We start from the raw sequence: 57,172 nt of genomic DNA, 5'->3' as shown, positions 1-57,172 counted from the left end.
GAGCTGGAAGCCGATGAATTTTCCGGCTTCGTGCTACGCAAGCTGGGGGCCAGCCTGGCCCAGGCCCAGGCCGCCCTGGCTACCGTAGCCGACGATGAGGGCTCCTCCACGCACCCCGGCCGCACGCCGCGCCTCACGGCCATCAGCCAGGGCTGGCAGCGCGCCAATGGCCAGATTGTAGCCAGCGCCCGCACCGCCGCGCCCTCGGCCGCTCCGGCCGTGGTGGCCGCCGCGCCCATGGCCCAGCCGTCCCGCGAAACCCCTGCTCGCCAAGTGCGCCAATATCCCACCATGCCGGCCGATGATGCCGGCCAAATGGTAGCAGTGAGCCAGAACTCCGGCGACGCCGTGCGCCTCGTGGGCCAGCTCACTTTCCGCAACGACCCCAGCCAGCGCTACTACCTCACCAACGCCCTGAAAGTGGTGCGCGTGGACGACGACGACAACGCCGATGTGGTGGGCCGCATCACCCGCACCACCAGCCAAACATTCCCCTTCGTGCTCACCGATGGCCAGCAGCGCCGCCTGTTCATCACCGCCCGCGGCGATGTGTATGACAAAGCTGGCCAGCGCGTAGCCAAGCTACACGATACGATGTAAATCATCTTTGTAGAAAATGGAAAGCCGGTCTGCACACAAGCGGACCGGCTTTTTTGTGGGTTGGCGGGTTAGGTTTTGATGTGCTGTTGTTCCTTCGTGGCCGGTTTACCCATCTCACCGGCCCCCTGCTTATGTCCCAACTCCCTTTCCTGCTCGTCGATGCTTTCACCACCGAGCCCCTGCGCGGCAACCCCTGCGCCGTAGTGCTCGATGCCGACGACCTCAGCCCCGCCCTGCGCCAGCGCCTGGCCCGCGAGTTCAACCAGTCGGAAACGGCTTTCGTGAACCGCGCCGCGCCCGGCAGCACCGAATTCACGGTGCGGTTTTTCACGCCGGCCGAAGAAATCCCGCTGGCCGGGCATCCCACCATTGCCACCGTCACGGCGCTGCTACACGCCGGCTGCGTGGCGCTGCCTGCCTCTGGCGAATCCCTCACACTCACCTTGCACCTGCTGCATGGCCCCATTCGGGTCGATGTGCTGCCGGGTGCGGCCGGTGCGCCGGCTTTGGTTTGGATGACGCAACGCCAGCCCGTTTTCGGGGCCACCCACGCGCCGGAATCAGTGCTGTCCCTCTTCGGCCTCACGCCCGACGACCTGCTGCCCGGCGCGCCTATCCAGACGGTGAGCACCGGCACGCCGCAGCTCATGATTCTGCTGCGCGACCACGCGGCCCTGCGCCGCGCCCACGTCGCCGATGCCGCCGCCTTCGGCCGCTATCGTGCCGAAAGCGACTTTTTCAGCCCGCACCTGTTTTGCCTGGGCGGCGCGACTGCGGCAGGCCACACCTTCGCCCGCCACTTCGGCACCCCGCCCGATGTGTCGGAAGACCCCGTCACGGGCTCGGCTACGGGCGGTATGGCGGCTTACCTCTGGCACCACGGCTATATCAGTTCGCCCGAGTTCATTGCCGAGCAGGGCCACGATATGGGCCGCGCCGGTGCGGTGCAGGTGCGAATCCAGGGTTCGCGCGAGGCTATTGAATCGGTGCAGATTGGCGGCACCGGCGTGGTGGTGCTGGAAGGGGGGCTGCGTGGGGATTTGTAAGAGCAGGGTGCAACCGGGACTGGCTTATTTCTGTTAACAGGCCAGAGAAAGAACGTCATGCTGAGCGTAGTCGAAGCATCTCTACCGCAGCAGTAATCCTTTTGATTGGATTGCGTTGCGCAGTAGAGATGCTTCGACTACGCTCAGCATGACGTTCTATGTCGCATCAGTACTCAGCCCCTAACCCTCAATACTTTCCACAGTGCCCGAACTCCCCGAAGTCGAAACCTACCGCCGCTTTATTGACGAACTGGCCGTGGGCCAAACCATCGCCGCCGTGCAGGTGAACGATGCCCACGTCCTGGCCACGCCCGAAGACCAACTCCGCGCCGGCCTCGTGGGGCGCACCATCAGCGGCACCTCGCGCCTAGGCAAAAACTGCTTTCTGGAACTCGACAACAGCAAAGTCCTCGTCCTGCACTTCGGCATGACCGGCGACATCGGGGCCTACCGCGACGAGCCCGATGCCCCACGTTTCACCCGCGTAGCGCTGCATCTGGACGATTCCGGCCTGCGCCTCGCCTTCATCGACCCGCGCAAATTCGGCCGCATTCGCCTCGCCGAGAGCGCCGCCGCCCACCAGGCCGCCAAGAAAATCGGCCCCGATGCCCTCGCCATCACCGCCGCCGAATTGCAGCAGAAACTCAGCCGCCGCAAAACCCTGCTGAAACCATTGCTGCTTGACCAAAGCATCACCGCCGGCCTCGGCAACTGGATTGTGGATGAGGTGCTGTTCCAGTCCAAAATCAACCCGGAGCGGCTGGGTTCTTCTTTGGTGGAAAAGGAGTTCAAAGCCCTACACGCCGCCATTCAACTGGTATTGAACACGGCCATCGACCACGAGGCCAACTACAAATATTTCCCCAAGTCCTTCCTCATCCACGCCCGCGAGTGGGACGATTCGGCCACGCCTGGCTCAGATGCCCACACCTTTTGCCCGCGCCACCCGAAGGTGAAAATCGAGAAAGAATACGTGGGTGGCCGGGCTACTTACACCTGCCCCAAGTGCCAGCCCGCGCCCGACTCAGTGCATGTTGCCGAGCCCGCCGCCGAGCGCAAAAATGCCTGAGCACGCCCCAAAACCAATAATTAGTACCAGCAGCATACTCAGGAAATAAGGTGCGGCCCCAGGCTCACCGGGCTTGCTGCCCAGGTGCGTGAAACCCAGAATCAGGTTGAACGATGCCTGCCCTAAATAGACCAGCGCGAAAATGAAAGCCGCCGCTTGGTCGACGAGCTTCGCGGCCAGCCCGAATACTATGGCCGCTGCCAGCACGGCCAGCAAGTTATTGCGCACAATGCTGCCAAAGGTAGGAGGCATGATAAGCGGCTAGTTGATTGGCAATTGGTAGTACAAGATATGCCGTAAATCCGATGCTTTGGCCCGCCGATTGGCAGGGTATGGCTACATGCCGCTGTCGCTCACTGCATACTTCCCATGTGCATGTGGGACAGCGAGTAGGCACAGCTGCCCAGCCCAATCAGAAAAATGCCGATGCCGGAATAAATACAACCCATCACCGTCTGACTGCGGCCCATAAACGCCAGCCCGATGGCCGCCAACACATTGAGGCAAAACAAACCCGCCAACGCAAAGAAATAAGCGTAAGCCGTTTCGCCGGGCCGGCCAGTGGTCGCGGCAAAAGCTGCCAGATAGAGCACCAGCATCAGGCCCGCATTGAGCAACAGCGGGCCTCTTACGCTGCCTCGTGTGCGTTCGGGCGGTGGTCCGGGTTCCTGGTTTGGGGCCATTAGATAATCCCGATTCGTTCGGCCCGCAATTCCTCCAGCCGCGCCAGCTTCTCTTGGTCGCGGTAGAAGATATTCATCGTTTCAAACGGAATAATTTTCAAATCCTTGCTTACGATATGAACGCAGGATTTTTTCACGGCCCGCACGTCGAAATTATACGCATCCATGAATTGCAGTATGATAATTCGGAACAGGTTTTCGTAGCCCAGATTGGGGGCCGAAACCTGCGGCAGGCAGCACAGCAATTGGTTGATTTCGGGCACCACCGTATCCACGGTATTGGCCGTGCTGAAGAGCTTGAGCATGTGCTGGCGCAGGCGCGGGTCGCGCTCATACACAATGGTATTGCCGCCGCTCTGGAGCAGCTCGGCGGGGTCCACATAGCGGGTGAGGGGGAATACTTCGCCGTCGATTTTCAGGGCGTAGGCCATGGCCAGCGCGTCGGGGTTGCAGGGTACGGGCAGCAGGTCTTCGGCCGAGAAAACCGGGCTTTGGTCGATGATGCCCTGACGCACTTCGGTGAGCGAAAACGAGTCGGTTTCGGGGTTGAAATTATCGAGCCGCCCGGCCGCCTGCGTGGGCTGAAACGTGACGCCGCGAATGCACTTCTGCTTCAGCGCGTAGTCGATGATTTCGCCCATCTCGTCATCGTTCAGGCCCTTTTGCAAGGTCACGACCAGTGTGGTGCTGAGATTATATTTATTCAGATGCTCAATGGCCTGCTTGCGCACCTCGCGCAGGTCGCGGCCGCGCATGGCCAGCAGCACGTTTTCGCGGAAAGAATCAAACTGCAGATACACTTCAAATGCGCCCGCATACGTGGCCAGCCGCGCCACAAAAGCCTCGTCCTTGGCCAGGCGCACGCCGTTGGTGTTCACCATCAGGTGCTTGATGGGCTTGCGCTTGCACATGTCCAGAATTTCCCAGAACTGCGGGTGCAGCGTGGGCTCGCCACCCGAGATTTGGACCACGTCGGGCTCGCCTTCGTTGGCCACCACCAGGTCCACCATGGCTTCCACTTCTTCCAGGGTGCGGTGCCGGCCGTGGGTGGGACTGCTTTCGGCGTAGCAGGTGGGGCAGGTGAGGTTGCAGCGGTCGGTTATCTCGATGACGGTGAGGCAGCTGTGCTGCTCGTGGTCGGTGCAGAGACCGCAGTCATACGGGCAGCCGAAATGCGTGGCCATGTTGAAGCGGCGCGGCGTTTCGCTGGGCTTCACGTAGTTGCGGATGCTTTTGTAATACTCAATATCGGTGGCAATACGGACTCTTTGACGTCCGTGCTCGGGGCAGCGCTTGAACATGAACACGTTCCCGTCCTCGAAGACGATTTTGGCCTCGATGCGTCGCAGGCACTGCGGGCACAGGCTGAGGGTGAAATCGTAGTAGGTGTAAGGACGTTCGGGCATGGAGCGGAAGTTGGAAACAATTAAGGGAAAAGACCTTTTGGAAGTTGACTGGAAATAGGCGGCAGTGCTAATTAATTCCTGATGGTTTTCGCTCGCTTTTTAAATGAAAGTTGTGGGATGTGCTCTAATATGTTTGTGTCAGGATGTACATAAAATTCTATGAACTCAGGGTTCAAATAAATCTGTGAGTAGTGACTGAAATAGCTGTATGCTTCACCCCGCCAGATAAAACGCTGGTTTTTTTTATTCCAAAGCTTTTCGTCCTCGAACACAACCTTGTCGGCCACGAACCAGAAAATCATTTCTTTATATTCAAGTAATGCTACAGGAATGCGGTTGATTATTTCTGAATATACTTCGTCCCAATCGTTGCCAACTTTGCCGCGTAAAAATCTTACTAATAATCCGTAATTGATTTTGCCATTGTAAAATTTACGACTTGATTTTACGCTTTCAAACTGAGGTAATTCTTCGAGGTCTGATTTGGCCTTTGAATTTCTAGTATCAGCAAAATCTCCACTCTGCACATATTTCCTTTTGCTGCCCGATGTCTTCATCATACTCATCAACCAGCGTTTGTGATATAATTGCATTTGCGTATTTAAAAGGGCGTTTAATGAAATTAAGATTTTTGTAATCTGGATGAGGATGGTGTTGAAAACCAACCCCAAACATAATACCCCAGCCCCGCCACGCACGCCCATTGTATCGCCGTGAGCCCCAGCCCCGGCAGCGCCGCCGTGGGCTTGATGAACTCCACCAGCAGCCGGAATATCAGATAGCCACTCAGAAACAGCTGAAACCGCCGGCCATCGGCCAAAGAAGTGCGCCGTTCCAGCAGCCACAGCAGCAGCGCCAGCGCCCCCAGAAACAGGATTTCGTACAGGTTGGTGGGGTGACGGGCGATGCCATCGCCGAAATTGATGCCCCAGGGCAGGGAGGTGGCGGTGCCGTAGGTGCCATCTTCCAGCCCGCTGAAAAAGCAGCCGAGCCGGCCGATGGCAAGGCCCAGCAGGATGGGAAACACCATCAAGTCGCCGCTGCTGGCCGTTACGCCCAGGCGCTTTTTGGTGAGCTCCACGCCGATGAGGCCGCCCAGGAAGCCGCCCACGATGGTTTTGTTGGTGAAGTAGTAGAGCCAGCCGCCGGGCGGGTGCGCCAGCAACTCGGGGTGCTCCAGCAAGCCCAGCAGGCGCGAGCCGAACAAGGCCCCGGCGGCGGCCCCCACAAAAATCCATTGCCGGTGCGCGTCGCTGATGCGGTCGCGAGTGCCAGTGCGCAGGCGCTGGTAGAGGCGGAAACCGAGGGTGTAGGCCAGTACCTCGCACAGCAGGTGCACGGGTAGGCGGGCAGGACCGAGGGCTAGCTCGACGGGGAAATGCATGGCGCAAGATGCGCCGTAAAACCGATTACCCCGAATTGAAAATTCGGCCCGCCAGAACGACTCTTTGGAGAATCGTTTTAGCGGGCCGAATTTTCAATTCGGGGTAATTGTGGCATTATAGCTCGTTATTCTTAGCGGCGGCTTTGCGGGTGAGGGCCGTGAGGGGCGAGCGGGTAGCGTCCGACTCGCTCTCGAAGCCGGTGCGACGCACGTTGGCCGCCGGGCTTTCGCCGGTGGCGGGCAGGGCGCGGTTCATCCAGCTCAGGATGTCGGTGGTGGTGCCGGGCAGCAGGCCGTGGAAAGCGGCCAGGAATTTGGCCGGGAGGGAGAGAATTACCTCGCCATCGCCACGGCGGCAGGCGTTCCAGATTTGGCGGCCGGCCTGCTCGGCGCTCAGCGTGAAGCCGGGCAGCGAATCGGCAATGCTGAACCAGGCAAATTCCTTTTGCTGCTGGCCCTTGAACTCGGCGTGGTCGGGGCTGCCGGTGCGCAGCAGGCCGGGGCACACGGTAGTCACCGAAATGCCGTGCTGGCGCAGTTCCGCCCGGAAGCCTTCGGAAAGGCCCACCAGTGCAAACTTGCTGGCGCTGTACGGAGCCATGTGGGGCAGCGCCACCTTGCCGCCCAGCGACGAGATATTGACGATGCGGCCCGCGCCGCGCTTCCGCATACTGGGTAGCACGGCCTGCATGGCATGCAGCGGAGCCCAGAAATGCACGGCCATCGAGTCCTCGAAATCGCGCGAGTCCATGTTGTCCAGCGGGCCGGCGGTGATGATGCCGGCGTTGTTAATGAGCACATCAACCGGCCCGAGGCGGTTTTCGACTTCGGCCACCATGGTGCGCACTTCCACTTCGTTGGTGATGTCGCGGGCCAGGGTGAGCACGTCGGCCTCGGCCGCGCCGGCCATGAGCAGGTCCTGGCGGGCGCGAGCCAGCTCGGCCTCATCGCGGGCGCAGATGGCCACGCGGGCACCCTCGACCACGGCCTGGCGGGCCAGCACGAGGCCCAGCCCGCGCGAGCCGCCGGTGATGAGTACCACGCGGCGGCTCAGGTCGTAGGAGCCGCGACGGTTGCCCCACAGGGTAAGGGCCAGGGTAGCCGCGCCGAGGCCGGCGGCCAGCAGCCAATTGGATTTGGAGCGTTTGGCGTGTTTCATGCTCAGTAGTATGGCAAATGGCCGCGAAAGGTTGCACTGCTGGCCCGGGAGGCCCGAATTTTCGGGCGGCGCTGGCACGAAAGATGCGTGGCAGGGCGTTCGGCACGAAATGAGCCGGGCTTTTGGCCGATATTTACTCCGTCATAGCGCTATGTTGCCGGGCGCTGTTTTTTGCTTTTTCGCTTTTCTATGAAATTCTTGTTGCTCTCGCCGCTGCTGGCCCTGGCTTTGTTGTCGGCGGCTCCGGCCGCCCACGCGCAGGCCACCGTCAAAACCAAGGTGAAGCCCGCCGGCCAGCCCAGCGTGAAAACCAAAACCACTGTGCCCGATGAGCCGCCCGTGGTTTCACCACCCGATGCCGTCATCGATGGCAAAGCCAATGCCCTCACCACCAACATGCAGCAAAACCTGGGCCTCACCCCCCAGCAAACCGAAAAGGTGCGCGTCATCAACCGCCGGGCCGTGGAGCAGGTCGAAATCGGCCGGCTACGCTATAAATCCGACCCGCGCAAGCTGGCCGGCGTGGTAGAAAGCGCCGGCCGCTCGCGCCTCGAAGCCCTCAAGGACGTGCTCAACCCCGCCCAATTCGGCAAATACCAGCGCAAGCGCGAAGAGAAAATGGGCGTGCCCAACGTGCAGGGCGTGCAGGGCAACGCCGCCCCCGGCCTGGGCAGCGGCGTGCCTGGCGGCGAGTAGCAAAGTAGCGCGAACTTTTAGTTCGCGTCCCCGGCGGAAATCCGAATGATGTCCAAACGGCGCGGGGACGCGAACTAAAAGTTTGCGCTACTATCGTATTACTGCTTCTAAAAGCGTCAGATTCTCAAGAGTCTGGCGCTTTTTTGTTGCCTCACTCGCATCACAACTGCCGCCCCCGGCGTATTCCTGCCCATGACTCCATCCCCGCCGCCTGCCCCAAACCGCCTCGTCGCCCTCCTCGCCCGCGCCGGGCTCGACTGGTTTCTGCTGGCGCTGCTGGGGGTGGTGGCACTGGCGTACTTCGCGCCGGGCCTGGGCAGTAAGGCTAGTCCTGTGCCCTGGCACGACATTACCACGGTGGGTGTGGCGCTGGTTTTCTTCTTTTATGGCCTGAAGCTGAGCTTTGAAAAGCTGCGCGATGGCATGCGCAACTGGAAGCTGCACACGCTGGTGCAGCTCAGCACCTTCGTGCTGTTCCCAGCGCTGGCGCTGCTGGTGCGGCCATTTTTTGGAGCCGAGGGCGGCGAAATGCTCTGGCAGAGTATCTTCTTTCTGTGCGCGCTGCCCAGTACGGTTTCCACATCGGTGGTGATGGTGAGCATTGCGGGCGGCAACCTGCCGGCGGCTATTTTCAACGCCAGTATTTCCAGCCTGCTGGGCATCGTGCTCACGCCGCTGCTGTGCAGCCTCTTTCTACATACCGGCACGGGCGGCGGGCAGCTCTGGAGCCTCGGGGTGCAGCTGCTGTGGCAGGTAGTACTGCCGGTAGGGGCGGGGGTGCTGCTCAATTCGCGCTTCCACGCCTTCGCCGACCGCCATAAAGCCGCTCTGCGCGTCTTCGACCAGGTCACCATCCTGCTCATCGTTTTCACCGCCTTCTGCGATTCCTTTGCCGATGGCATTTTCAGCCGCTACCGCCCGGCCGATGTGTTCAAGCTGGGCGCGGGCATGGTGGCGCTTTATTTGGTGGCGTTTGCCGTTATCTGGGGCCTGAGCCGTGCCCTGAAATTCCCCCGTGCCGACCAAGCTGTGGCCGTATTCTGCGGCTCGAAAAAGTCGCTGGTTCACGGCAGCGTGATGGCCAGCTTGCTATTTCCGGCCAGCGCCGCCACCGGGCTCATTCTATTGCCGCTCATGCTGTACCACGCCTTACAGATTATTATGGCCAGCAGTATGGCGCAGTATTTGGGCCGGCAGGTGGTGGCGGTTGAGCCTGAACCTGTGACAGTAGCCAGAGCTCGATAGCACCAAAAAAACGTCATGCTGAGCGCAGTCGAAGCATCTCTATCGCGCAACGCAATCCATTCGATTGAATCACTACTGCGGTAGAGATGCTTCGACTGCGCTCAGCATGACGGGCTCTCTTTGTTGCCTACAGAAGCTACGCTCCCAGCTTCTCCCCAAAAAACGCCAGCGTCAGTGCCCAGGCTTCCTTGGCTGCTTCGGGGTGGTAGCTCGGCCGCTCATCGCAGTTGAAGCCGTGGTCGGCGTAGGAAATAACGGTGTTGATGTAGGGCTTCTTCGCCACTTCCACCGCCTCGATTACCTGGTTAATCTGCTCTTTGCCGATGTGGGCATCGAGCCCGCCCCAGAAGAAAAGGTGCGTGGCGTGCAGGTCCTGGGCGCGGTCGGCAATGGTGTGGGTGCCGCCGCCGTAGTACGAAACGCCCGCCGCCAGCGGCAGCACGGCGTTGGCCAGAAACGACACCCGGCCGCCCAGACAGAAGCCGATGCTGCCAATTTTGTCGGCCTTCACCAGCGGCTGTGTCGTCAGCCAGTCGTAGGCCGCCTGCAGGTCCGAGGTCAGGTCGTTGTTATTGATGGCGCTGTAGTGCGGCATGGCCACGCTATTAAAGTCGGAATAGGCAATTTCCAGGCCCGGCGCGGCCGTGCGATGGAACAGCTCGGGCGCTACCACGGCGTAGCCGGCCGCCGCCAGCCGGTCGGCCACGCTGCGGATGTGGTGGTTCACGCCGAAGGCTTCCTGTAGCAGAATGATGCCCGGCACGGGGCCGGTGCTGCTGGGGAAAGCCACGTAGGCGCGCATTTCGGTGCCATCGGCCACGGCGAGGGTGACGAAGTTCTGGTCGCTCATAGTAAAGGAATGGGAGATAGTTCGGCCCTTAACAGCTGAGCGGGCAATTGTTCATCGCGCCGGCCCGGCCAGCGGGCTATTCCGAACCGGATGCCCCCACCAGCGGTTAAGCACCTTGTTCCAATCCCCCAGCTATGAACGCCACCCCCAAACTTCGTCTTAACGTCCTCGACCAGTCGCCCATCCGGCCCGGCAGCACCGCCCGCGAGGCCCTGCTCGAAACCGTGCAGCTGGCCCAGCTCGCCGACCGCCTCGGCTACACCCGCTTCTGGGTGAGCGAGCACCACAACACCAACACGCTGGCCGGCTCCACGCCCGAAGTCCTCATTGCCCACCTCGGCAGCCAGACGCAGCACCTCCGGCTGGGCTCGGGCGGGGTGATGCTGCCCCACTACTCGGCTCTGAAAGTGGCCGAAAACTTCCGCTTGCTCGAAAACCTGTTTCCCGGCCGCATCGACCTGGGCATGGGCCGCGCGCCCGGCGGCGACCGCCTCACCGCCCACGCCCTCAACCCCAGTAATACCTTCAGCGAGCAGGATTTCGTGGAGCAGCTCATGGACCTGCAAGCCTACCTGCGCGATGAAAAAGTGCCCGACACCATCCACGAGCGGGTGATGGCCATTCCCACCACCCCCACCGTGCCGGAGCTGTGGCTGCTGAGTTCCAGCGGCCAGAGTGGCCTGTTTGCCGCGCACTTAGGCATGGCGTTTTCCTTCGCCCAGTTTATTAATGGAGCCGGTGGTCCGGCGGCCGTGCGCCAGTACCGCGAGCGGTTCCGGCCCAGCCGCGAGCTGGCCGCGCCGCTGGCCAATGTGGCCGTCTTCACCTTCTGCGCCGATACCGAGGAGAAAGCCGACGAGCTGCGCAAAGCCATGGACATGCAGCTGATTCGCTTCAACCGGGGCGAGTTCCGCACCTTCCCGTCAACCGAGGAAGTGCGCAACCACCGATTCTCCACTGAAGACCAGGCCCACCTCGCCTTCAACCGCAACCGCGTAGTGAGCGGCACCCCCGAGCAGGTCCACGTCCAATTCACCCAAATGGCGGCCGACTACGGCGTGGAAGAAATCACAGCCGTCACCATCACCGCCGATTTCCAGGACCGCCTGCGCTCCTACGAGCTACTGGCCGAAGCCTTCGAATTGTCTGCCCCGGTGGCCTCGGAGCGGGAAGCCACCCTGGTGTAGCCAGCTCTGACATCGATTTACTGTTGTGAAACACCCGGCTCATCAGCCGGGTGTTTTTTTGTTGATAGATATCTGATATTTAAAATATTAGAAGATGATGTTGATAGAATCAACCGGATTGTCGCGAAAATTCCAGTGTTATTATTTAGAATGACTCTAAATAGTGTTTGGAATGATTCTAAATAGGCTGCACCTTTGTGCTCTATTTTGAATCTGTCTAAATAACCTCATGAGGTACTTCGTCACGCTCCTGTCTCTTTCTATTGCTCTGCTGCCCGCCACTGGGTTTGCCCAGGATATGCCGATGCGGCATCACAAGCAGCATGGCAATGAGAACAATGGCACGGTGACGGGCCGTGTGCTGCTGGCCGATGGCCAGCCGGCCGAGCAGGTTTCGGTGCGCCTCAAGGGTAGCGAGCGCGGCACCGTGACCGCCGCCGATGGCACCTTCACCCTGAAGGTGCCGGCCGGCTGGCAGGCGTTTGTGGTGAGCTGCCTGGGCTGCCAGGCCCAGGAAGTGGCCGTAGAAGTGCAGCCCGGTCAGACGGCCACGCTGCCGCCCTTCACGCTGGCCCGCGGCGAGCAGGAGCTACAGGAAGTGACCGTGACCGGCGCAAAGAGCCTGAACCAGCGCACGCCCAGCATCGGCAAGATGCCCATCGCGCCCCTCGATAACCCCCAGGCCACGCTCACCATCGAGCGGCCGGTGCTGGAGCAGCAGCAGGCGCTGCGCCTGAGCGACGTGCTGGCCAACGTAGCCGGCGTGTACGTGATGGGCACCACCGGCGGCACCCAGGAGGAAATTGCCAGCCGCGGCTTCGCCTACACCAGCGCCAATACCTTTAAAAACGGCGTCCGTTTCAACAACGGCATCATTCCCGAAGTAAGCTCGCTGGAGCGCATGGAGGTGCTGAAGGGCAGCGCGGCCATCCTCTACGGCAACGTGGCGGCCGGCGGCGTGCTGAACCTGGTGACCAAGAAGCCGCAGTTTCAGCGCGGCGGCTCGGTGGGGCTGCGGGTGGGCAGCTTCGGCTTCGTGAAGCCTCAGTTTGACATATATGGTGCCGTGGGCCAGAGCCAGAAAGTGGCCTTCCGCCTGAATGGCACCTACGAGCGCGCCGACAGCTACCGCGACGGCGTGAGCAGCAACCGCGTGTATGTGAACCCCTCGCTGCTGTTCCGCCTCACGCCCAAAACCGACCTGATTATCGAAGGCGACTACCTGCGCGACAACCGCACGCCGGACTACGGCATCGGAGCCATCAACTACGAGATTCAGGACTCGCGCAGCCGTTTCCTGAACGTGCCCGGGGCCAGCAATGCCACCAACCAGACCAGTGCCACCGCCACGCTCACCTCGCGCCTCAACGACACCTGGCAGGTGCGGGCCGTTGGCTCGTTCCAGCGCTACGATAACGCCCTGAAAAGCGCCGCCCGTCCCACCGGCATCATTGCCACGCCTGGGCCTACCTACGGCAACTGGACGCGCGGCCTGCAACGCACCGAAACCGCCGAAAACTACTTCCTGGCCCAACTGGACCTGACCGGGAATTTCCGCACCGGCCGCATCGGCCACACGCTGCTAGTGGGGGCCGATGCCGACCAGTACGACAGCAACACGCTGGCCTACACCAACCCGGCCTCACCGTCAAAACCCACTACCGCCGTTGCGGCCTACGATGTTATCAACATTCTGGACCCCAGCAAGGTAATCGCGCAGCCCACTGAGCGCCTCACCGATTTTAACAGCCTGGTGCGCAACTCGCTGACGCTGGGCAACACCCGCCGCGCCGGTTTCTACGCCCAGGATTTGCTCAGCCTTTCCGATAAGGTGAAGCTGCTGGCCGGCCTGCGCTGGAGCTACCAGGAAACGCCCAGCGACGTGTACACCTACAACACAATCGCCAGCGTGGCGGCCAAAACGGCCAACACCTACCTGGAAAACCGCCGCTACGACAACGCGTTTTCGCCGCGCCTGGGCCTGGTGTACCAGCCCATCAAAACGACCTCCCTGTTTGCCTCCTACGCCAATTCTTTTGCCCCCAACACGGGTATCGACCTGCAGGGCAAGTCGCTGGCCCCTTCGCTCATTGACCAGTTTGAAGCGGGTATCAAAAACGAGTTGTTCAAAGGGGCCCTGTCAGCCAACGTGACGGCCTACCGCATTGTGAACAGCAACCAGGCCCAGGCCGTACTTCCCACCGACCCGCGCTATACCACCGCCGCCACCGCCAGCCCCATGGAACTGGCCGGCCAGGTCACCAGCAAAGGCGTGGAGGTAGACGTGCAGAGCCGCCCCATCAACGGCATCTCGCTCATTGCCGGTTACAGCTACAACCAGACGGCTTATACCAAGAGCAACGTCTACGAAGACGGCAGCCGCCTGCGCTACAACCCCGCCCACACGGCCAACGCCAGCCTGTATTACAGCTTTGGCAACGTATTCGCCAACAGCGCCCTGCGCGGCCTGAGCGCCGGCGTGACGGCCTACTACGTGGGCGACCGCCTGGCCGGCCGCAACAACCGCACCCTGAACCCCGCCACCGGCAAGCCCTGGGTCGATGCCAACAACAACCCCGTGGCTGATGCCTTCAAGCTGATTGCTCTGCCTAACTACATGCTTTTCGATGCCTCGCTGGGCTACTCTTACGAGCGGTTCTCGGTGCGCGTGAAGCTGGCCAACCTGCTCAACGAGCTGAGCTACAACGTGCACGACGACAACAGCATCAGCCCCATCGCGCCCCGCAACTTCGCCGCCACGCTCACCTACAAGCTGTAATCAATACCGTTTTCGGAACGGCTCAACTGCCCGGATGAATAGCCGCCCGCTATTCATCCGGGCAGTTGAGCCGTTCCGACGCCTGCGCTTTCAAAATCCTTCATCTGCATCAACTTATGACCCCGGTTAAATCAGCTTTTCGCACCGTTCACCTCTGGCTGGGCTTGGCCACCGGGCTCATCATCGTCTTCGTGTGCCTCACGGGCAGCGTGTTGGCCTTCGAGCAGGAAATTGAGCAGGCCTGGCACCGGGAGCGCTACTTCGTGGCCCCCACCACCACGCCGCGCCTGCCGCTGGCGCAGCTGGCCGAGGCCGTGAAAGCCCACAAGCCCAAAGCCAAAATTGGCGGCTTCAAGCTCTACGCCGACCCCGCCCGCACTGTGGAAGTAAGCCTGGTTGGCGGCCCGGGCGGCCCCGGTGCCAAAGATGGCGAGCGTGGCGGTACTTCGGAAAGAGGAGCTGGGCGGATGTCCGGTGAGCAGCGCGGCGAAGGAGCCGGCAAAGGCGGCAAAGGCGAAGGTGGTAAGGGCAACAAAGGCGACGGCGGCGGCCCCCGCATCTTCGTGAATCCCTACACGGCCGCCATCACAGGCGAGCTGAACCCGCGCGACAATTTCTTCAAAACCGTGGAGCAGCTGCACCGCGGCCTGGCGGCCGGCAAAATCGGCAAGCTGGTGATGGGCGTGAGTGCCACGGTGTTCCTGTTCATCCTCGGCACCGGGCTGGTGCTATGGTGGCCCACCGCCCGCAAAGCCCTCACGCCGCGCCTGAAGGTGAAATGGGGCAGTGGCTGGAAGCGCCTGAATCACGATTTCCACATCTCGCTGGGCTTCTATGCCTCCGTGTTCCTGTTCATCATGGCCCTCACGGGCGTGGGTATGTCGTTCGATTGGGTGGGCGCGGGCATCAACAAGCTCACCCACTCGCCCCTGAAACGGCCCGAGCCGCCCACTTCAACCGCGCCAGCCGTGGCGGGCACCGCCCCCTTCACAGCCGATGCCGTGCTGGCCCTGGCCCGTCAGCAGGCCCCTGATGCCGAATCATACACCGTGCAAATGCCCAAGGAGCCCACCGGCAGCATTCGCGTAGCGGTTTTGCGCCCCGGTGCCATCACCGAAAACGCTACCGATGAAGTGTACCTCGACCAGTATTCCGGCCAAGTAATCAGCAGCCAGACCTATGCCCAGCGGCCCGTGGGCCAGCGCATTCGCGGCCTCTTCAAGCCGGTGCATACGGGTGCCATTTTTGGCTTGTCCACCAAAATTCTGGCCTTCGTTATCGGCCTGCTGGGGGCCACGTTCCCCATCACCGGCACCATCATGTGGCTGAACCGGCGGCGCAAAAGCCGGCGCAAAACGCAGCAGCAAGCCGTGGCACTAAATGCTGTGGGGTGAGGGGTGAATGTTTCGGTTTAACTGGGTATTACTCAATTTATGTTATGCCTAAGGCAGTGATTTCGATGCTGCTATTTGTTGATGTATAAATTGTTGTAACTATTGGCAGTAGGGTTACGTATGATGAATAATCCTATTAAAATAATTCCCATCTTGAAACAGATTTCCAATTTTTGTACTGGGGATTTAATAATTTAATAATAATATATAATTGATATATAGGGGGTTGGTGGCCGAAGAATGAATTGGCAAATAGATTGTATTGCGGGTAGAAGATTCACTAAATCATCTGCTTATGTACAATCTATACGCCTCCATCAGAATCACGCTATTTTTACTTCTGTTGAGTTGTTTGGCCTGGCAAACTCAGGCTGCGCAATTTCAATACGTTAACGCCGTAGCTTCCTCGCTGAATACGGCGAATACATCGCACGCCATTGATAATTCGGTCATGACGGCCGCCACCCTTACGGCTCCATCACTGCTCGGCAGTGCCCGTTTGCGCCTGGGCTTTGGCTCGATAGTGCCGCAGGGCGGCGTGGCCGGCCTCGTTATTCAGGCCGGCTCTAACCTGGATTTATCGCTGCTGAGCAACATGACCATTCGCACCTACATGGGTTCGAGTGCGTCGTACGAGGAAAGCATGCCGCTCAATAGCTTAATCAGCCTGAGCCTGCTGAGCGCGGGCGCGGGCAAGGCCACTGTGGAGTTTCCAGTGGGCAAGGCCTTCAATCAGGTCGAACTGCGCATTTCGGGCCTGCTTAGCGCGAGTTTCGATGTGGACGTGTTTTCGGCTTACGGTACGCTTACCCCGCCGCTGCCGGTGGAACTGGTTATTTTTCAGGGCAAAAGAACGGTGGCTGGCACGGCCTTGTCGTGGAGCACGGCTTCGGAGCGCAACAGCGACTATTTCGTCGTGGAGCGGGCCGATAATTCGTCGGAGAATTTCCAGTCCATTGGCCAGTTGCAGGGGGCCGGCACCACGTCGCAACGCACCCAGTACGATTTCGTGGATGCCCGCCCGGGCGCGCTCAGCTACTACCGGCTACGGCAGGTAGACCGCGACGGTGCCACGAGCTTCAGCCCCGTGGTGGTGGTGAAAAATGCCGCACTCAGCCAGCCGCTGACCGTGTACCCCAGCCCGGCTACTCAAAATGTGGTGATTACGGGGGCGGTCGGCACTCGCTACGCCGTGCTCGACCAGTTGGGCCGGCAGCTGCAAACGGGCGATGTGCTGCCCGGGGCGCGCCCGGTGTTCGACGTGCGAGCCCTGCCCGGCGGTGTGTACTTTGTGCGCGACCTGGGCACGGGCAGCAGCACCCGCTTCATAAGAGCCGCCGCCGAGTAAAACTTAATCCTTCTTTATAACTGAAATAGCGAGTGCCCCGAACGTAGAAATTCGGGGCACTCGCTATTTCAGGCCAACGTCTCCCAACCCAGCTTCAGAATAAACACGCTGACCACCACCAGAAACAGCACCCGCACAAAGCCCGTGCCCTGCCGCATAGCCACCCGCGCCCCCAGCATGGAGCCCAGCACGTTGCACACCGCCATAGGCAGCGCCACCTGGTACAGCACCTGTCCGGTCGAGATGAAGTAGGCCAGCCCGGCAATATTGGTAGCCACGTTCACCACTTTGGCCGAAGCCGAGGCCGCCAGAAAATCATAGCCGAACAAGCCTACGAAAGCAAACAGCAGCAAACTGCCCGTGCCCGGCCCGAAAAAACCATCATAAAAACCGATGCTGGCTCCCAGGGCCACGCCTGTCCACAGCTCGCGGCGGCCGTGCAGGCGCGGCGCGTGCAGACTGCCAAAATCCTTGCGCCAGAAGGTGTAGGCGGCCATGAGCACCAGCAGCGCCAGCACCAGCGGCTTCACCAAGTCCTTGTTGAGGCCGCTCACGGCGCGGGCTCCCAGTAGCGCGAAACAGCCCGCCACCACGGCTGCTACTGCCACCGTGCGCCAGCGTATGGGCACGCCCGTAAGGCCCTTTAAATACCGAAAGGCCGAGGCCGACGTGCCCGCCAGACTGGCCACCTTGCCGGTGCCCAGCACCGTAGGAATGGGTACATTGGGCAGCAACAGCAGCAGCGCCGGCAACTGAATCAGCCCGCCGCCGCCCACCATGGCATCAATAAAACCGGCCAGAAAGGCAAAAAAACATAGTAGTGGGAGCGCAACCGTCATGGCGCGAAGGTAGCGCCTGTCATTGCGAGTGGAGCGCAGCGGAACGCGGCAATCCGTCCTCTCATGGGCGACAAACCTAGTAGTGTGACAAAGCCCTATGTTAAACGAAAAGCCCCGCCTCTACCAAGAGTCGGGGCTTTTCACATCTCAGGGCTTATCACATTGCACAGGACGGATTGCCGCGTTCCGCTCCGCTCCACTCGCAATGACAGGCGATTTCTGCCGGATAAGTCCTTAAAACGGCGGCTCCTCGCCGAAGCTGTTGCTCTTCGGGAACGGTACCGGCGACTCGTTAATCTTCGAACCCAGCCGAATGGTGGTCGGGGCGAAGGGGCTGGGCTCGTTGTCGAAGTTGCTGGCGGGCAGGCCCATGGGCTGGTAGCCGCTGGGGTCGAAACCACCGCCCACACCGTCAAGGTCGGCGAACTTGGTGAACTTGCCGATGAACTTGAGCTGCACGGTTTCGAGCGAGCCGTTTCGGTGCTTGGCGATGATGACTTCGCCCACGCCTTGGGTCGAGTTGCCTTCGGCGTCCTGGTCGAGGCCGTAGTACTCGGGGCGGTAGAGGAAGATTACCATGTCAGCATCCTGCTCGATGGAGCCCGATTCACGAAGGTCACTCAGCTGCGGCTTCTTGTCGCCGCCCCGCGTTTCTACCGAGCGCGACAGCTGCGACAGGGCCAGCACGGGCACATTCAGCTCTTTGGCAATGCCCTTGAGGGCCCGCGAGATGCTGGCGATTTCCTGCTCGCGGTTGCCGCCGCGGCCGTCGGTGTTGCCGCTCATCAGCTGCAGGTAGTCGACGATAATCATCTGCACGTCCTTTTGCGAGCGCAGGCGGCGGCACTTGGTTCGCAGTTCGCGGATGCTCAGGCCGGGCGTGTCATCAATGTAAATTGGGGCGGCCGAGAGGGCCGTGATTTTGTGGTTGAGCTGCTGCCACTCGTGGTCGGCGAGGCTGCCTTTTTTGATTTTCTCCGAATCGAGCTCAGCTTCGGCTGAAATCAGACGGTTAACCAACTGCAGCGAGGACATTTCCAGCGAGAAAATGGCCACGGCTTTCTTGAAGTCGACCGCCGCGTTGCGCATGGCCGATACTACGAAAGCCGTTTTGCCCATGCCCGGACGAGCTGCAATAATCACAAGGTCAGATGGTTGCCATCCGCTGGTGACTCGGTCCAGAGCCGTGAAGCCGGTGGGCACGCCCGTCAAGCCATCAGCCTGATTCTTCTTTTCTTCAAGTTCCTTGATGGCCTTGCCCATCAAACTCCGCATATCGTCGAAGTTCTTGCGAATGTTCGATTCCGACACCTCAAATAGGGCCGATTCAGTATCATCCAGCAGCTTGAATACGTCGGTCGTATCCTCAAAAGCATCGCGCTGGATTTCGCTCGAAATCCGAATTAGCTCACGCTTGATGGCGGTTTCGGTGATGATACGGGCGTGGTATTCGACGTTGGCGGCCGAGTTAACTTTCAGCGTCAGGTTGGCTACGTAGAAGGGGCCGCCGGCGGCTTCAAGCTCGCCCATTTCGCGCAGCTCGTGCACTACGGTGAGCTGGTCGATGGGCTCCGACTTATCAAAAAGCCGGATAACGGCTTTGTAGATGCGTTGGTGTGCGTCCTTATAAAAGCTCTCGGGCTTGAGCAAATCGATGACCGAGGTGAGGGCGTCTTTTTCCAGCATCAGGGCGCCGAGCACGGCCATTTCGAGCTCGGGGGCCTGGGGTGGCAGCTTGCCGGCCGCACTGGCATTTTGGGGGACCACCATGCCGCCCCGATTGGTCCAGGCCGCCTTGGCGCGGGCAGCGGATTGCTTCAGGCGGTCGTCCATCTGGTCGGGCATAGGGGGATTGGGTAACTAAAGTAACGAGATAGCAGGGGACAACGCGGCCGGCCCGGGAAATAAAACCGAGCCGGCCACGATGTACACAAAGTTAACCCCGACGGCACGGAAAAGATTGGACCCGGTCGCCGATTCTTTCGGGCGGGCGATGGCGGCGGCGGCCGGACCTTTGTACTTTCGCGCCCCGATAATTCTGGTTTTCAGTTGCTAGGTATTGCTTGTCGGGAGGGTGGTTGTGGAGGAATATTTTCTCGCGACTGACTCTGAAAACAGCTTCTTCCCAACTGACAATGACCACCTAACGCCTTCTCCATTTGGAATCCTCCACCAGTCCCGCCCAGCCCGAATCCATTCACCTCATCGCGGTGGGCGGCAGCATCATGCACAACCTGGCGCTGGCCCTGCACCGCCGCGGTGCCCGCGTGACGGGCTCCGACGACGAAATTTTTGAGCCTGCCAAAGGCCGCCTTGCCGCCGCCGGCCTGCTGCCCGCCCAGGAGGGCTGGGACCCGGCCCGCATCACGCCCGACCTCACGGCCGTCATCGTGGGCATGCACGCCCGGCCCGACAACCCCGAGCTGCTCCGTGCTCAGGAATTGGGCCTGAAAATCTATTCCTTCCCCGAGTACATCTACGAGGCCAGCCGTGACAAGCAGCGCATCGTCATCGGCGGCTCGCACGGCAAAACCAGCATCACGGCCTGTATTCTGCACGTGCTGCGGTTTCATGGTCGCAAATTCGACTATGCCGTGGGCGCGCAGCTGGCCGGCTTCGATTTGATGGTGCAACTGACGGATGACGCGCCGATTATCATCATCGAGGGCGATGAATACCTGTCGTCGCCGGTGGACCGGCGGCCCAAGTTTCACCTCTACCAGCACCACATTGGCGTGATTTCGGGCATCAGCTGGGACCACATCAACGTGTTTCCGACCGAGGAAATCTACCGCGAGCAGTTCCGCATCTTCGCCGATATGACGCCCAAGGCCGGCGTGCTCATCTACGACCGCGACGATGAGCAAACCCAACTTATCGCCGTGCCCACCAACCCCGACGTGACCTACATCGGCTACGGCCCGCATGAGCACGTCATCCGCGACGGCCGCACGTTCCTCATCACCAAAAAGGACGAGGAAGTGCCCGTGCAGGTGTTCGGCGAGCATAACCTGCGCAATATTTCGGCCGCCAAAGAGGTGTGCAAGCAGCTTGGAATCAAGGGCAAGGATTTCTTCCGGGCCGTGGCCACCTTCCCCGGCGCGGCGCGGCGGCTGGAGCTGGTGCGCGAAGGCGCTACCTCGGTGGTCTACAAGGATTTTGCCCACGCGCCCAGCAAGCTCAAAGCCACGGCCACGGCCCTGAAAAAACAGTTTCCGCAGCGCCGCCTGGTGGCTTGCCTGGAACTGCACACGTTCAGCAGCCTCAATCCGGCGTTCCTGCCGCAGTACGCGCATTGCTTCGATGCGCCCGATGTGGCCGTAGTCTACTTCAATCCTCATGTATTGGAGCACAAGCGCCTGCCGCCGCTGGCCGCAGCTACCGTAGCCGAAGCCTTTCAGCGCCCTGACATCAAAGTCATTACCGACAGCGCCGAGCTGGCCGCGTTTTTAAGAAGTCAGACCTGGGATAATGCCAACCTGCTGCTCATGTCCTCGGGCACGTTTGATGGGCTGGATTTGAATGGTCTGGCGGCAGAAATCACGGAATAGGCAGGCTGAGTATTGTCATTCCAACGAAGGAGGAATCTGAGGAAAGTTGTTCTTCAAGTTTTACCCAGATTCCTCCTTCGTCGGAATGACAACCTTTCACCCAAAGAAAAAAGCCCGCTATTCAGCGGGCTTTTTTGGTGTTGGGGGCACGGCGGGCCGTTTCTTATCAGTAGTGATGAGCAGCGCCAGCGCGGTGAGCGCGGCCCGGAGCAGCCATTTATTGCGGGTGTTCATTTCGTAGCGGGCGCTGATGAAAAGAGCGAATTGTTAACGTCCACTTTCAAGTCACAGGTGCTGCCGCCTACTTTCTCGCCACAGGTGGTGCCCACGATGCGGCCGTTCTCGAAGTTGAAGAAGCACATGGGGCAGCCCTGGCCGCTGATGGTGTAGCGCTCGGCGGTGGGGCGCAGGTAGTAGGTGTTATCGCCGCCGGTGGTGAGGGGCAGGGCCATGGCCCGGAACATGCCGTTGCGCAGGCCCATGCCGATGAGGTAGTAGCTAACTGGCTCGTCGGGGCCGGCGGGGGCTTTGCGCACCTGGATTTTGTCGATGACGGTGCCATCGCCGAACTGCCGGATGAAGGCTTTGGCCAACTCGCTGCGGGGTGTGGTATACTCCGTCGAACTGTCGGTGAAATGCACGATTTGCCGGCTTTCCGGCTTGGCAATTACTTCGCCCTTGATGCGGTTGGGGCTGCCGAACTCATTGGTGGCCTGCTTGGTGCTTTCGCACGACATAGCCAGCAGCATTACCAAAATGCTCAACAGGCCCAGCCCAAGCAAACGCGGAATAAGTTTCATGGCAGAAGAGCAAAAAGGTGGACGTGAGTCGCTGCGGACTAGCGAGGTTTGTAGTACTTACGGGCTTCGGGCAATTCGCGCTGAATATCCGCGATGCGGGTGCCGTTGGAGGGGTGAGTGGAGAGGAATTCGGGCGGCGAAGCCTGGTTCTCGCGGGCATCCATGCGCTGCCAGAACGTAATTGCGCCGTCGGGATTGTACCCGGCCATCGCCATGAAAATCAGGCCCAGGTGGTCCGCTTCCGATTCCTGGTTGCGGCCGTATTTCAGCAGCCCCACCTGCGAGCCTACGCCAAACGCCTGCAAGGCAATTTGCTGCGTAGCCGCGCTGTTGGTGGAAAGTGCGGCCGACAGCGCCTGCCCGCCCAGCTGCTGCACGAGGCCCTGGCTCATCCGCTCGGAGCCGTGCTTGGCTACGGCGTGCGCAATTTCGTGCGACATCACCACGGCCAGGCCGTTCTCGTCCTGCGTGATGGGCAGGATACCGGTGTACACGGCCACTTTGCCGCCGGGCATGCACCAGGCGTTCTGCTGCTTGTCGTCCTGAATCACATTGAATTCCCACTGGTAGCCGGCCAGCTGGTCGGAGGCGTTTTGCTGGCGGAAATACGTTTCTACCGCCGCCTGAATGCGCTGGCCCACGGTGCGGACCATGTTCACCTGCTGCGAATTGGTGGAGAGCGGGCCTTTGGCGATAACGTCGCGGTACTGGGTGGCGGCCAGGGTGTTGATTTCGCTGTCGCTCACGAGGCTCAGCTGGCGGCGGCCTGTGATGGGCACCGTGGAGCAGGCGGCCAAAAAGGCCAGACTGGCCACGAGGGTGAGTTTTCTAAGCATGGGAGTGAGAAAGAAAGATGGGTGAAAGCGTCAGCCTCGGGCCAGGTATTTTGGGCCGAAGCGCGGGCTGCCGTTGCGGCCTATACGGCAGCAGGGCGGGGTAAAGTTTTGGCTTTATACGGCTACCGGGCCGGAAAAAGCGGCTACCCGATTGCCGTAAGCCAACGGGGAGCCGTAGTTTTGACATATCTACGACCCGCCTTTCCCGTCGCCATGAAAATCATCTGCATCGGCCGCAACTACGCCGACCACATTGCCGAGCTGCACAACGAGGTGCCCTCCGCACCCGTCATCTTTATGAAGCCCGAAACGGCGCTGCTGCAACGCGGCCAGCCGTTTTTCATCCCCGAATTCTCTCAGGATATTCACCACGAAATAGAGCTGGTGCTGCGCGTGAGCAAGAATGGCCGCCATATCGATGAGTCGTTTGCCAACAATTATTTCGATGCCATCGGCCTGGGCATCGACTTCACGGCCCGCGACTTGCAGGCCGAGCTCAAGAAGAAAGGCCTGCCGTGGGAGCTGGCCAAAGCCTTCGACGGCTCGGCCCCGATTTCGCCCACATTCAAGCCCGTGGCCGAGTTTGCCGACCTGGCCAACATCAACTTCCACCTCGAAGTGAACGGCGAAACCCGCCAGACCGGCAACTCCAGCCTGATGCTGCATCCCTTCGCCAAAATCATCAGTTTCGTGTCCAAGTATATCTCCCTGAAAATGGGCGATATGATTTTCACCGGCACACCCGCCGGCGTAGGCCCGGTGAAAATGGGCGACCAACTGGAAGGATTTCTGGAAGGGGAGAAGCTATTGGAGCTGGGTATTCGTTAGGGTGTAGAGACGCGTAATTGCGTCTCGGCGTTGAACTGCGGTGTTGAACGCATCCTATATGGCGCGAACGACGAGACGCAATTATGCGTCTCTACACCCGTTCAACGACATCAAAAACAAGCTGAATTAAAAGAAGCGTTATTGTGCAAAAGGGAAAGCTAACTGTGCGGTTGATAGTAAGTGTGTTTCTGGTGCTGCTGGCGTGGCGGGTAGGGGGGCAGGAGGCCGACTCTTCCGACCACGACCACAGCCTGACCGAGCTGCTAAATGCCGGGCGGCCCATCGTGGCCCCGGGGTATTTCATGTTTCCGATTGCGCCGGGCAAGCCGGGTTTCCTGGCCGGAAGCATGGGCGAGTTGCGCCCCAACCACTTCCACGGCGGCATCGACATCAAGACCGGCGGCGGGGTGAACCAGCCCGTGTACGCCGCCGCCGATGGCTACGTGTCGCGCCTCAAGCAGTCGTCGTTTGGCTACGGCAACGTGCTCTACATCACCCACCCGAATGGCCTGACTACGGTGTATGGGCATTTGAATGAGTTCAAAGGGACTTTCGCGGCAGAGCTGTTGCGCCGGCAGTATGAGAAGCAGAGCTACGAACTGGAATGCTTCTTCGAGAAGGACCGGTTTCCGGTGAAGAAGGGCGAACTGGTGGCGCTGAGCGGCAACACGGGAGGCTCGGCCGGCCCGCACATGCACTGGGAAGTGCGCGACGCCCAAGACCGGCAATACAACCCCCTGCAATGGGGCGGCTTCCCCGAGATTCAGGACCATGTAGCGCCCACCATGCAGGCGTTTGCGCTGGAGCCGCTGGGCATTGAGGCGCGGGTGAAAAACGTGTTTGCCAAGGCGGTGTTTGTGCCGAAGGTGCAGCCGGGGCCGGGCGTATCCACCACCTGGGCCGACACCATCAGCTGCTTCGGCACGGTAGGAGTCTTGATTCAGGGTTTCGATAGATTTGATAATGCCTGGAACAAGAACGGCATCCAGCGCGTGACGGTGAAGGTGAACGGGCAGCCGTTTTACCAGCACAACATCGACGCGATACCCTTCCCGACGGGTACCCGGCAGGTGGGCAACTTCGTCGATTTCCTGTACCAGAACACCCAGGGCCGCACCCTGCAAAAGCTGTGGGTGGACGACGGCAACGACCTGCTGATGTACTCCACCACCAGCCCCGGCAAGGGCCGCCTCAACGTGGAGGCCGGCAAAACCTACAACGTCGACGTCATCCTGGCCGACTCCTACAACAACCAGACGCCCCTGCACCTGGTGCTGCGCGGCGAGCAGCCTGAATACTTCAAAACCCGCTCCGGCGTGGTGAAGAAGCCCGCCCTGCGCTTCGAGGTGACCCGCAACCTGCTGAAAGCCGTATCGGCCGACCCCAGCACGGACTCGGTAGGGGCCAACCTGGTGCTGCTGCGCGGCAACCGCCGCCTCGAAATCCGCCCGAGCTACACCCAGAACAGCGAAAACGTGTACCTCTACGACCTGCGCGCCGGCCTGCCCGATTCCATTCGTTTCGGCAGCATCACCAAGAAATTCGACCGGCAGGTGATGATTCCGGCGGGCCGGGAAACCAACTACGCCACGGCCAAGCTCAACGTCATGTTCGGCAAGGAAACACTGTTCGGCAACATCTACCTCGCCACCGCCTACAAGCCCGAGCCCACCGGCAGCGGCTTCTGGACGGTGGGCTCGCCGCTGCTGCCGCTCTACCACACGGCCGTGCTCACCCTCAAGCCCGCCACCCCGCCCGCCGACCCAACTCGCACCGCCATCTACGCGGCCACGGCGGCCGGTGGCAAGGCCTACCTCGGTGGCAAGTGGGACGAGCAGGGGCAGATTACGGCCAACATCCGGCAATTCGGCTCATACCGCATCCTCACCGATACCGTGGCCCCCAAGGGCAGCCTCATCGGGCGGCCCGGCGGGCAGGTGCTCTTCCGCGTCGGCGACGACCTTTCCGGCCTGGCCACCTACCGCCTGCTGGTGGGCGGCAAGTTCCGCCTGCTGCGCTTCGAGCACAAGAATTCCACCCTCTTCACCGTGCCAACGGACACCGTAGGAGCCCGCCTGCGCGGCCCCGCCGAGCTACGGTTGACGGACCAAGCGGGGAATGAGCGGGTGATTCCACTGAGCTTGTAGGAGCGGGGGAGGAGTTAGCGGAAAACTCCCCTCCTTACCAAGGAGGGGACGTTGAGCCGCAGGCTCAACTGGGGTGGTTGTGGCGTTGAACAGTCCCCGAACAAGTCCATTTCCGCCGTTCAACGCCCACAAGCACCCCCGTTTCAGCTTTGCTGAAACATCCCCTCCTTGGTAAGGAGGGGAGTTTTACGTTCTTCGTATTCTTAATCAAAACACCTCCCACCATGTCCCTCGAACCCGGCCAACCCGCCCCCGATTTCACCGCCCAGGACCAGGACGGCAACACCGTCAGCCTGCACGACCTGCGCGGCCAGAAAGTCGCCCTCTACTTTTACCCCAAGGACGATACCCCCGGCTGCACCGCCCAGGCCTGCAACCTGCGCGACCACCAGGAGGAGCTCAGAGCGAGCAACATCAAGGTCATCGGCGTGAGCATCGACGGCGAGGCGGCCCACAAGAAATTCGCCCTCAAGTACGACCTGCCCTTCCCGCTGCTCGTCGATACCGACAAGACCATCGTGCAGGCCTACGGGGTGTGGCAGGAAAAGAAAAACTACGGCAAGACCTACATGGGCACCGTCCGCACCACCTTCCTGATTGACGAAAACGGCCTGATTGAAAAAATCATCAAGAAGGTCGATACCAAAGAGCACGCCGCCCAGTTGCTGAAGTAGCTCCGGACCTCTGGAGAACCCATTTTCATCCAGAAACGGACGCTCCGGACCTCCGGAACGAGCATTTCCGGACGGCGGAGCCCGTTCCGGACCTCCGGAGTACCCATTTTCACGCGGCGAAGCTCACTCCGGACCTCCGGAACGGGCATTTCCGGACGGCGGAGCCCGCTCCGGACCTCCGGAGTGCCTGTTTCCGGCCGGCGGAGCCCATTCCGGACATCCGGAGTGCCGCTTATGGCTGATATTGCCATCGTGTGCCTACCTGGAGGCTCCATCCCGCCGTTTACTACCTTTACCCACCGAACCCAACTATTCCCGACCCATGACCGACACCACCGCCAAGACCGTCGAAAAACCCGAAAAGACGAACGAAGAGCTCAAGGAAATTGCCACCCAAGTGCGCCGCGACATCGTGCGCATGGTGCACGCCGTGAATTCGGGCCACCCCGGCGGCTCGCTCGGCATCACTGATTTGCTGGTGGCGCTCTACTTCAAGGTGATGAAGCACCACCCCGAGCCCTTCGATATGGACGGCAAGGACCAGGACCTGTTTTTCCTGTCCAACGGCCACACCTCGGCCACCATGTACTCGTGTTTGGCCCGCTCGGGCTACTTCCCCATTAGCGAACTGGGCACATTCCGCAAGCTCAACTCGCGGCTGCAAGGCCACCCCACTACGCACGAAGGCTTGCCCGGCGTGCGCGTGGCCTCCGGCTCCTTGGGCCAGGGCCTGAGCGTGGCCTGTGGCGCGGCCCAGGCCAAAAAGATGAACGGCGACAAGCAGCGCGTGTTCGTGCTCATGGGCGACGGCGAGCTCGAAGAAGGCCAGAACTGGGAGGCTGCCCTCTACGCCAGCCACCACAAAATCGACAACCTCGTGGCCATCGTGGACCGCAACGGCCAGCAGATTGACGGCTCGACCGACGAAATCGGCGGCCTCGGCGATGTGGCCGCGAAGTTCAAAGCCTTCGGCTGGCACGTCATCGAAGGCGACGGCAACCACTTCGATGCCCTCATTCCCCTCCTCGAAAACTGCGTAGCCGCCACCGGCAAGGCCAAGCCCGTCATGTTCATCATGGACACGAAAATGGGCTTCGGCGTCGATTTCATGATGGACGGCCACAAGTGGCACGGCGTCGCTCCGAACGATGCCCAGCTGGCCACCGCGCTGGATGAGCTGAAAGTAGGCACCGAAGGCGACTACTAGGTCGCGGCTGTTGCTCATGCTGCCGCGCTTGCTCCGGGCCTTATGTTTCCTGTTGCTGGTGGCCCCGCTGGGGCTGCCAGCTCAGGAAGCGCATGCCCAAAACGCCCCGCCCGAAAAGCCCAAGGTCACCCGCATTCTCTTCCTGCTCGATGCCTCGGGCTCGATGATGGCGCCCTGGGAGGGCCAGCCCCGCTGGGAGGTGGCCAAGCGCATGCTCAGCAAAATGGTCGACTCGCTCAACGCCTACCCCAACCTGGAGCTGGGCCTGCGCGTGTACGGCCACCAGTACCCAAACTCCGAGAAAAACTGCCAGGACTCGAAGCTGGAAGTGCCCTTCGCGCCCCGCAATGCCAAGGCCATCAAGGCCCGACTCGGCACGCTCAAGGCCCAGGGCAACACGCCCATCACGTATTCGCTGGAGCAGTCGGCCAACGATTTCCCCACCGATAAGTCCTCCCGCAACGTCCTGCTGCTGATAACCGACGGCCTCGAATCCTGCAACCGCGACCCCTGCGCGGCCTCCCTGGCCCTGCAGCGCAAGCACGTTTTCCTGAAACCGTTCGTCATCGGCATCGGGGCTGAGCGCGATTTCGGCCGGCAGCTCGAATGCCTCGGTCAGTACTACAACGCCGCCGAGGTGAAGACCTTCCGCACGGTGATGAACGACGTAATCGCCAAAACCCTGAGTAAAACCACCGTCTCGGTAAACCTCACCGATGCCAACGGCAAGCCCGTGGAGACGAACGTCAACATGACGTTCGTCAACAACGTGACCGAGCAGCCCGAGTACAACTACGTCCACTACCGTGACGCCCAGGGCAAGGCCGATGTGCTCGACATCGATGCCCTCCAGAGCTACGACCTCGTGATAAACACCGTGCCGCCCGTGCGCCAGGCCAACATCCCCATCATCCCCGGCAAGGCCAACGTTCTCACCTACAAAACCCCGCAGGGCACCCTCTGGCTGCAAAACCCGCCGCTCTCGCCCAATCCCTACGGCACCATCCGGGCCGTAGTGCGCACCCCGGCCGGCGCTACCGTCACCGCCGGCACCTTCGGCACCCGCCAGAAGCTGCTGGCCGGTAACTACGAAGTGGAAGCCCTGACCTTGCCGCGCACCGTGCGCCGCCTCTCCATCAAGCAGGGCCAGGAATACACCTTCACCTACGACGCCCCCGGCACCCTCAACATCACCTCCGACCTGAAAGGCTACGGCAGCATCTATCAATTGAATGATGATGAGTCGCAGACCTGGATTTACGACCTGCCGCAGGGCGGGAGCAGCAAAATCAACCTACCCATGCAGCCGGGTGCTTACCGCTTAGTTTTCCGTACTGCCACCAGCAACGGCAGCAAATACACGGACGTGCGCAATTTTAGTATTCGGAGCGGGCAGACGACTTCGGTAGCCATTTTTGGAAAGTAAAGCAGAACGAAAACTCCCCTCCTTTTTTAAGGAGGGGACATTTTCACGAAGTGAAAATTGGGGTGGTTAAGTCGTTGAACGACTCGCATCAGAAACGCAAGATTCTTCATCAAGTAGCAATGGACACTTACCACAACCTGCCGCAAAAGAAAGAAGACCGCAGCACCCTTCGCAATGCGCTCACTCCTGCCGAAGCAACCCTATGGAAATCCCTGAAAGGCGGCCAGCTTGCCGGCCGGAAGTTCCGCCGCCAGCATAGCGTCGGCGCTTACATTCTGGATTTCTATTGCCCTGAAGAAAGAATTGCCGTGGAACTGGACGGTGCCGGCCACTACACTGCGACGGGTAATCTGCACGATGCTGCTCGCACGGATTACCTCAATACGTTGGGTATTCAGGTAATCCGATTTGAAAATAAATTGATTTGGTCGGACCTGACCAGTGTATTGCACACTATTGAAAGTAAGTTTCATCTTGTTTAATCTTTCTGGTGCGAGTCGTTCAACGACTTAACCACCCCAATTTCAGCCTTGCTGAAATGTCCCCTCCTTAAAAAAGGAGGGGAGTTTGTTCTAACGAAACCTCCCTAACATCCCAATGAAAGACTTCCCCTACACCGAATCCAAAGACACCCGCAGCGGCTTCGGCGCTGGCCTGGCCGAGCTGGGCACCACCCACCCCAACGTAGTCGCCCTCTGCGCCGACCTCACTGGCTCGCTCAAAATGGACGCCTTCAAAAAGGCCTTCCCCGAGCGGTTTTTCCAGGTCGGCATTGCCGAGGCCAACATGATGGGCGTGGCCGCCGGCATGACCATTGGCGGTAAAATCCCCTTCACGGGCACCTTTGCCAACTTCAGCACCGGCCGCGTCTACGACCAGATTCGCCAGAGCATTGCTTACTCGGGCAAGAACGTGAAAATCTGCGCCTCCCACGCCGGCCTCACGCTGGGCGAAGACGGCGCTACCCACCAGATTCTGGAAGACCTCGGCATGATGAAAATGCTGCCCGGCATGACCGTCATCAACCCCTGCGACTACAACCAGACCAAAGCCGCCACCATCGCCATCGCCGACTACGAAGGCCCCGTGTACCTGCGCTTCGGCCGCCCCGTGGTGCCCAACTTCACGGCCGCCGACCAGAAATTCGAAATCGGCAAAGCCTGGCTGATGAACGAAGGCACCGACGTGAGCATCTTCGCCACCGGCCACCTCGTGTGGAAAGCCGTGCTCGCCGGCAAGCTCCTGGCCGAGAAAGGCATCAATGCCGAAATCATCAACATCCACACCATCAAGCCGCTCGATGCGCAGGCCATCCTCGCCTCGGCCCGCAAAACTGGCTGCGTGGTAACCGCCGAAGAGCACCAGATGAACGGTGGCCTCGGCGACAGCATCGCCCAGCTGCTGGCCCGCGAGGAGCCCCTGCCCCTGGAAATGGTGGCCGTGCACGACAGCTTCGGCGAAAGCGGCACCCCCGACCAATTGATGGAGAAATACGGCCTCACCGATAAGGCCATTGTAGAAGCCGTGGAAGCGGTGATGAAGCGGAAGAAATAATTAGCTTTCAGTGACGCAAAAGCCCCCGCAGCTCCGAAAGTTGCGGGGGCTTTTGCGTTTTAAACGTGCCGAGGCATTCAATTCTTTCCGCCTAGAGGGAGTGCCAATGTTCTAAGTAGCTTCAAATATTTGTAGTGCTCATCAGCTTTTGGGGCGGCCGATGAGCTTGCAGAAACTGCTGGGCAGCCGCTATTTCGGGCCTGTCTGATTTGGCCAGGTTGGCAACCCGCAGCAATTGCTGATAATAACGGGTGGCCTTGGCGGCATCGCCGGCCCGGCTGGCGGCCAGCCCCGCGCCGCACAGGCCATTGAAGCGGTTGGGGTGTTTGCGAAGATTGGCCTCGTACGCCATTAGCGCCTCCTGAGGCTTATTAAATTGCAGGAGCATATCGCCCAATAGCTCGCGTGCCGGGAGTACTTCGGAAGGCGTAACCGGGTGCTTTTCGGTGCCATCTTCCAGGTCGGCAGCGGCATGCATAAGCTCTAATGCAGCATCGCCTTGGCCTTCTCGCCAGAGAATCCAGGCCTCGGCGGCTTTGACTTGGATTTCAACCTGCCGGGCTTTGTACTCGTCTTTCTGAGCTAGGAGCTTGCCCTGAAGCTCCTTTAACGCCTGCAGCTCTGCTTTGGCAGCAACCACTTTGTTGGAATGAACCAGGCCCAGCGCCCGTGTGAAATGCACAATGGCCCGCTGCCAGGGGAAATCCTGCCAGGGAAAATCGGGCCTGTTAATTTCCAGTGCGGCCGCTTCTTGCCAGCGCCGGTTTTCGAGTAAATAGCGGGCCGGGATGGCCGCAAAAGCATACGCCACTTTAAAGTTTTGGGGCGTGACAATTTTGATATTTTGCAGGTGGTCCCATTGCTGTTGGGCAAGGGCATTTTCGCCCCGTTGCAGGTACGCGTACATGAGGTAATCCATGCCGTGCAATTCCTCGTCCCAGTGCCCTGGCAGGCCGGCTTCTTGCGCGTAGCATTGCGCCGAGGCCACGGAAGCCAAATTGGAATTGATACACTCTTCCCACAGTCCCAACCGGGTAAAAATGTGCGAAGGCATGTGCAGCGCGTGCGCCGACGATGGCGCCACGGCCGCATATTTCCGAGCCGCGGGCAAGGCTAATTCGGCCAGTTCCGGGTAATCGTATGTGTGAATGATATAATGAATTATGCCCGGATGATTCGGCTCATTAGGATAGAGCGCGGCTAATAATTGTCCCGCTTTTTTCTGATTAACAAACTGCTTGTCCGCCGGATTAGCAGACGCGTTCAGCGCCAACGCGTAGAAAATAGTGGCTTCCTTATCCGCCGGATATTTCGTGTGAAGAGCTTCCATGGCCTTCTCAAAACGGCCGCAGCGGGTGCGGTGGTCGGCGTGGTCGGCATCCTGATAGAAGGCCGCAATGGCATCGATATAATCGGCTTCGCGGGCAGTTTTTTGGGTAATTGATTGTGCCAGAGTGATAGCCTTAAGGCCTTTCTGTAATTCCGGCTCGGCGGGCGGCGTCCACAACGGATGGAAATTGGCCATGGCTACGCCCCAATACGCCATGGCACAAGCCGGATTTTTATCAATAATCTTTGCGAAGACCTTTTCTGCTTCATCGTATTCAAACGAATGCAACAGCTTCAGGCCAAGGTCAAAATCTGCCTGTGCGGCCGCCCCGCACGAAACCTTGAACTGAACCGCGCCCAGCTGCTGGTTGCTGGCCCCGCAAGTAATCACCTGCCCGCGTTTGAGGCTCAGTTGGGTGATGGCGGCCTGTGATGGGGTGGTGGTTTTCTCTCTGCACGACGATGCCAGCGCCAGCAAGGTGATAATTGTCCAATTCAGGGATGTCCGTTGCATATCGACTACTTGCTAAAAGCGTTGCCAGCTATCGGAATTAAGCTCGCCGCTCCTCGGTGTGCCAACCCTGACGGATTATTCTGGTAGAATTTATATTAAACATAGTGAATTTTAAACAAAGCCTTTGCTCGGCGGCTCGCGGCGCATTTTGCTGCGTAATACCACTTATCTCAGCGGGGGTAAACAGAGATTATTTGGATTTTTTAATTTGTGTAAATTATTGTTGATTAGTGCCCCGAAGTTTTCAAAGCACAAGTAGTTAAAATGAAAAAGGGATTTCTGATTACAGCTGTCAGCTGCGCATTGCTCGCGCTTACTTCAGTCGAGCTTCTGGCCCAGGCGGCACCAAAAGCCAAGCTTAAATATGGCAAATACAGCTGCACAGCCAGCAAATACCGTGGGGTAGTGACCGAATATATCCCGCGCGGTTCGTTCACGATAAGTACCGATGGCACCTATTTCTACTCCGGTTTTGAGAAACCCAGCAAGGGAAAATTCATCGTTGATAAAGACGGAAACCTGCTATTTACTGGTGGCTATTTTGATAAAGGCAAAGCAGAGAAAATAGACCGGCCCGATAAATACTTTCTGGTATTTCCGACCAATCCTGATAACCGCTGGACTTGCACTTACGCGGAAAAGTAGCCGCAACTCTGGTGCAGGCTAACTGCCTGTACCTGCCAGTGTAGTGGGCCGGGGCAAATACTTTTTCACCAGTCGCATTAAACGCGACCTTTGTCAGCGCGTCCAACCCCCGCCTTCGCCGCCCAGGCAAGAATCTATCGCGTTTGGAAGACCACGAAATTCTCCTCAAGTTCCAGGACCCCGCTAGCCGCAATCTGGCGTTCAACCAGCTCGTGCGCAAGTACCAGAGCAAGGTGTACTGGCACGTGCGCAAGATGGTGGTGGACCACGACGACGCCGACGACCTCACCCAGGACGTGTTTGTGAAGGTGTGGAAGCACCTCGAAAACTTCCGCCAGGATTCCCAGCTCTTTACCTGGATTTACCGCATCGCCACCAACGAGTGCCTGAATTTCCTGAGCAGCAAGCGGCGCAAGTTCCTGCTGCCGCTGAATGACGTGGGGGCCGAGCTGGCTGCCAAAATTGAAGCCGACCCCGCTATTGCCGGCGATGCCATTGAGCTGAAGCTCCAACAAGCCATTCTGCGCCTGCCCGACAAGCAGCGCCTCGTGTTCAACCTGCGCTACTACGACGAAATGCCCTATGAGCAAATGGCCGAAGTAACCGGCACCAGCGTGGGCGCGCTGAAAGCCAGCTACCATCACGCCGTGAAAAAAGTAGAAGAATACGTGACCCGCAACACCGACGACTAACCCCGCCCCGCACAATTTTTTACTGGCGGAATTAAACGCTGCCCCTGCCTTTTCATCCAACCATCATGAAAACTGCTTTCAAGCTAGACGCGCATCCCCGGCGGCCCCGCCCGCTGCTGAGCGAGCCGCCCGCTGGCTACTTCGATAAACTGCCGATGCATATAATGGCCCGGCTGCCCCAGGCCGATGCCCGCGAAACTGCATTAGGTCGCGGCTGGCTCAGCTTCCTGTCGCCGGCGCTGCGCACCGGGCTGGCCTCGGTGGCCGTGCTGGGCGGGTTTGCAGCCTCGTTCTACATGAGCGGCACTGCGCCGCTGGTGCCCGCCACGGCCACCACCGCCTCGCTCGATGCTGTGCCGCGCACCGAGCTGGTGGGCTACCTGCTCACGAGCGGTGCCCGCGTCGAAAACTCCGACCTGGCCGTGCTCACCGCCGCGCATCCAGCCATCACCAAAGGCTTCCTACAAGCATCGGAAGATGAGCTGAACGACGCGCTGGACGCGCAACCTTCCGACGATTCTACGTACCTCTAATTTCTGTATTCCTACCTCGCTATCATGTCCGTTTTATCATCCATGTTTCGTTTGCTGAGCCTCGCGGCTTTGCTGCTGCTGCTGGCCCCGGCCGCGCACGCCCAGGGTGGGCTGGGCGGCGGCCGGCGCCAGCGCCTCGGCCAGCTCGAAAACGCCAAAATTGCCTTCATCACCAACCGCGTATCCCTTACCCAGGACCAGGCCCAGAAGTTCTGGCCGCTCTACAACGAGTTTTCGACCCGCCGCCGCGAGCTCAACCGCAGCGGCCGCCTGCTGCGTCGCGACGTGACCGAAGGCATGACCGACCAGCAAATCCGCGACAACTTCACCCAATCCTTCAACATGCGCCAGCAGGAGCTGAACCTCGAAAAGGAATACTTCGATAAGTTTCAGAAAGTCATTTCCCTGCGCCAAGTGGCTCAGCTGTTTCAGGCCGAACGCGACTTCACGAAGGAAGTCATCAAGCGCGTGGCCGGGGCGGGTGCCCAGCCAGCCATTGACACCAATTAAGACCGTTTCTTTCTGAGCTATGCCAAGAGGCCGCTGCCCCCGCAGTGGCCTCTTTACTTTTGTGGGATAATCTAAACAGCCACTTCGCAGGTTGTTATCAAGGGCGGGTGGGTGAAGCTGCCAATGCATCCTCGTCCCCAAAATCCGACTAATCCGTCAAATCCGATAAAGCCGTGGTCCTCACACCCCGCCAATTATTCCTGCGCCACCAGGCCCAAACCTCTGATTTTCCGCTGCTGCTGGAAATTGAGCGGGCCGAAGGCGTGTACATGTACGGCCCCAACGGCCGCCGCTACCTCGACCTGATTTCGGGCATCGGCGTGAGCAACGTGGGCCACCGCCACCCGCGCGTGCTGGCCGGCATTCAGGCCCAGCTCGATAAATACCTGCACCTGATGGTGTACGGCGAATTGGTGCAGGCCGTCCCCGCGCAGCTGGCCGAGGCCATCCACAAAACCCTGCCCGCGCAGCTGGATTCGGTGTTTTTTACCAACTCCGGCACCGAGGCCATCGAGGGCGCGCTGAAGCTGGCCAAGCGCCACACCGGCCGCACCGAGCTCATTTCCTGCCTCAACGCCTACCACGGCTCCACGCACGGTGCCCTGTCCATCACCGGCTCCGAGAGCTTCAAAAACAGCTTCCGCCCGCTGCTGCCCGACGTGCGCCACATCCGCCACAACGAGCTGGCCGACCTCGCCTTTATCACCGAGCGCACGGCCGCCGTGGTCATCGAAACCGTGCAGGGCGAAGCCGGCGTGCGCGTGCCCAGCCCCGGCTACCTGCCCGCCCTGCGCGCCCGCTGCTCCGAAGTGGGCGCGTTGCTCATTCTCGACGAAATCCAGTGCGGCTACGGGCGCACTGGCACCATGTGGGCGTTCGAGCAGTTCGGCATCGAGCCCGATATTCTGGTGTGCGCCAAGGGCATGGGGGGCGGCATGCCCATTGGGGCCTTCATTTCGAGCACGGAAATCATGTCCGGCTTCAAAACCAATCCGATTCTCGGCCACTGCACCACCTTCGGCGGGCATCCGGTGAGCTGCGCGGCGGCCCTGGCCACGCTGCAGGTGATGCAGGATGAAAAACTGGCCGAAGGCGTGGACGCCAAAGCGGTGCGGTTCCGGGAGCAGTTGCGGCACCCGGCCATTCGGGCGGTACGCGGCCGAGGCCTGCTAATGGCTGTGGAATTCGATTCCTTCGCCGTGCTCAAGCCCATCATCGACTATGCCTTAGAGCACGAAGGCATCCTCACCGACTGGTTCTTGTTCTGCGACAACTCCCTAAGGCTGGCCCCGCCGCTCACCATCAGCGAGGCCGAGATTGACGACGCCTGCGCCGCGCTGCTGCGCGCCATCGAGCACATTGCCGGTGGGGGCGGGGTTGCACCCGGTAGGGCTAGCTAGGGCGATTAACGAACCAAGCTCGGTGCAGCAAAAAACCGGCCCTTTGGCAGCCCGAAACGGGGTTGCCAAAGGGCCGGTTCTGTTGCGGGCTGCCCGTTGGGAAATCTACTACACCGCCACGTTGGGGCGGGGCAACTCGTTGTAGTTCAGAAATGATGTGCTTTCTTCCTTGATGCGTTCCTTGGGCAGGCCATCTTTCACGCCCTGCGAAATCTTGCGCACCAACACGCCCACAATGGCTTTGCGGAAGCCCAGCTTCTCGGCCATCATGATGCAGAAGTCCATCTCAGTTTCGTCCACGATGCCGTCGGCCAACATCATATCTACAAGGTCGAAAATCTGGTCAAAACGCTCCGAGTCGGTGGTGGGCAGGTCGTTGCTGCTGCCTTTCGAGCCCGATACCAGCGCCTGCACTTCAGAGGAGCTGATGCCATTCTTTTTACCCACGGCGAGGATAAAATTCATCTCCCGAGCGTCGATATGGCCGTCGGCTTTAGCCAGCGCCGCGAGATTCAACAGGTGGCTTTTGATTTTTTTAGCCTGCTCATTTTCGAAAAAACCGAACATAAACGTGGGAATTAAGATGTGGGGAATGATTTTGGGAGCGAAACCGCGATTTCAGGGGTAAGATACACGAAAAATCAGCTTTTTGTTGTCAAATTACTGTTCTGCTAAGAGAAATTACAATCGTTTCCATAACGGCAATTTCTTTGCCTGGGTTGAGGGTTTGCATTCATTTCACCAACTTTGCGCGGTTTGGGTGCCATTTGCGCGCCCGGTTGTATATATATCAGGTCAGATGAAGAGAATAGCGGTTTTTACGAGTGGAGGCGATTCGCCGGGCATGAATGCCGCCATCCGGGCGGTGGTACGCACGGCCACATACCACGGTATTGAGGTTTACGGCATTATGCGGGGCTACAGTGGCATGATTAAGGGCGAATTTGTGCGTCTTGATTCGGCTTCGGTGTCCAACACGGTGCAGAAGGGCGGCACCATTCTTAAATCGGCTCGCAGTCAGAAGTTTATGACCAAGGAAGGCCGCCAACAGGCCTTCGACCAATTGGTAAACAACGGTATTGAAGGCCTCGTGGCCATTGGCGGCAACGGCACCTTCACCGGGGCTATGATTTTTGAGGAAGAATTCGGCATCCCCACGGTGGGTGCGCCGGGCACCATCGACAACGACCTGTACGGCACGGACTACACCATCGGCTACGACACGGCCGTGAACACGGCGCTGGAGTGCATCGACAAAATCCGGGACACGGCCGACTCGCACGACCGTTGCTTCTTTGTGGAGGTGATGGGCCGCGACTCGGGCTATATCGCCATCCCGTGTGCCATCGGCGGCGGGGCCGAAATCGTGATGATTCCCGAAACGCAAATGAGTGTGGATGTGGTAATTGACACGCTGCAAACGGGCTGGCAGCGTTCCAAAACCTCGTTCATCGTCATCGTGGCCGAGGGCGAGGAAGAAGGCAACGCCACCAACACGGCCGCCCGCGTGAAGGAAGCCATTCCGCAGCTCGACACTCGCGTCACGGTTATCGGGCACATTCAGCGCGGTGGCTCCCCCACGGCCGCCGACCGCCTGCTGGGCTCCCAAATCGGCATCGCCGCCGTGGAAGGCCTCATGAACGGCATGCGTAATGTAATGGCCGGAATTGTGGATAAAAAGCTGGTGTACACGCCGTTCACGGATACGATTAACAAGAAAAAACTCATCAACCAGAGCTTCATGCGGATGGTGGAGATTCTGAGCGTATAGCGTTTGACGGCTGTCATTGCGAGCGGAGCGAAGCAATCCGTCCTGTTCCCAGCGACTAACCTGATAATGTGAAAAGCCCCGGTACTGCAAAGTGCCGGGGCTTTCTGGTATAAGAAAATGGCTGGTTTTGACAGGACGGATTGCTTCGCTCCGCTCGCAATGACAGCTGGTTATAACTGCACCCACTGATAAGCCGAGTCCCGCCGCAGCCAGCTCATTTGGCGCTTGGCGTAGCGGCGGGTGTTGCGCTGAAGCAGGCGCACGGCTTCGGCCCAGTCGTATTCACCGTCCAGAAAGCCGAAAATCTCCTGGTAGCCCACGGTTTGCAGGGCGTGATGGTGGCGGTAGGGCAGGACGGTTTTTACTTCATCGAGCAGGCCGGCTTCTAGCATGTGCTCCACGCGGAGGTTGATGCGCTGGTAAAGCTCTTCCCGCTCGCGGGTGAGGGCCACTTTCACGTTGCGGAAAAGTGGGTTTTCGGGCGGTGGGCCGGCGGTGTGGAAGCTGGAAAAAGGCCGGCCGGTGGCGCGGGTGATTTCCAGGGCGCGCACCACGCGCTGGGGGTTTTGCTGGTCGATGCGGGCGTGGGCCACGGGGTCGGTTTCGGCCAGCTCGGCCACGAGGTGGGGCAGGCCGTGGGCGGCCAGCTCGGCGTGGAGTTGGGCCCGGACTTCGGGCGGCACGCTGGGCAGCTCGTCGAGCCCGTCGGTCACGGCCTGCACGTAGAGGCCCGAGCCGCCGGTGAGGATGACCAGCGGGTGCTTTTGGAATAAGTCGGTGAGGACGGCCAGGCAATCGGTGGCGAAGCGGCCGGCGCTGTAATCCTCCGTGATGCTGTGGCTATCGATGAAATGGTGGGGCACGCCCTGCATTTCGGCGGGCGTGGGCTTGGCCGTGCCGATGCTGAGCTCGCGGAAAAACTGGCGCGAGTCGGCCGAGACAATTTCGGTGTGAAACTGCTGGGCCAGCTGCACGCACAGGGCCGTTTTGCCCACGGCCGTGGGGCCGGCAATGGTGAGCAGCACGGGGCGCGGGTCGGTGGCTGTGGGGGCCAGCTGGGCGAGGATTTCGGGAGGAAGTGCGGACACGGCGGAAATAATGCGCTGTCAAAAGCGTCAACGCGGGCCGCAAAGTTCGCGCCGCCCGCGCTATTGCAGCCCCACGATGCGAAATTCGACGCGGCGGTTGAGGCGGCGTGTGGCTTCCTGGTCGTTGCTGGCAATGGGCTCGGCCCCGCCCAGGCCCAGGCCGGTGATGCGGCTGCCGGCCACACCGTGGTCGGCGAGGTAGGCTTTCACGGCGGCTACGCGCTGCTGGCTGAGCACCACGTTTTTTTCGGGCGGGCCCACGTTGTCGGTGTGGCCGCGCAGCTCGATGGTCAGGCCGGGGTTGTCAATCATGAGGCGCACCAGCTTGTTGAGGGCGGCGGCCGACGAGGGCAGCATAACGGCTTTGCCCTGCTCGAACTGCACGTTGGCGAGTTGCTGGGTGGCTCCCACGGCCAGCGGGCGGAGCAATATGTCGCGTACCAGCGGGCCGGGCGCGGCGGCCCAGGTGCTGTCGGTGGAGAAATAGCCGGGGTGCTGGGCGTGGTATTGGTAGGTGCTGCCCGGCGTGGTGGTGTAGGTGAAGCTACCGCGCACCGACAGCAGCACGGCCGTGCCCACGTCGTCGTGGTCGAGGCGGAGCTGGGCCTGCGGCAGGGGCAGCGAGGTGGTGGCATCGAGCACGCGGCCTTCCCAAATGGAAGTGGTGGGCGTGGGTGGCGGCGCGGGCGGGGCGGGCTGCACCACGCCAAACAGGTTGCAGCCGGCCAGGTCGGTATAGGTGCCGCCGCGCACGCGGGTGGCCTGGCGGCGGGCCAAATCGACCTGATAGAGCCCGTGCGGGCCGGCTAGGTACATGCGGCGGCGGCCGGCGGCATCGTTCTGCATCAGCAGGTCGCTGTAGCCGCCGCGCACGGGCAAGCCGTCGATGGGAATGCGCTCGGGCGCGGGCTGCTTGGTGGTCAGGTTTACTTTTAGCAGCGAGCCGTCGGTGCTGTACACCATATACATCGTGCTGGCATCGTCGAGACAGAAATTGCCGTGGGTGCCCGCGCTGGCGAAGCCGATGAGGGGATAATACGGCGCTTTGCGGATGGGGTCCGTGGCCCACACCACGCTCACGCGGCCTTCGTGGGGGCTCACGCGCACGAGCAGGTTGGCATCGGAAGTCATGAAATACAGGTCGCCGTGGTCGTCGGTAGCGGCGGAAATCCAGACGTTTTCCGGGCCTTGGGCGGGGAGCTGCCAGTCGGTGTACGCGCCGCGCCGGGCGGCGGGGTCGTAGCGGTACACGCGTTCAGGCGCGTTGGTGGGGGCTTTCGTGACGGAATACAGGCAGTTATCGAAACCTTTGGCCAGGGCGTAGGACTGGAAGGGCAGCACCCGGCGGTGAGCACGGGGCGTGGCTGTGGGGTCGGAAGTTGAAAACTCGTGGATGGTGCGGCAGTCATCTTCCCACTGCCCGTCGTGGTAGCGCAGGGCGGCAATGCCATACATTTTGCCGTCACAAATCTGGTCGGCGTAGCGGCGGCTGGGCCAGGGCGAGTTAGTGAAAGCGAACGACTCGACCAACTGCCGGCCTTCGGTGAGGTAGCGGCCGCTCTGGTCGGTGCCGGCCCGGTATTCTACCCGAAACTCGTAGCCGCCGCGCCAGAGCTGCCGGCCCACTACGTGCATGCGCGTGGCTAGGGCTGGCGGGGCGTAGGTGTACTCGTAATCAATCTCATCGGTGGGGCCAATGCTGTGCTGGTCGAGGCGCAGCACCTGCACGCGGGGAAGGCGCTGGATGCGTTGGTACACCGAATCGGGCCGGCCCGCGCCTAGCAGCCGCAGGTCGCGGCGGTCGTCGGGCAGTGGCTGCTGGAGGACTTTCACTGTCGCGGCGATAACCGGCGCGCCGGCTGTGAACGTGGCTACCTGCCCGCCCGCGGCCCGGGGCGGCACCCAGCCCGGCGCAAAGGCCAGCTGGTAGCGGGCTTGCGCGTCGGTGTACGGGATAGCGGGCGGCGTGGGCTGTGCATATAGTATCAGCCGAAAAACCAACAGTACCAGCGTCAGAAAAATCTTCATAGGCCGGAGCAACGGGGAACCAGGGTAAGCAGCTACAAAACAATATTTTCGGCGTGTAGTGCCACCCATCGGACCGGCAAGATAACGCCCACGGCCGCCTTCCAGGCAGCAAGCGGCCGATGCGCTGGCGCCAACGAGCCAGTAGTTTAAGTTATTGGCTCAATGTGCAAGCGAAAGCCAGGCTATGCAAATAAGCCCGCAAATAGCTTCAGCAGCACTTGTTCCTCATGTTGCCAGCTGAGTTGGAGCGCGGCGCGGCGGCAGTTTTCGGCCAGGTGCTGGTAGCGGGCGGGCTCGTCGCGCAGCAGGCGGTTGAGGGCAGCGGCCAGGGTGGTGGGTTGCAGGTCGGTCACCAGCTCGGCCACGTCGAACTGGTCGTTGAGGGCGCGGTATTCGGGAAAGTCGATGAGCACCTGCGGGATGCCGGCGTGCACGTAATCAAAAAATTTATTGGCCAGCGAGTAATAGTAGCTCAGGCCGATATTCTCCAGCAGCATGATGCCCACGGCCGCGTGCCGCGTGACTTCGCGCAATGCCTCGGGCAGCACGAAGCCCCGAAATTCAACTTTGCCTGATGCCAGCAAACCCAGCTTTTCGGCGCGCTCACGTAGCATGGCCGAGAGGTCGCCTTCACCGCAAATCACCAGCCGGCCCGCCACCTGCGGCATGGCATCAATCAGGTTTTCCAGGCCCCGGCCCACATTCAGCGCGCCCTGGTAGAGGATGTAGCCAGCGGGCGGGGCAGCGGTGGGGGCGGGCGGCAGCACCTCGCCAGTTCGCAGGCGGCTCACGTTGCGCACCACGGCAAAGGGCCGGCCGTAGCGCTGCTCAAAGACCTGCGCCAGTGCCGGCCCCACGGTGTAGGCTAGCCGGGCGCGCGGCACGATGAAGCCCTCCACCCACCGCCAGATGCGCTGAACCGCCGGCCGGGCCACCACCTCGGGTACTTCCGTGAATAGCTCGTGGGCGTCGTACACGAAGGGCTGGCCGCCGAGCTTGGCGCGCAGCCACACAGGTAGGGCGGTATCAAGGTCACAGGCGCACCAGGCGGCTGCGCGCTGGCTCAATAGGTAGAAAAACAGCCGCAGGTTATACTCCAGGTAAAACAGCTTGCCCTTTTGAAACCAGCCGCGCAGGCGGCGCTGCTGGTAAGGCTGCGGCGTGAGTGGGGGCGAAGTGGGCCGCTGCCAGCCCACCAGCTGCACGCGGTAGCCGGCGGCGGCCAGGCTGCCGCAGATGCGCTGCATCCGCTGGTCGAAGCACAAATCGGTGGTGACGGTGAAAAGCAGCGGCTGGGAGGGGAGCGGCAAGGGCGGGGTGGGGCGAGGGCCAGCCGGGCAGGGACGGCCGGCGATAATTATATTTTGGCCAAATTTACACCGCCGCCTCGCAGCGCGGTGGCTATCTTAGCCGGAAATATCAACTGGTAGTTCGTGTCGTTTATGGCTCCTTTTTCGGCTACTTCCACTGCCCGCCCCGTGGCCCCGCCCCTGGCGGCGCTGCTCGACCAGCTTGGCCAGGTGTACATGCTGGCCGATTCGAAGGGGACCATCGTTGAGGTCAATGAGGCCCTGCTGGCCCTCACGGGCTATACCCGCGACAAAGTGCTGGGCCAGCACTGCTACCAGCTGTTTGCCCCGCCTGCCGAGCGCGAAGCGCGGCGGCGGGAGTTCCTGGAAATAATTGAGCATCAGAACGTGGCGGCCAGCTACGAGCGGTCGATAAGTACGCGCACGGGCCAGCTGCGCTACCTGAACTGGCAGGCCGGCTTCACGCACGATGCCGCCGGGGGCGTTACGGGCCTCTGGATGGCCGGCCAGGAAGTGGCCAGCCACAGTGTGGTTAGCCCGGCCCTGGCCGGCGACAGCACCCACCTGCAGGACTTTCTCGACAATGCCCAAGACTTGGTGCAGCACCTCGGGGCCGACAACGGTTTCCTGTTTGTGAACAAGGCCTGGAAGGAAAAGCTGGGCTATACCGACGCCGAGCTGGCCACCCGCACCCTGGCCGATGTGGTGCACCCCTACTACAAGGCCAAGCTGCTCTATCAGCTCCGCAATCTGTATGATGGCGAGCCGGTGAACAAGGTCGAAACCGTGTTTCTGACTAGCCAGGGCAAGCCCGTGCACCTTATCGGGAGCATGAACGTGGTGCGCGAGGAAGGCCAGCCGGTGAGCAGCCGCGCCATTCTGCACGACATTACGGACCGCATCAAGGCCGAGCGCCTGCAAAAGGTCTACTACAGCATCGCCAACCTGGCCATCTCGGCCAAGGACTTGCCCAGCCTCTACGGGGCCATTCACCGCGAGCTGAGCAAGATTATCGAAACCAGCAACCTGTTCATCGCCCTCTGCGACGATGCCCGCACGCAGCTGCAGTTCGTGTACCACGTCGACCAGCACCCACAGGCCCGGCCGCAGGGCACGCGGCCTTTTTCGGCGGGCGTGTCGGAGTACATCATTGCCGGCGGGCAGCCGCGCTACCTCACCCACACCGACTACCAGCAGCTGGTGCGCAGCGGGGCCGTCACGGCCTTCGGGCAGGCCCCGGAGGTGATGCTGGCCTCGCCGCTCAGCATCGGCGACCGCATCATTGGGGTGCTGGCCGTGCAGGACTACAGCCGCGCCGATGCTTACACACCCGGCGACCTCGACGTGCTGCACTTCATCTCGAACCAAGTGGCCCTGGCCATCGAGCGCAAGCGCAACGAGGAACAGATTGGCAAGCAAACGGCCCGCCTCAATGCTATCTTCGAGAGCGGCTCGCACGTGATGTGGACGGTGGACACCCACGCCAACCTCATGAACTTCAACCGCAACTACGCGGCCCTGTTCCTGCGGCGCAACGGCACCTACCCGGTGCGCGGCCTCAACCTGTGGAAGGCCGACCTGGCGAACATGCCCGCCCACGAGCGCGACACCTTCGTGCAGCACTACGACGCGGCCGCCAAGGGCCAGGCCCAGCGCTTCGAGATGCGCCTGCGCGATGCCCGGGGCTATGACGTGTGGACCGATATTTACCTGAACCCGATTTACCTGGGCGATGGCTCGTTTGAGGAAATTTCGGCCATTGCCCACGATATCACCGAGCAGAAGCGCGCCCAGCTGGCCCTGGAAGGGCAGGAGGAGAAGTTCCGCTCCATCTTCGAGTCGTTTCAGGACATCTACTACCGCACCGACGAGGAAGGCATTCTCACCATCGTCAGCCCTTCGGTGCGCGACGTGCTGGGCTACGAGCCCGAAGAAGTGGTGGGCAGGCCCGTGATAGATTTCTACGTGGAGCCCGCCGACCGGCCCCGCGCCACCGAGGAAGTGGACCGCAGCGGTGGCCTGCGCAACTTCGAAACCCAGCTCTGGCACAAGGACGGCTACCCGGTAAGCGTGCTGGTGAATGCGCGCATCGTAGGCGGCGGCGATGCCGGCACCCAGGGCATTGCCCGCGACGTAACCGAAATCAAGCAGATGCAGGACGACCTGCGCCTGGCCAAAGACGAGGCCGAAGCCGCCCTGGAGGCCAAAACGCAGTTCCTGGCCAACATGAGCCACGAACTGCGCACGCCCATGAACGGCATCATCGGCATGATTGACCTGCTCGACCAGACCGTGGAAACCGACGAGCAGCTCGACTACGTGGATACCCTGCGCAAGAGCTCCGACGCGTTGCTTACCATCCTGAACGACATTCTCGACCTATCGAAAATCCAGGCCGGCAAGCTCCAGATTCACGAAACGCCTATCGAGCTGCAAGCCGTGATGGAGCGCATCCGCGCCCTGTTCATCTACCGGGCCGAGCAGAAGCACATCCGTTTCACCTACCACATCACGCCGCACACCCCGCGCTACGTGATAACCGACGAGGTGCGCCTGCTCCAAATTCTGTCCAACCTGGTGGCCAACGCCATCAAGTTCACCAACGAAGGCACTGTGGGCATCGTGGTGAGCAGCGTGAGCACCGACGGCGAGCTGCACACCCTGCGCTTTGCGGTGCAGGATTCGGGCATCGGCATTTCGAGCGACAACGCCAGCCTGCTCTTTACCAATTTCACCCAGCTCGACACCACGCCCAGCAAGGCCTACGGCGGCACGGGCCTGGGCCTGAGCATCAGCCGGCAGCTGGCCGAGTTGCTGGGGGGCGAAATCGGCGTATTATCCGACGAGGGCGAGGGCTCGGTGTTCTGGTTCACCATCACGGCCCGCGAGGCCCAGCACGTTGAGCCACTCGCTGCGGCTCCGCAGCGCGAGGCCGCGTTCCAGCCCTTCGAGGCCGCCCCGCGGGTGCTGCTCGTCGATGACAACGCCATTAACCAGAAGGTGGGCCAGCGCCTGCTCACCAAGCTGGGCTGCGATGTGACCATTGCCGGCGGCGGCCCCGAGGCCATTGCCCTGGTTAGCAAGCCGGGGGCCAGCTACAACATTATTTTCATGGACATCCAGATGCCGGAAATGGATGGCGTGGCCGCTACCGCCGAAATCCGCCGCTTGCTGGGGGCTGCCTGCCCACCCGTGGTGGCCATGACGGCCTACTCCATGCAGGAAGACGCCGGCCGCTTCATGAGCCAGGGCCTCGACGACTACGTGGGCAAGCCCGTGAAAAGCCGCCACCTCTACGAAGTGCTGCACCGCTGGCTGCGCCCGCGTAATACCCCCGCCACAGCCCCTGGTGCCAATGGCACTGCCCCGGTCCCGGCTGCGCTGCCCGCGCCAGCCGCGCCTCAGGAGCCCACGCTCGATGTGAACATCATGCACCAGTTGATAGAGCTGGGTGGCTCCGAATTCACGTTCGAGCTGTATAAGGAGTTTGAGCAGGAGGCCGGCGATTTGCTGCGCGACGCTGCCCCCGTGGTGGCCGAGGCCAACTTCCGCGAGCTGCTGCCCATGCTGCACCAGCTCAAAGGCACGGCCTCTACGCTGGGCGGGGTGGCCCTGGCCGCGCAGGCCCGGCACCTTGAACACCAGTTCAAAGAGGGCCGGCTGGATGAAGGTGCCGTGGGTTTTCAACTTCTGGAACATTACTTTGCGCAGTTCGTTGCCGAATACCCCGGCGCAGTTGAGCGCGCTGCTGACCCTTCGGCCGCCTGAGCGCGGCCAATTTCTTACCGCTCTACCCTATGAACCCAACTCAAACCCCTTCGCCAATGTCCGCCGAACCCGCATCCAAAACCATCCTCATTGCCGAAGACAGCTCGGTAATTCTCAATCTTACCCGCAAAATCCTCGAATTGCAGAAGTATAAAATCGTGCTGGCTAAAAACGGCGGCGAAGTGCTGAAGCAATTGGAGAGCAACCCGGTGGATTGCGTGCTGATGGACATCAACATTCCCGTGAAAGACGGCATGCAGTGCACCCGCGAAATCCGCGCCCACGCCGACCCCAAAATCAACAAGCTGCCCATCATCGCCATCACCGGCAACGCCAACAACTACTCGATGGACCAGTTCCGCGAGGCCGGCGTGACCGATTACCTGCCCAAGCCGCTCGATTTCGACGCCCTGGTGCGCGTAGTGAAGCAATACGTGGGCTAAAGGAATTATGAGTTTTGAATTATGAATTATGAGTTGAAATCGTAGGCCCAAATGCCTCACGGCGGTTTTGACTGCGAAACAACTCATAATTCAAAACTCATAATTCATAATTCAAACGCAGTGCAAGTAACGTTCTTAGGTACAGGCACGTCTTCCGGCGTGCCGATGATTGGCTGCACCTGCGTGGTGTGCCGCTCGCTCGACCACCGCGACCACCGCCTGCGCGTGTCCGTGCACCTGGAAGTGGACGGCCGCAGCTTCGTGGTCGATTCTGGCCCCGATTTCCGCCAGCAGATGCTGCGCGCCCGCGTCACCCACCTCGACGCCCTGCTCTTCACCCACGAGCACAAGGACCACACCGCCGGCCTCGACGACATCCGGGCCTTCAACTTCCGGCAGCAGACTGACATGCCGGTTTTTGCCGAGCCCCGGGTGCTGCAGCAGCTCCGGCAGGAGTTTGCCTACATTTTTGCCGAGCACAAGTACCCCGGCGTGCCCCGCGTGACGCTGCACCCCATCGAGCGCGATGACGTGCCGTTTGACGTGCTGGGCGTTCCCGTGCTGCCCCTCCGAGCCATGCACCACCGCCTGCCGGTGCTGGGCTTCCGCATCGGCGGCTTTTGCTACCTGACGGATGCCAACCACCTCGGCCCCGAAACCCGCGCCCAGCTCCGCGATGCCGACGTCATCGTGCTCAACGCCCTGCGCCGCGAGGAGCACATCTCGCACTTCACCCTGGCCCAGGCCGTGGCCGTGCTCGAAGAAGCCGCACCCAAACGCGCCTACCTCACCCACATCAGCCACCAGCTGGGCCTGCACCGCGAGGTAGAAGCCGAACTGCCTAGCTGGATTCGGCTGGCGTATGATGGGCTGAAAGTGGAGGTGTAGCGCGGACTTTGCGAGTCCGCGAATTGAACAACCGAGTTAGCACCACACTCGCGGACTCGCAAAGTCCGCGCTACATCCATGCACACCAACTACTATTTCCTGCGCCAGCTGGCCCCCGCGCTCACCGAGCGGCTGCGGGGCTACCGCGTGGCCGTTTGCTTCACGCAGGAAAAGGATGAGCTGGTCATCGGACTCACCAGCGGCACGGCTGAGTTCTGGCTGAAAGCGCAGCTGGGAGCCAATTTTCCGGCCCTGGCGTTGCCCGAAACCTTCCAGCGTGCCCGCGCCAATTCCGTCGATTTGTTCCCGGACATGCTGGGCCAGCAGGTCGAAACCGTGGCCGCCTGGCCCCAGGACCGGGTGCTGCAACTAAATTTCCGTAGCGGTGCCCGCCTCGTATTCAAGCTATACGGCCCGCGCCCCAATGCCATTTTCCGCACTGCGCCGGATGCCAAAGCCCAGCTTTTCCACCAAAAGCTGCTGGCTGATGCTGACCTGCGGCCCCAGCCAGCTACTACGCCTCCAGTTGCCGGGAAACTCCCGCCGCCGCTCGCCGATTTGCCCCTGCGCTACCTGCGCGAAAACGGCTACGACCTAGCCCCGCCCGAAACCAAAACCCGCTTGGTGAACCAGGTATTGGCCCAGCTCGAAAAGCCGGCCCAATACTACATCATCCAGCTCGACGGCCGCACGCGCCTCAGCCTGCTGCCGCTGGGCGAAGCGCTGGAAACCTTTGCCGGCGACGACCCCGTGGTCGCCCTGCGCCGCTTCGTGCCCATGGCTCTGGGCCGCCGTGCCCTCGAAATGGAAACCAAGCAGCTTCGCCAGCTGCTGGAGCGCCGCGCCGACGAGGCCAGTACCGCCGCCGCCCACGCCCGCCAACGCCTCCATGCCCTGGCTCACGAGGCCGGCTACCGCCACACCGCCGACCTCATCATGGCGCACCTGCACGAGATTCCGGCCGGGGCCACCCAAATCGAAGTGCTGGATTTCTACACCAACCAGCCCAAAACCATCAAGCTGAAGCGCACCGAAAAACCCCAGCTCACCGCCGAAAACCTTTACCGCAAGGGCAAAAACCAGCAAATCGAAGAGCGCCAGCTCAGTGAGCGCATTGCTCGCCGCGAGGCCGAAGCCCTCACGGCCCTGGAGCGCCTTGAGGAGATGGACACCCAGCCCGCCCTGGCCGAGTTGCGCGGCCTGCGCACCTGGCGCAAGCAGCACGGCCTCGACCCCACGCCCACGGCGGCCAAAGCGGCCACGGAACTTCCCTTCAAAGTTTTTGAGGACCGGGGCTTCACCATTTTGGTGGGCCGCAACGCGGCGAATAACGACCTGCTCACCCAGAAATATGCTCATAAGGACGACCTGTGGCTGCACGCCAAGGACGTGACCGGCTCGCACGTCGTCATCCGGCACAAGGCGGGGCAGGTTGTGCCTGAACCCGTGGTGGAGCACGCCGCCATGCTGGCCGGCTGGTACTCGCGCCGCCAGCATGATACGCTGTGCCCGGTCACGGTCACGCCCAAGAAGTTTGTGCGCAAGCCCAAGGGCGCGCTGCCCGGCCAGGTGGTAGTGGAGCGCGAGCGGGTGGTGCTGGTGAAGCCCGGCAACCCATTTGAGCGGGAGTAGGAGAGAGTTAGAGGCAGTGAGAGAAACGAAAAAGCCCGCTGCAATTACTTGCAGCGGGCTTTCGATTTGCGTGCGCGCGGGGAGATTCGAACTCCCACACCCGAAGGCACCACCCCCTCAAGATGGCGTGTCTACCAGTTTCACCACGTGCGCAAATAGAGCAACTAAACCGGGTATTCGGCCGAGGCCGGCGTCGCTGAGGTGGCGAAGCGGGTGCAAAGATAGCCGGAGGATTTTGGCCACACAACCTTTTATTGGCCTTTTTCACCAAGCCCCCACCATTGAACTGGTTATCTTGTGGTTTCGTAATAGCACTAGGGTGCTTTTCGTCCTTTTTTCAGAAAAAACGCCATGAATTCCTCCTCATTGCCCACTAAAAACTCCTTTTTCGGCCGCATGGCCGAGGCCATTACCAAGTTTTCGGGCTCTACGGCCGCATTTGTTACTGCGGCGAGCATCGTGATTGTGTGGGGCATCACGGGGCCGCTGTTTCATTATTCTGAAACCTGGCAGCTGGTCATCAACACGGGCACCACCATCATCACGTTTCTGATGGTGTTTCTCATTCAGCGGGCGCAGAACAAGGATTCGCTGGTGCTGCACCTCAAGCTGAACGAGCTGATTGCGGCCCAGCAGGGGGCCAGCAACCGCCTTATCAACGCGCAGGACTTTTCGGAAGAGGAAATCAAGACTCTGCACGATTTCTACTGTCTGCTGGCCGAGCTGGCCAAGAAGGACAACGACCTGGGCAAAACCCATTCGATAGAAGAAGCTGAGGACAACCACAGCGAAAAGCTGGCCGCGCAAGTCGACTAACGACTGAAACCAAAACCAAAAAAGGCTGCCGCAAATGATGCGGCAGCCTTTTTTGTGGTTTAATCTAAGGCTACTCGGCCCGGGTGAGGGGCGACTCGACTACGTGCTCCGAGACGAACCAGACCTGCATTTCGTTGGTGCGGATGAGCTGGCTCACGATGAGGTCGTTGGTGCCGTCGTCGCCGCTTTCGTCGGCTTTGCCGGCGTAGTCGTGGCAGTTTTTGAGGAGGCGCTGGTGGCCGTCGAGCAGGCGTGAGACTTGTACGGGGGCTTCTTCGCGGTCGCGGGGCACGCGGGGGATGCTGCTGAGCTCGGCCACGTCGTGGGCCATGGCCACGGCCACGCCGCCCAGAATCTGGATGCGCTCGGCGATGGCATCGACCAGTACCGCCTGCTCCTCGTAGTGCTTATCAAACAGCAGATGCAGCTGGTAGAAAGTGGGGCCTACTACCTGCCAGTGGTGTTTTTTGTACATGTCGCGCAGCGTGATGGTATCGGCCAGGAGCTGGTTGAGCATGGTCACGCTGCTCCGGCGGGTGGCTTCGTCGAGGCCGATGGGCAGGCGCTGGCTCACGGTGCCGTAGCGCTGGGTGGGCGCGGGGGCGTGGTTTTGCTGGTTGAGGATGGGCTGGATGTCGACGGCGGCGTTGGTGCCGGCCCCTTTGCCGTTGTTGGAGGCAGCGGCTTTGGCGGGGGCTTTCTTGGCGGCCGGGGCGGCAGCTTTTTTGGGTGCGGCGGTTTTGGGAGCGGCGGTTTTGGCGGGAGCAGCCATAATGATGAAAACGAGTGAGGTGAGGCAGGCCGCCGAAATATTCCGGCAGCGAAAATTCTATTTCTGCGTACGTAAAGCACCTTGCCGGGTTCAGGCCACATTCTTAAATTTCCTATTATGACCGAGCCAAAAACCACCACCCAATTGCCACACGACGTGCATCCCGAAGACCACCTCACCAGCTCGGCCATGCTGCAGGATGTGGTCATTGGCCTCTCCGATGGCCTCACCGTGCCCTTTGCGCTGGCGGCGGGGCTGAGCGGGGCCGTGTCGTCGTCCAGTCTGGTTATCACGGCGGGGCTGGCCGAGATTGTGGCCGGCAGCATTGCCATGGGCCTGGGCGGCTACCTGGCCGGCCGCACCGAGGTAGAACACTACGCCTCGGAGCTGAGCCGCGAGCACCGCGAGGTGCAGGAAGTGCCGGAAAAAGAGCGCGCCGAAGTAGACGAGTTGCTGGCCGACATGGGCCTCTCCCCGGAAACGCGCCGCCAGGCCGTGGCCGAGCTCACCGCCGACCCCGAGCAGTGGGTGAAGTTCATGATGAAGTACGAGCTGGGCCTGGAGGAGCCCGACCCCAAACAGGCCCCCAAAAGCGCGTTCACCATCAGCGTGGCCTATGCGGTGGGCGGGCTGATTCCGCTCAGCGCCTATTTTGTGACCGATACGCCGCAGCAGGGGCTGGCGTGGTCGGCGGCCATCACGCTGGTGTGTTTGTTCGTGTTTGGCTACTTCAAGAGCCGCATGACCGGGCAGCCGCCCGTGGCCGGGGCCGTGAAAATGGCCGTGGTAGGCGCGCTGGCAGCGGCGGCGGCCTTTGGCATTGCGCGGCTGGTGGGCGGCGCGTAGAAATTATTATTCAACTCATCATGAAATTCAAGCTCCCCGAAACCCCCGCCGTTTTCGTCAACAGCAAGTCCTTTCGCCTCGCCGACGTGGACCCGGCCGACATCACGCCCTTCAAGCACCAGCCCGACGACAAGCAGGAGGCCAGCCCGCGCCTGCTCCAGCTGCGCCAGCGCCTGAGCGCGCTCCAGGAGCTGCTTTACGCCGAGCACTCGCGCAGCCTGCTCATCGTGCTGCAGGCCATGGACACGGGCGGCAAGGACGGGGCCATCCAGAACCTGCTCACGGGCGTGAACCCGGCCGGCGTGCAGGTGGCCAACTTCAAGGCGCCCACCTCGGAGGAGCTGAACCACGATTTCCTCTGGCGCATCCATGCCCAGACGCCCAAGCGTGGCCATATTGGCGTGTTCAACCGCTCGCACTACGAGGACGTGCTCATCACCCGCGTACACGGCATGATTGACGAGAAAACCTGCGAGCAGCACTACGCCGACATCAATAATTTTGAGCAGCTGCTAACCAATAACGGCACGCGCATCCTCAAATTCTTCCTCCACATCAGCAAGGAGGAGCAGGCCCGGCGCCTGCAAGCCCGCCTCGACGACCCCAGCAAAAACTGGAAATTCGACCCCAACGACCTCAAGGAGCGCGCCCATTGGGCCGACTACCAGGCCGCCTACCAGGAGGCCATGCGGCAGTGCTCCTCCGGTGCTGCGCCGTGGTTTGTGATTCCCGCCAACCACAAGTGGGGCCGCGACCTGGCCATCACCGAAATTGTGGTGGCCGCCCTGGAGGACATGAACCTCCAGCAGCCCACCGTCGATTTCGACCCGAAGGCGCAGGTGATTGAGTAGGAGGAATGGCCGTCCGCGCAGAGCTCTGCCAAGCCCTCCGGCCGAATCTGGACGGGTAAAAAGAGCTCTGCCGAGCGCCCCGGCCGAGTCCGGACTACCTAAAAGAGCTCTGCCGAGCACCCCGGTCTAGTCCGGAGTGCTCGGCAGAGCTCTTTTTAGGGCTCCGGTCTGGTCCAGAGCGCCTGGCAGAGCTCTGCCAAGCCCTCCGGCCGCGACCGGACTACAAAACAGAGAATTTTCAGGCGATAAAGTGCAATTTGGCGGGCTAAACGGCCACGGCGCTGGTAACCTCGGCCTCCTTGCGCTCGCCAATCTGCTGGCGCCACATGGCGTAGTAGAGGCCTTTTTGGGCCAGCAGTTCGGCGTGGCCGCCCTGCTCGGCAATGTGGCCGCGCTCCAGCACGAAGATGCGGTCGGCGTGCAGGATGGTGCTGAGGCGGTGGGCAATGAGGATGGTCATGTGCTGGCGTGAGCCGGAGAGTTCCCGCACCGTCTTGCCGATTTCCTCTTCGGTGAGCGAATCGAGGGCCGACGTGGCTTCATCGAACACCATGAGCGTGGGCTTGCGCAACAGCGCGCGGGCAATGCTGAGGCGCTGCTTTTCGCCGCCGCTCACTTTCACGCCGCCCTCGCCAATCACGGTATCGAGGCCGAGCGGGGCGCGGGCCAGCAGGGTATCGGCTGCGGCCTGGTGCAGGGCCAGCAGGCATTCTTCGTCGGTGGCGTGGGGGGCCACGAAGCGCAGGTTTTCGCGGATGGTGCCCGCGAAAAGCTGGGTATCCTGCGTTACGAAGCCGATTTGCTCGCGCAATTCGTCGAGGTCGATTTCATCGCCGGGGATGCCGTTGTAGCGAATCTGGCCGGCCAGGGGCGGGTAGAGGCCCACCAGCAGCTTCACCAAGGTGGTTTTGCCCGAGCCCGAGGGGCCTACGAAAGCAATGGTTTCGCCCAGCTTCACCCCGAAGGAAATATTGGTGAGCGCCTTGCCCTTGGCCGTGAGGTGCTGGAAGCTGACGTGGTCGAAGGCTAAGTTGTCGATGTGCGCGACGGACTTGGGGTCGGCCGGCTTCACGTCCTTCGGCGTGTCGAGAATCGTCTGGAAATTGCCCAGCGAAATCTCCGTTTCGCGGTACACCCCGATGATGTTGCCCAGCTCCTGCAACGGCCCGAAAATGGAGAACGAGTAGATGAAGAACGAGAAAAACTGCCCCAGGCTGATGTGGCGCTGCACCAGCAGGTACAGCAGCAGCAGCACAATCACGTTGCGGAGCAGGTTCACGAAGGTGCCCTGCACGAAACTCAGCGAGCGCAGGTAGCGCACTTTGCGCAGCTCCAGCTTCAGGATTTTGTCGGTGGTGGCGTTCAGGCGCTCGGTTTCCTGCTGGGCCAGGCCCAGGCTTTTGATGAGCTCGATGTTGCGCAGGCTCTCGGTAGTAGAGCCGGCCAGGGCCGTCGTCTCAGCCACGATGGTTTTCTGAATGACCTTGATGCGCTTGCTCAGGAAAAAGCTCAGAATGCCCAGCAGCGGAATGGTGAGGAAATACCCCAGCGCAATGGGCCAGTACACCGTAATGGCGTACCACATCACGAAAATGATGCCCACCAGCGCTGTAAACAGCACGTTCACGAAGCTCTGAATGAGCTTTTCCACGTCAATCCGCACCTTCTGGAGCTTGCCCAGCGTCTCGCCCGAGCGCTGGTCCTCAAACACCTGGTAGGGCAGCTCCAGCGAGTGGCGCAGGCCGTCGGAATACATCTTGGCCCCCAGCCGCTGGGTGATGACGTTGACGTAATAATCCTGGAAGTTTTTGGCGATGCGCGACACCATGGCCGCGCCCAGCATCAGCCCGATGTAGGGCAGCGCCTCGCGCAGAAACGGCCCGAACGGCACCAGATGAATCGCGCCCAAATCGCCGCCCTTGGGCGCAAAATGGTCGATGAGCTTGCGGAAGAAATATGGGTCGAGCAGCGAGAACACCTGGTTCACGGCGGCCAGCCCGAGGGCCAGCACCAGCAGCGGCCAGTAGTTGCGCAGGTAGCTATAAAGGATTTTCATGACAAAGGGAACACACAAGTAGCCCGGCCGGGCCGGCCAGAAGGCAAGCAACCCGGCCGGGCGGCAATGGTTTAGGTTAGAAGCAAGGCTCGGTTGTCATTCCGGCGAAGGAGGAATCTGAGCAAAGTTGTTTGAACGGTTTGACTCAGATTCCTCCTTCGCCGGAATGACAGGCCAGCTCCGTCTTTAGACCGCCCGCGCCTCGGTGCGGCTGCGCAGCATCAGCACTACTACCAGCAGAACCAGCGCCACAATGGCCGGCACACCCTTGGCCAGCCCGCCGGGGATTTTGGTGGCGTGCATGAACACGGCTCCAATCATGATGATGATAAGGCCCATGGCCGCCGGGCGCACCGTGCGGGGGATAAGCAGACCAATGCCGCCCAGCAGCTCGGCCCCACCAATGAAGCCGCCGAACCAGCCCGGCATGCCCAGGCCTTCGAACATTTTCATGGTGCCGGGCAGGTCCATCAGCTTGTGGCTGCCGCCATAGATGAACATGGCGGCCAGCAGAGCCTGCAAAATCCAGGCGATGATGTTGCGTACGGAAGGGCTCATAGTGAAGAGGTGAAAGGTGGAAAAAGGTTAATAAGGCGGTTTTGGGGCGGTTGCTGTTGCGCCTGACGTCTGCCCCGTCGCCAATGTCGGCAAAATGGAGACGATTATCGGGGAAAGATGTTTTGGTTGGTCTGCGGTGGAACGGAAATTTAATAGCCGGTTATTGTATATATATAAATCTATGTTTAACTTTCGTTATGATGGTCTACCCATTTTTGCCCGGAAATGTCGGGCAGGACGATGAGCAGGGAAAAGACTGAATAATGAAATTTATCCCAACAATAGTTTAAGTATTTATACATAGTAAAACCAGTATTTTTAGCTTGGTATCAACTTGTCCTGCCGGCGTAATTTGTATCAACATTACACGATAGGTTGCCGCATGGTATCAAAATATCTTGTTTATGTCTGTTTGACAACTGCTTAAATTCTATTCGTTATGCATGTGATATACCATGAAATGCTGCCGGAGAGCTACCTGCTCATCCTGGCTCCCGGCCGCCAGGGCGAGCCGGAATCGGTGCTGGCGCGCTGGCTGCGCCGGGCGCAGCGCAGCGGCAAGCCCTCGGTGTGGGTCGATTGCGGCATGTTGGAATCGTTGTCGACCGAAGCCGCCCGACTGCTGTGGAACTCGCACTTTCAGCTTCAGGAAAAACACGCGCAGCTGGTGCTGGTGCACGTGCCCGAGCGCGTGAAGCGCGAGCTGCTGGAGCAGGAGCTGGGCCCCGCGCCCTGCATGGTGCCCACGCTGCTGGACGCCGCCCGCCAGGCCAGCTGGCACGACTGGGGCCTGGAGGCCTAAGCCCGTCGCCCGCTCACGGCCCCCGCGCCGCTAGTCTTCGGGCGTGGCAACGGTGGTGGGGCTGCTGCCACTGAGCAGAAACTCGCGCAGGCGGTTGATGTGCATTTTGATTTCGTTCAGCTTTTCTGCTCGTTGCGCCGAGTAGGCGCCCTCGTCGCGCGCGGCCATGCCGGTGAGCAGGTTTTTGCGCTCCTCCATCATGCGCAGGGCCACCCAGAGGGTTTCTTCGAGTTGCTGCTGGGAATTGTGCAGCAGGCCGTCGGCGGTGTAGGCGTGGCCGGTGTGGCAGCGGTAGCGCAGCACTTTGCCCTCGTTCACTTCCCAGAGGTTGCCGCCGCAGTCGGGGCAGGTGAGGGGCACCAGGTGGGCGATGCTATCAACGGCGATGGTATCGCCCACCACTCTTTCCGCAATGGCGGCTTCCTGCTTCAGGTCTTCGGGAATGATGGGCTGGCGCTGAGGCGGGGGACTGTGGGTGATTTCATCCAGCAGGGCCGCCATCTGGCTTAGGGGCACCACGTAGTCCACGTCCACGTTTTGCAGGGCCGATTCGGGCATGCTCGGGAATGCCGCTTCGTGGGGGTCTTGCACGATGGCAATGCCGCCGCAGCGCTTGATGAATTCCAGGCCGGCCGTGCCGTCGTGCAGCATCCCCGTGAGCACCACGCCCACCGCCCGCGCCCCGTAGGCCACCGCCGCCGAGCGGAACAGGGCGTCGATGGCGGGGCGGTAGTGGTTTTCGCGCGGGCCTTTGGTCACGAGCAGGTGGGGCACGCTGCCATCCTTGGCCAGCAGGTGGCGGTCGGGCGGGGCCAGGTAGAGGGTGCCGGCCTTCAGCACCTCGCCGTCGGTGGGCAGGCGGCAGGGCAGGGCGGTGTGGCGGCCCAGCCGCTCCACCAGGTGCTGGCCGTCGGCATCGGGGGCGAAGTGCTGTACCACCAGAATGGCGGCGGGAATGGTAGCCGGAAGATTGGTTACGAATTCGACCAGGGCCGGCATACCGCCGGCCGAGGTGCCAACTACAATCAAATAAGTAGGAGCTGACATGGGAAGCGCGGAAAATAGTATTTCCTACGGCAAATCCGGCGAAACGGCGAAGGCCCCGGTCTTTTTCCGGTAAATTTGCTTTGGCCCACCTCCAAAGGGAGCGCGGCCTTTCACGTCTGTTGTTTTATGAATCCCACCCATTCGGCGTCCGCGCCCGACGAACCC

50 protein-coding genes and 1 tRNA gene (1 of these 51 cut by a window edge) are annotated in these 57,172 nt (G+C 60.9%); 31 read left to right on the top strand and 20 right to left on the bottom strand.

Features of this window, described 5'->3' with window-relative positions; translation table 11 throughout:
- The 3 genes from AAFH49_RS01325 to mutM form a co-directional block, all read left to right on the top strand.
- Positions 1-600: the 3' portion of a M48 family metalloprotease gene (locus AAFH49_RS01325; RefSeq protein WP_342295402.1), read on the top strand. Its footprint begins 360 nt before the window's first position; only the last 600 of its 960 coding nucleotides appear in the window; its start codon lies beyond the left edge, outside the window; the stop codon is at positions 598-600.
- A 131-nt stretch (positions 601-731) separates the two neighbouring features.
- Entirely contained in the window at positions 732-1,646 is a 915-nt protein-coding gene (locus AAFH49_RS01320; protein ID WP_342295401.1) for a PhzF family phenazine biosynthesis protein, read from the top strand.
- Between the two features lie 202 nt (positions 1,647-1,848).
- Positions 1,849-2,715: a DNA-formamidopyrimidine glycosylase gene (gene mutM / locus AAFH49_RS01315; protein WP_342295400.1), complete on the top strand. Its 867-nt coding sequence runs from the start codon at positions 1,849-1,851 to the stop codon at positions 2,713-2,715.
- On the opposite strand, the gene AAFH49_RS01310 is transcribed toward mutM, so the two are convergent.
- The 5 genes from AAFH49_RS01310 to AAFH49_RS01290 all read right to left on the bottom strand — a co-directional run bounded on the left by AAFH49_RS01310 (position 2,671) and on the right by AAFH49_RS01290 (position 7,347).
- Positions 2,671-2,967 carry a hypothetical protein gene (locus AAFH49_RS01310; RefSeq protein WP_342295399.1) on the bottom strand — a complete coding sequence of 99 codons (297 nt, stop codon included), beginning with the start codon at positions 2,965-2,967 and terminating at the stop codon, positions 2,671-2,673. The genes mutM and AAFH49_RS01310 overlap by 45 nt on opposite strands.
- A 101-nt stretch (positions 2,968-3,068) precedes the next feature.
- Positions 3,069-3,398 carry a hypothetical protein gene (locus AAFH49_RS01305; protein WP_342295398.1) on the bottom strand — a complete coding sequence of 110 codons (330 nt, stop codon included), beginning with the start codon at positions 3,396-3,398 and terminating at the stop codon, positions 3,069-3,071.
- Complete coding sequence (locus AAFH49_RS01300; protein ID WP_342295396.1) at positions 3,398-4,804, bottom strand: radical SAM protein; 1,407 nt, start codon at positions 4,802-4,804, stop codon at positions 3,398-3,400. The genes AAFH49_RS01305 and AAFH49_RS01300 overlap by 1 nt, the downstream gene beginning before the upstream one ends.
- A 622-nt stretch (positions 4,805-5,426) precedes the next feature.
- Positions 5,427-6,188 (bottom strand): prolipoprotein diacylglyceryl transferase, encoded by a 762-nt coding sequence (locus AAFH49_RS01295; protein WP_342295395.1) that lies wholly within the window; start codon positions 6,186-6,188, stop codon positions 5,427-5,429.
- A 115-nt stretch (positions 6,189-6,303) separates the two neighbouring features.
- On the bottom strand, positions 6,304-7,347 hold the full coding sequence (locus AAFH49_RS01290; protein WP_342295394.1) for an SDR family NAD(P)-dependent oxidoreductase: 1,044 nt from the start codon (positions 7,345-7,347) through the stop codon (positions 6,304-6,306).
- A gap of 189 nt (positions 7,348-7,536) precedes the next feature.
- On the opposite strand from AAFH49_RS01290, the gene AAFH49_RS01285 reads away from it, so the two are divergent.
- A complete protein-coding gene (locus AAFH49_RS01285) occupies positions 7,537-8,043 on the top strand; it encodes a hypothetical protein (protein WP_342295392.1) in 507 nt (168 codons plus the stop codon).
- A 192-nt stretch (positions 8,044-8,235) separates the two neighbouring features.
- Positions 8,236-9,288: a bile acid:sodium symporter family protein gene (locus AAFH49_RS01280; RefSeq protein WP_342295391.1), complete on the top strand. Its 1,053-nt coding sequence runs from the start codon at positions 8,236-8,238 to the stop codon at positions 9,286-9,288.
- Positions 9,289-9,424: 136 nt separating this feature from the next.
- On the opposite strand, the gene AAFH49_RS01275 is transcribed toward AAFH49_RS01280, so the two are convergent.
- On the bottom strand, positions 9,425-10,138 hold the full coding sequence (locus AAFH49_RS01275; RefSeq protein ID WP_342295389.1) for a dienelactone hydrolase family protein: 714 nt from the start codon (positions 10,136-10,138) through the stop codon (positions 9,425-9,427).
- A 134-nt stretch (positions 10,139-10,272) separates the two neighbouring features.
- Here AAFH49_RS01275 and AAFH49_RS01270 point away from each other — a divergent pair, with 134 nt between their 5' ends.
- The 4 genes from AAFH49_RS01270 to AAFH49_RS01255 all read left to right on the top strand — a co-directional run bounded on the left by AAFH49_RS01270 (position 10,273) and on the right by AAFH49_RS01255 (position 16,846).
- Complete coding sequence (locus AAFH49_RS01270) at positions 10,273-11,325, top strand: LLM class flavin-dependent oxidoreductase (RefSeq protein WP_342295387.1); 1,053 nt, start codon at positions 10,273-10,275, stop codon at positions 11,323-11,325.
- A gap of 229 nt (positions 11,326-11,554) precedes the next feature.
- Complete coding sequence (locus AAFH49_RS01265) at positions 11,555-14,104, top strand: TonB-dependent siderophore receptor (RefSeq protein WP_342295386.1); 2,550 nt, start codon at positions 11,555-11,557, stop codon at positions 14,102-14,104.
- A 116-nt stretch (positions 14,105-14,220) separates the two neighbouring features.
- Positions 14,221-15,498: a PepSY-associated TM helix domain-containing protein gene (locus AAFH49_RS01260; protein ID WP_342295385.1), complete on the top strand. Its 1,278-nt coding sequence runs from the start codon at positions 14,221-14,223 to the stop codon at positions 15,496-15,498.
- Between the two features lie 451 nt (positions 15,499-15,949).
- Positions 15,950-16,846, top strand: coding sequence for a T9SS type A sorting domain-containing protein (locus tag AAFH49_RS01255; RefSeq protein ID WP_342295384.1), 897 nt, complete (start codon positions 15,950-15,952; stop codon positions 16,844-16,846).
- Positions 16,847-16,914: 68 nt separating this feature from the next.
- On the opposite strand, the gene AAFH49_RS01250 is transcribed toward AAFH49_RS01255, so the two are convergent.
- On the bottom strand, positions 16,915-17,685 hold the full coding sequence (locus tag AAFH49_RS01250; protein WP_342295383.1) for a sulfite exporter TauE/SafE family protein: 771 nt from the start codon (positions 17,683-17,685) through the stop codon (positions 16,915-16,917).
- Positions 17,686-17,919: 234 nt separating this feature from the next.
- Entirely contained in the window at positions 17,920-19,455 is a 1,536-nt protein-coding gene (gene dnaB, locus AAFH49_RS01245) for a replicative DNA helicase (RefSeq protein WP_342295624.1), read from the bottom strand.
- A gap of 389 nt (positions 19,456-19,844) precedes the next feature.
- On the opposite strand from dnaB, the gene AAFH49_RS01240 reads away from it, so the two are divergent.
- On the top strand, positions 19,845-21,236 hold the full coding sequence (locus AAFH49_RS01240; RefSeq protein ID WP_342295381.1) for a UDP-N-acetylmuramate--L-alanine ligase: 1,392 nt from the start codon (positions 19,845-19,847) through the stop codon (positions 21,234-21,236).
- Positions 21,237-21,466: 230 nt separating this feature from the next.
- Here the strand turns inward: AAFH49_RS01240 and AAFH49_RS01235 are convergent, their stop codons facing one another.
- Both AAFH49_RS01235 and AAFH49_RS01230 read right to left on the bottom strand, forming a co-directional pair.
- A complete protein-coding gene (locus AAFH49_RS01235; RefSeq protein ID WP_342295379.1) occupies positions 21,467-22,036 on the bottom strand; it encodes a hypothetical protein in 570 nt (189 codons plus the stop codon).
- Positions 22,037-22,074: 38 nt separating this feature from the next.
- Positions 22,075-22,872 (bottom strand): M48 family metallopeptidase, encoded by a 798-nt coding sequence (locus AAFH49_RS01230; protein ID WP_342295377.1) that lies wholly within the window; start codon positions 22,870-22,872, stop codon positions 22,075-22,077.
- A gap of 213 nt (positions 22,873-23,085) precedes the next feature.
- Here AAFH49_RS01230 and AAFH49_RS01225 point away from each other — a divergent pair, with 213 nt between their 5' ends.
- The 7 genes from AAFH49_RS01225 to AAFH49_RS01195 all read left to right on the top strand — a co-directional run bounded on the left by AAFH49_RS01225 (position 23,086) and on the right by AAFH49_RS01195 (position 30,708).
- Positions 23,086-23,700 carry a fumarylacetoacetate hydrolase family protein gene (locus tag AAFH49_RS01225; protein WP_342295375.1) on the top strand — a complete coding sequence of 205 codons (615 nt, stop codon included), beginning with the start codon at positions 23,086-23,088 and terminating at the stop codon, positions 23,698-23,700.
- 143 nt (positions 23,701-23,843) lie between these two features.
- Positions 23,844-25,847 carry a M23 family metallopeptidase gene (locus tag AAFH49_RS01220; protein WP_342295373.1) on the top strand — a complete coding sequence of 668 codons (2,004 nt, stop codon included), beginning with the start codon at positions 23,844-23,846 and terminating at the stop codon, positions 25,845-25,847.
- A gap of 224 nt (positions 25,848-26,071) precedes the next feature.
- Positions 26,072-26,521, top strand: a complete 450-nt coding sequence (bcp, locus tag AAFH49_RS01215; RefSeq protein ID WP_342295372.1) for a thioredoxin-dependent thiol peroxidase — start codon at positions 26,072-26,074, stop codon at positions 26,519-26,521.
- A 322-nt stretch (positions 26,522-26,843) separates the two neighbouring features.
- Complete coding sequence (locus tag AAFH49_RS01210; RefSeq protein WP_342295371.1) at positions 26,844-27,728, top strand: transketolase; 885 nt, start codon at positions 26,844-26,846, stop codon at positions 27,726-27,728.
- A 16-nt stretch (positions 27,729-27,744) separates the two neighbouring features.
- The gene (locus AAFH49_RS01205) at positions 27,745-29,154 is read left to right on the top strand and encodes a vWA domain-containing protein (RefSeq protein ID WP_342295370.1); all 1,410 of its coding nucleotides are present in this window, start codon (positions 27,745-27,747) and stop codon (positions 29,152-29,154) included.
- A 119-nt stretch (positions 29,155-29,273) separates the two neighbouring features.
- Positions 29,274-29,636 (top strand): endonuclease domain-containing protein, encoded by a 363-nt coding sequence (locus AAFH49_RS01200; protein ID WP_342295369.1) that lies wholly within the window; start codon positions 29,274-29,276, stop codon positions 29,634-29,636.
- Between the two features lie 115 nt (positions 29,637-29,751).
- Entirely contained in the window at positions 29,752-30,708 is a 957-nt protein-coding gene (locus AAFH49_RS01195; protein WP_342295368.1) for a transketolase family protein, read from the top strand.
- A 121-nt stretch (positions 30,709-30,829) separates the two neighbouring features.
- On the opposite strand, the gene AAFH49_RS01190 is transcribed toward AAFH49_RS01195, so the two are convergent.
- Positions 30,830-32,551 carry a hypothetical protein gene (locus AAFH49_RS01190; RefSeq protein WP_342295367.1) on the bottom strand — a complete coding sequence of 574 codons (1,722 nt, stop codon included), beginning with the start codon at positions 32,549-32,551 and terminating at the stop codon, positions 30,830-30,832.
- Positions 32,552-32,815: 264 nt separating this feature from the next.
- On the opposite strand from AAFH49_RS01190, the gene AAFH49_RS01185 reads away from it, so the two are divergent.
- From AAFH49_RS01185 to AAFH49_RS01165, 5 genes are all read left to right on the top strand, one after another.
- Positions 32,816-33,196: a hypothetical protein gene (locus tag AAFH49_RS01185; RefSeq protein WP_342295366.1), complete on the top strand. Its 381-nt coding sequence runs from the start codon at positions 32,816-32,818 to the stop codon at positions 33,194-33,196.
- A gap of 143 nt (positions 33,197-33,339) precedes the next feature.
- The gene (locus tag AAFH49_RS01180) at positions 33,340-33,888 is read left to right on the top strand and encodes an RNA polymerase sigma factor (protein WP_342295365.1); all 549 of its coding nucleotides are present in this window, start codon (positions 33,340-33,342) and stop codon (positions 33,886-33,888) included.
- A 65-nt stretch (positions 33,889-33,953) separates the two neighbouring features.
- On the top strand, positions 33,954-34,421 hold the full coding sequence (locus AAFH49_RS01175) for a hypothetical protein (RefSeq protein WP_342295364.1): 468 nt from the start codon (positions 33,954-33,956) through the stop codon (positions 34,419-34,421).
- Between the two features lie 24 nt (positions 34,422-34,445).
- Positions 34,446-34,931, top strand: a complete 486-nt coding sequence (locus AAFH49_RS01170) for a hypothetical protein (RefSeq protein WP_342295363.1) — start codon at positions 34,446-34,448, stop codon at positions 34,929-34,931.
- Between the two features lie 173 nt (positions 34,932-35,104).
- Positions 35,105-36,331: an aspartate aminotransferase family protein gene (locus tag AAFH49_RS01165; RefSeq protein WP_342295362.1), complete on the top strand. Its 1,227-nt coding sequence runs from the start codon at positions 35,105-35,107 to the stop codon at positions 36,329-36,331.
- A gap of 108 nt (positions 36,332-36,439) precedes the next feature.
- On the opposite strand, the gene AAFH49_RS01160 is transcribed toward AAFH49_RS01165, so the two are convergent.
- Complete coding sequence (locus tag AAFH49_RS01160; RefSeq protein WP_342295361.1) at positions 36,440-36,898, bottom strand: tellurite resistance TerB family protein; 459 nt, start codon at positions 36,896-36,898, stop codon at positions 36,440-36,442.
- Between the two features lie 232 nt (positions 36,899-37,130).
- Here AAFH49_RS01160 and pfkA point away from each other — a divergent pair, with 232 nt between their 5' ends.
- Positions 37,131-38,102, top strand: a complete 972-nt coding sequence (pfkA, locus tag AAFH49_RS01155) for a 6-phosphofructokinase (protein ID WP_342295360.1) — start codon at positions 37,131-37,133, stop codon at positions 38,100-38,102.
- A 170-nt stretch (positions 38,103-38,272) separates the two neighbouring features.
- Here the strand turns inward: pfkA and miaA are convergent, their stop codons facing one another.
- From miaA to AAFH49_RS01140, 3 genes are all read right to left on the bottom strand, one after another.
- Positions 38,273-39,190 carry a tRNA (adenosine(37)-N6)-dimethylallyltransferase MiaA gene (gene miaA, locus AAFH49_RS01150; protein ID WP_342295359.1) on the bottom strand — a complete coding sequence of 306 codons (918 nt, stop codon included), beginning with the start codon at positions 39,188-39,190 and terminating at the stop codon, positions 38,273-38,275.
- Between the two features lie 60 nt (positions 39,191-39,250).
- The gene (locus tag AAFH49_RS01145; RefSeq protein WP_342295358.1) at positions 39,251-41,218 is read right to left on the bottom strand and encodes an OmpA family protein; all 1,968 of its coding nucleotides are present in this window, start codon (positions 41,216-41,218) and stop codon (positions 39,251-39,253) included.
- 182 nt (positions 41,219-41,400) lie between these two features.
- Positions 41,401-42,528 carry a glycosyltransferase gene (locus AAFH49_RS01140; RefSeq protein WP_342295357.1) on the bottom strand — a complete coding sequence of 376 codons (1,128 nt, stop codon included), beginning with the start codon at positions 42,526-42,528 and terminating at the stop codon, positions 41,401-41,403.
- 132 nt (positions 42,529-42,660) lie between these two features.
- Between AAFH49_RS01140 and AAFH49_RS01135 the strand changes: the two genes are divergently transcribed.
- The 4 genes from AAFH49_RS01135 (at position 42,661) to AAFH49_RS01120 (ending at position 49,259) form a co-directional block, all read left to right on the top strand.
- Complete coding sequence (locus AAFH49_RS01135; RefSeq protein WP_342295356.1) at positions 42,661-46,296, top strand: PAS domain S-box protein; 3,636 nt, start codon at positions 42,661-42,663, stop codon at positions 46,294-46,296.
- A gap of 56 nt (positions 46,297-46,352) precedes the next feature.
- Positions 46,353-46,739: a response regulator gene (locus tag AAFH49_RS01130; protein ID WP_342295355.1), complete on the top strand. Its 387-nt coding sequence runs from the start codon at positions 46,353-46,355 to the stop codon at positions 46,737-46,739.
- Between the two features lie 120 nt (positions 46,740-46,859).
- Positions 46,860-47,627, top strand: coding sequence for an MBL fold metallo-hydrolase (locus AAFH49_RS01125; RefSeq protein WP_342295354.1), 768 nt, complete (start codon positions 46,860-46,862; stop codon positions 47,625-47,627).
- Between the two features lie 78 nt (positions 47,628-47,705).
- Entirely contained in the window at positions 47,706-49,259 is a 1,554-nt protein-coding gene (locus AAFH49_RS01120) for an NFACT RNA binding domain-containing protein (protein ID WP_342295353.1), read from the top strand.
- A gap of 71 nt (positions 49,260-49,330) precedes the next feature.
- Here the strand turns inward: AAFH49_RS01120 and AAFH49_RS01115 are convergent.
- Positions 49,331-49,412: transfer RNA gene (locus AAFH49_RS01115), tRNA-Leu, on the bottom strand.
- Between the two features lie 198 nt (positions 49,413-49,610).
- Between AAFH49_RS01115 and AAFH49_RS01110 the strand changes: the two genes are divergently transcribed.
- Positions 49,611-50,075 (top strand): low affinity iron permease family protein, encoded by a 465-nt coding sequence (locus AAFH49_RS01110; RefSeq protein WP_342295352.1) that lies wholly within the window; start codon positions 49,611-49,613, stop codon positions 50,073-50,075.
- Positions 50,076-50,145: 70 nt separating this feature from the next.
- Here the strand turns inward: AAFH49_RS01110 and AAFH49_RS01105 are convergent, their stop codons facing one another.
- The gene (locus AAFH49_RS01105; RefSeq protein ID WP_342295351.1) at positions 50,146-50,847 is read right to left on the bottom strand and encodes a Dps family protein; all 702 of its coding nucleotides are present in this window, start codon (positions 50,845-50,847) and stop codon (positions 50,146-50,148) included.
- Between the two features lie 117 nt (positions 50,848-50,964).
- Between AAFH49_RS01105 and AAFH49_RS01100 the strand changes: the two genes are divergently transcribed.
- Positions 50,965-51,693, top strand: a complete 729-nt coding sequence (locus AAFH49_RS01100; protein ID WP_342295350.1) for a VIT1/CCC1 transporter family protein — start codon at positions 50,965-50,967, stop codon at positions 51,691-51,693.
- 20 nt (positions 51,694-51,713) lie between these two features.
- Complete coding sequence (locus AAFH49_RS01095) at positions 51,714-52,544, top strand: polyphosphate kinase 2 family protein (protein WP_342295349.1); 831 nt, start codon at positions 51,714-51,716, stop codon at positions 52,542-52,544.
- Positions 52,545-52,809: 265 nt separating this feature from the next.
- On the opposite strand, the gene AAFH49_RS01090 is transcribed toward AAFH49_RS01095, so the two are convergent.
- Both AAFH49_RS01090 and AAFH49_RS01085 read right to left on the bottom strand, forming a co-directional pair.
- Entirely contained in the window at positions 52,810-54,600 is a 1,791-nt protein-coding gene (locus AAFH49_RS01090) for an ABC transporter ATP-binding protein (protein ID WP_342295348.1), read from the bottom strand.
- 186 nt (positions 54,601-54,786) lie between these two features.
- Positions 54,787-55,158 (bottom strand): DoxX family protein, encoded by a 372-nt coding sequence (locus AAFH49_RS01085; protein WP_342295347.1) that lies wholly within the window; start codon positions 55,156-55,158, stop codon positions 54,787-54,789.
- A gap of 445 nt (positions 55,159-55,603) precedes the next feature.
- Between AAFH49_RS01085 and AAFH49_RS01080 the strand changes: the two genes are divergently transcribed.
- Complete coding sequence (locus AAFH49_RS01080; protein ID WP_342295346.1) at positions 55,604-55,960, top strand: STAS domain-containing protein; 357 nt, start codon at positions 55,604-55,606, stop codon at positions 55,958-55,960.
- Positions 55,961-55,990: 30 nt separating this feature from the next.
- Here the strand turns inward: AAFH49_RS01080 and AAFH49_RS01075 are convergent, their stop codons facing one another.
- Positions 55,991-57,007: a chemotaxis protein CheB gene (locus AAFH49_RS01075; protein WP_342295345.1), complete on the bottom strand. Its 1,017-nt coding sequence runs from the start codon at positions 57,005-57,007 to the stop codon at positions 55,991-55,993.
- Positions 57,008-57,172 lie beyond the last annotated feature (165 nt).

It is taken from the genome of Hymenobacter segetis, assembly GCF_038448715.1.
In the GTDB taxonomy this organism is placed as follows: domain Bacteria; phylum Bacteroidota; class Bacteroidia; order Cytophagales; family Hymenobacteraceae; genus Hymenobacter; species Hymenobacter segetis.
The sequence above is the reverse complement of the archived record's forward strand: the minus strand, read 5'-3'. Positions and strand labels throughout refer to the sequence as shown.

Bases quoted from the DNA above. Each gene is read 5' to 3' on its own strand.
- AAFH49_RS01310 (WP_342295399.1), bottom strand. From the start codon at position 2,967: ATGCCTCCTACCTTTGGCAGCATTGTGCGCAATAACTTGCTGGCCGTG.
- AAFH49_RS01250 (WP_342295383.1), bottom strand. From the start codon at position 17,685: ATGACGGTTGCGCTCCCACTACTATGTTTTTTTGCCTTTCTGGCCGGT.
- AAFH49_RS01290 (WP_342295394.1), bottom strand. From the start codon at position 7,347: ATGAAACACGCCAAACGCTCCAAATCCAATTGGCTGCTGGCCGCCGGC.
- AAFH49_RS01095 (WP_342295349.1), top strand. From the start codon at position 51,714: ATGAAATTCAAGCTCCCCGAAACCCCCGCCGTTTTCGTCAACAGCAAG.
- AAFH49_RS01135 (WP_342295356.1), top strand. From the start codon at position 42,661: ATGGCTCCTTTTTCGGCTACTTCCACTGCCCGCCCCGTGGCCCCGCCC.
- AAFH49_RS01090 (WP_342295348.1), bottom strand. From the start codon at position 54,600: ATGAAAATCCTTTATAGCTACCTGCGCAACTACTGGCCGCTGCTGGTG.
- AAFH49_RS01225 (WP_342295375.1), top strand. From the start codon at position 23,086: ATGAAAATCATCTGCATCGGCCGCAACTACGCCGACCACATTGCCGAG.
- AAFH49_RS01100 (WP_342295350.1), top strand. From the start codon at position 50,965: ATGACCGAGCCAAAAACCACCACCCAATTGCCACACGACGTGCATCCC.
- AAFH49_RS01185 (WP_342295366.1), top strand. From the start codon at position 32,816: ATGAAAAAGGGATTTCTGATTACAGCTGTCAGCTGCGCATTGCTCGCG.
- AAFH49_RS01160 (WP_342295361.1), bottom strand. From the start codon at position 36,898: ATGTTCGGTTTTTTCGAAAATGAGCAGGCTAAAAAAATCAAAAGCCAC.
- AAFH49_RS01305 (WP_342295398.1), bottom strand. From the start codon at position 3,398: ATGGCCCCAAACCAGGAACCCGGACCACCGCCCGAACGCACACGAGGC.
- AAFH49_RS01285 (WP_342295392.1), top strand. From the start codon at position 7,537: ATGAAATTCTTGTTGCTCTCGCCGCTGCTGGCCCTGGCTTTGTTGTCG.
- AAFH49_RS01105 (WP_342295351.1), bottom strand. From the start codon at position 50,847: ATGGCTGCTCCCGCCAAAACCGCCGCTCCCAAAACCGCCGCACCCAAA.
- AAFH49_RS01175 (WP_342295364.1), top strand. From the start codon at position 33,954: ATGAAAACTGCTTTCAAGCTAGACGCGCATCCCCGGCGGCCCCGCCCG.
- AAFH49_RS01230 (WP_342295377.1), bottom strand. From the start codon at position 22,872: ATGCTTAGAAAACTCACCCTCGTGGCCAGTCTGGCCTTTTTGGCCGCC.
- AAFH49_RS01170 (WP_342295363.1), top strand. From the start codon at position 34,446: ATGTCCGTTTTATCATCCATGTTTCGTTTGCTGAGCCTCGCGGCTTTG.
- AAFH49_RS01085 (WP_342295347.1), bottom strand. From the start codon at position 55,158: ATGAGCCCTTCCGTACGCAACATCATCGCCTGGATTTTGCAGGCTCTG.
- AAFH49_RS01190 (WP_342295367.1), bottom strand. From the start codon at position 32,551: ATGCAACGGACATCCCTGAATTGGACAATTATCACCTTGCTGGCGCTG.
- AAFH49_RS01320 (WP_342295401.1), top strand. From the start codon at position 732: ATGTCCCAACTCCCTTTCCTGCTCGTCGATGCTTTCACCACCGAGCCC.
- AAFH49_RS01205 (WP_342295370.1), top strand. From the start codon at position 27,745: ATGCTGCCGCGCTTGCTCCGGGCCTTATGTTTCCTGTTGCTGGTGGCC.
- AAFH49_RS01300 (WP_342295396.1), bottom strand. From the start codon at position 4,804: ATGCCCGAACGTCCTTACACCTACTACGATTTCACCCTCAGCCTGTGC.
- AAFH49_RS01145 (WP_342295358.1), bottom strand. From the start codon at position 41,218: ATGAAGATTTTTCTGACGCTGGTACTGTTGGTTTTTCGGCTGATACTA.
- AAFH49_RS01075 (WP_342295345.1), bottom strand. From the start codon at position 57,007: ATGTCAGCTCCTACTTATTTGATTGTAGTTGGCACCTCGGCCGGCGGT.
- AAFH49_RS01120 (WP_342295353.1), top strand. From the start codon at position 47,706: ATGCACACCAACTACTATTTCCTGCGCCAGCTGGCCCCCGCGCTCACC.
- AAFH49_RS01295 (WP_342295395.1), bottom strand. From the start codon at position 6,188: ATGCATTTCCCCGTCGAGCTAGCCCTCGGTCCTGCCCGCCTACCCGTG.
- AAFH49_RS01265 (WP_342295386.1), top strand. From the start codon at position 11,555: ATGAGGTACTTCGTCACGCTCCTGTCTCTTTCTATTGCTCTGCTGCCC.
- AAFH49_RS01210 (WP_342295371.1), top strand. From the start codon at position 26,844: ATGACCGACACCACCGCCAAGACCGTCGAAAAACCCGAAAAGACGAAC.
- AAFH49_RS01270 (WP_342295387.1), top strand. From the start codon at position 10,273: ATGAACGCCACCCCCAAACTTCGTCTTAACGTCCTCGACCAGTCGCCC.
- AAFH49_RS01110 (WP_342295352.1), top strand. From the start codon at position 49,611: ATGAATTCCTCCTCATTGCCCACTAAAAACTCCTTTTTCGGCCGCATG.
- AAFH49_RS01200 (WP_342295369.1), top strand. From the start codon at position 29,274: ATGGACACTTACCACAACCTGCCGCAAAAGAAAGAAGACCGCAGCACC.
- AAFH49_RS01280 (WP_342295391.1), top strand. From the start codon at position 8,236: ATGACTCCATCCCCGCCGCCTGCCCCAAACCGCCTCGTCGCCCTCCTC.
- AAFH49_RS01275 (WP_342295389.1), bottom strand. From the start codon at position 10,138: ATGAGCGACCAGAACTTCGTCACCCTCGCCGTGGCCGATGGCACCGAA.
- AAFH49_RS01195 (WP_342295368.1), top strand. From the start codon at position 29,752: ATGAAAGACTTCCCCTACACCGAATCCAAAGACACCCGCAGCGGCTTC.
- bcp (WP_342295372.1), top strand. From the start codon at position 26,072: ATGTCCCTCGAACCCGGCCAACCCGCCCCCGATTTCACCGCCCAGGAC.
- pfkA (WP_342295360.1), top strand. From the start codon at position 37,131: ATGAAGAGAATAGCGGTTTTTACGAGTGGAGGCGATTCGCCGGGCATG.
- AAFH49_RS01130 (WP_342295355.1), top strand. From the start codon at position 46,353: ATGTCCGCCGAACCCGCATCCAAAACCATCCTCATTGCCGAAGACAGC.
- AAFH49_RS01255 (WP_342295384.1), top strand. From the start codon at position 15,950: ATGACGGCCGCCACCCTTACGGCTCCATCACTGCTCGGCAGTGCCCGT.
- AAFH49_RS01235 (WP_342295379.1), bottom strand. From the start codon at position 22,036: ATGAAACTTATTCCGCGTTTGCTTGGGCTGGGCCTGTTGAGCATTTTG.
- dnaB (WP_342295624.1), bottom strand. From the start codon at position 19,455: ATGGTGGTCCCCCAAAATGCCAGTGCGGCCGGCAAGCTGCCACCCCAG.
- AAFH49_RS01260 (WP_342295385.1), top strand. From the start codon at position 14,221: ATGACCCCGGTTAAATCAGCTTTTCGCACCGTTCACCTCTGGCTGGGC.